This is a genomic window from Haladaptatus ordinarius, from assembly GCF_054177595.1.
In genome coordinates this window covers 55691-103461 of the sequence record NZ_JBPEHH010000004.1, presented here as the reverse complement: position 1 = coordinate 103461, position 47771 = coordinate 55691, and the positions used below count along the sequence as shown (strand labels likewise).

47 protein-coding genes and 2 pseudogenes (1 of these 49 cut by a window edge) are annotated in these 47771 nt (G+C 61.7%); 16 read left to right on the top strand and 33 right to left on the bottom strand.

Features of this window, described 5'->3' with window-relative positions; genetic code table 11:
• The 9 genes from ACR3FF_RS03250 to ahaH form a co-directional block, all read right to left on the bottom strand.
• A partial coding sequence (locus tag ACR3FF_RS03250) for an IS4 family transposase (RefSeq protein WP_458185998.1) occupies positions 1–834 on the bottom strand: 834 nt, incomplete at its 3' end.
• 229 nt (positions 835–1063) lie between these two features.
• The gene (locus tag ACR3FF_RS03245; RefSeq protein WP_458185996.1) at positions 1064–2476 is read right to left on the bottom strand and encodes an ATP synthase subunit B; all 1413 of its coding nucleotides are present in this window, start codon (positions 2474–2476) and stop codon (positions 1064–1066) included.
• Positions 2476–4236 (bottom strand): ATP synthase subunit A, encoded by a 1761-nt coding sequence (locus ACR3FF_RS03240; RefSeq protein WP_458185995.1) that lies wholly within the window; start codon positions 4234–4236, stop codon positions 2476–2478. The genes ACR3FF_RS03245 and ACR3FF_RS03240 overlap by 1 nt, the downstream gene beginning before the upstream one ends.
• Complete coding sequence (locus tag ACR3FF_RS03235; protein WP_458185993.1) at positions 4233–4574, bottom strand: V-type ATP synthase subunit F; 342 nt, start codon at positions 4572–4574, stop codon at positions 4233–4235. Before ACR3FF_RS03235 ends, ACR3FF_RS03240 begins: the two co-directional genes overlap by 4 nt.
• The gene (locus tag ACR3FF_RS03230) at positions 4571–5626 is read right to left on the bottom strand and encodes a V-type ATP synthase subunit C (protein ID WP_458185990.1); all 1056 of its coding nucleotides are present in this window, start codon (positions 5624–5626) and stop codon (positions 4571–4573) included. The genes ACR3FF_RS03235 and ACR3FF_RS03230 overlap by 4 nt, the downstream gene beginning before the upstream one ends.
• The gene (locus ACR3FF_RS03225; RefSeq protein WP_458185988.1) at positions 5623–6204 is read right to left on the bottom strand and encodes a V-type ATP synthase subunit E; all 582 of its coding nucleotides are present in this window, start codon (positions 6202–6204) and stop codon (positions 5623–5625) included. Before ACR3FF_RS03225 ends, ACR3FF_RS03230 begins: the two co-directional genes overlap by 4 nt.
• 20 nt (positions 6205–6224) lie before the next feature.
• Positions 6225–6500: a F0F1 ATP synthase subunit C gene (locus ACR3FF_RS03220; protein ID WP_458185987.1), complete on the bottom strand. Its 276-nt coding sequence runs from the start codon at positions 6498–6500 to the stop codon at positions 6225–6227.
• 198 nt (positions 6501–6698) lie between these two features.
• On the bottom strand, positions 6699–8864 hold the full coding sequence (locus ACR3FF_RS03215) for a V-type ATP synthase subunit I (protein WP_458185985.1): 2166 nt from the start codon (positions 8862–8864) through the stop codon (positions 6699–6701).
• The gene (gene ahaH / locus ACR3FF_RS03210) at positions 8851–9183 is read right to left on the bottom strand and encodes an ATP synthase archaeal subunit H (RefSeq protein ID WP_458185984.1); all 333 of its coding nucleotides are present in this window, start codon (positions 9181–9183) and stop codon (positions 8851–8853) included. Before ahaH ends, ACR3FF_RS03215 begins: the two co-directional genes overlap by 14 nt.
• 284 nt (positions 9184–9467) lie before the next feature.
• Between ahaH and ACR3FF_RS03205 the strand changes: the two genes are divergently transcribed.
• The 4 genes and pseudogenes from ACR3FF_RS03205 (at position 9468) to ACR3FF_RS03190 (ending at position 14098) form a co-directional block, all read left to right on the top strand.
• Positions 9468–9647, top strand: a complete 180-nt coding sequence (locus tag ACR3FF_RS03205; protein ID WP_458185983.1) for a helix-turn-helix domain-containing protein — start codon at positions 9468–9470, stop codon at positions 9645–9647.
• Positions 9648–9662: 15 nt separating this feature from the next.
• Positions 9663–10763 (top strand): annotated as a pseudogene (locus tag ACR3FF_RS03200) (RNA-guided endonuclease InsQ/TnpB family protein); the annotation flags it as partial.
• A gap of 67 nt (positions 10764–10830) precedes the next feature.
• A complete protein-coding gene (locus ACR3FF_RS03195) occupies positions 10831–13161 on the top strand; it encodes an ATP-dependent DNA helicase (RefSeq protein ID WP_458185982.1) in 2331 nt (776 codons plus the stop codon).
• Positions 13162–13393: 232 nt separating this feature from the next.
• A complete protein-coding gene (locus tag ACR3FF_RS03190; RefSeq protein WP_458185980.1) occupies positions 13394–14098 on the top strand; it encodes a hypothetical protein in 705 nt (234 codons plus the stop codon).
• Positions 14099–14148: 50 nt separating this feature from the next.
• On the opposite strand, the gene ACR3FF_RS03185 is transcribed toward ACR3FF_RS03190, so the two are convergent.
• The 5 genes from ACR3FF_RS03185 to ACR3FF_RS03165 form a co-directional block, all read right to left on the bottom strand.
• Positions 14149–15198, bottom strand: coding sequence for an ABC transporter ATP-binding protein (locus ACR3FF_RS03185; protein ID WP_458185978.1), 1050 nt, complete (start codon positions 15196–15198; stop codon positions 14149–14151).
• Positions 15191–16861 carry an ABC transporter permease gene (locus ACR3FF_RS03180; protein WP_458185977.1) on the bottom strand — a complete coding sequence of 557 codons (1671 nt, stop codon included), beginning with the start codon at positions 16859–16861 and terminating at the stop codon, positions 15191–15193. Before ACR3FF_RS03180 ends, ACR3FF_RS03185 begins: the two co-directional genes overlap by 8 nt.
• A gap of 60 nt (positions 16862–16921) precedes the next feature.
• Complete coding sequence (locus tag ACR3FF_RS03175; RefSeq protein WP_458185975.1) at positions 16922–18028, bottom strand: thiamine ABC transporter substrate-binding protein; 1107 nt, start codon at positions 18026–18028, stop codon at positions 16922–16924.
• Between the two features lie 726 nt (positions 18029–18754).
• Entirely contained in the window at positions 18755–19213 is a 459-nt protein-coding gene (locus tag ACR3FF_RS03170; protein WP_458185973.1) for a twin-arginine translocation signal domain-containing protein, read from the bottom strand.
• Between the two features lie 320 nt (positions 19214–19533).
• Positions 19534–20313 carry a sulfurtransferase gene (locus tag ACR3FF_RS03165; RefSeq protein ID WP_458185971.1) on the bottom strand — a complete coding sequence of 260 codons (780 nt, stop codon included), beginning with the start codon at positions 20311–20313 and terminating at the stop codon, positions 19534–19536.
• Between the two features lie 242 nt (positions 20314–20555).
• On the opposite strand from ACR3FF_RS03165, the gene ACR3FF_RS03160 reads away from it, so the two are divergent.
• The 3 genes and pseudogenes from ACR3FF_RS03160 (at position 20556) to ACR3FF_RS03150 (ending at position 22591) form a co-directional block, all read left to right on the top strand.
• The gene (locus ACR3FF_RS03160) at positions 20556–21422 is read left to right on the top strand and encodes a sulfurtransferase (protein ID WP_458185970.1); all 867 of its coding nucleotides are present in this window, start codon (positions 20556–20558) and stop codon (positions 21420–21422) included.
• 104 nt (positions 21423–21526) lie between these two features.
• Positions 21527–21745, top strand: a pseudogene (locus ACR3FF_RS03155) (DUF7511 domain-containing protein); the annotation flags it as partial.
• Between the two features lie 219 nt (positions 21746–21964).
• Positions 21965–22591, top strand: a complete 627-nt coding sequence (locus ACR3FF_RS03150; protein ID WP_458186006.1) for a rubrerythrin family protein — start codon at positions 21965–21967, stop codon at positions 22589–22591.
• A gap of 42 nt (positions 22592–22633) precedes the next feature.
• Here ACR3FF_RS03150 and ACR3FF_RS03145 read toward each other — a convergent pair whose 3' ends face one another.
• The 3 genes from ACR3FF_RS03145 to ACR3FF_RS03135 all read right to left on the bottom strand — a co-directional run bounded on the left by ACR3FF_RS03145 (position 22634) and on the right by ACR3FF_RS03135 (position 24909).
• Entirely contained in the window at positions 22634–22903 is a 270-nt protein-coding gene (locus ACR3FF_RS03145; protein ID WP_458185968.1) for a DUF7553 family protein, read from the bottom strand.
• Between the two features lie 376 nt (positions 22904–23279).
• On the bottom strand, positions 23280–24524 hold the full coding sequence (locus tag ACR3FF_RS03140; RefSeq protein WP_458185966.1) for an ABC transporter permease: 1245 nt from the start codon (positions 24522–24524) through the stop codon (positions 23280–23282).
• A gap of 160 nt (positions 24525–24684) precedes the next feature.
• Complete coding sequence (locus tag ACR3FF_RS03135) at positions 24685–24909, bottom strand: hypothetical protein (RefSeq protein ID WP_458185964.1); 225 nt, start codon at positions 24907–24909, stop codon at positions 24685–24687.
• Between the two features lie 16 nt (positions 24910–24925).
• On the opposite strand from ACR3FF_RS03135, the gene rpiA reads away from it, so the two are divergent.
• A complete protein-coding gene (rpiA, locus tag ACR3FF_RS03130) occupies positions 24926–25612 on the top strand; it encodes a ribose-5-phosphate isomerase RpiA (protein ID WP_458185963.1) in 687 nt (228 codons plus the stop codon).
• 77 nt (positions 25613–25689) lie between these two features.
• Here the strand turns inward: rpiA and ACR3FF_RS03125 are convergent, their stop codons facing one another.
• On the bottom strand, positions 25690–26940 hold the full coding sequence (locus tag ACR3FF_RS03125) for an RNA-guided endonuclease InsQ/TnpB family protein (RefSeq protein ID WP_458185961.1): 1251 nt from the start codon (positions 26938–26940) through the stop codon (positions 25690–25692).
• Positions 26941–27123: 183 nt separating this feature from the next.
• On the bottom strand, positions 27124–27291 hold the full coding sequence (locus tag ACR3FF_RS03120) for a DUF1931 domain-containing protein (RefSeq protein ID WP_458185959.1): 168 nt from the start codon (positions 27289–27291) through the stop codon (positions 27124–27126).
• A 172-nt stretch (positions 27292–27463) separates the two neighbouring features.
• On the opposite strand from ACR3FF_RS03120, the gene larB reads away from it, so the two are divergent.
• Positions 27464–28231, top strand: a complete 768-nt coding sequence (gene larB, locus ACR3FF_RS03115) for a nickel pincer cofactor biosynthesis protein LarB (RefSeq protein WP_458185958.1) — start codon at positions 27464–27466, stop codon at positions 28229–28231.
• 395 nt (positions 28232–28626) lie between these two features.
• Here the strand turns inward: larB and ACR3FF_RS03110 are convergent, their stop codons facing one another.
• From ACR3FF_RS03110 to ACR3FF_RS03095, 4 genes are all read right to left on the bottom strand, one after another.
• Positions 28627–30747, bottom strand: a complete 2121-nt coding sequence (locus ACR3FF_RS03110; RefSeq protein ID WP_458185956.1) for a heterodisulfide reductase-related iron-sulfur binding cluster — start codon at positions 30745–30747, stop codon at positions 28627–28629.
• An 87-nt stretch (positions 30748–30834) separates the two neighbouring features.
• Complete coding sequence (locus ACR3FF_RS03105; protein WP_458185955.1) at positions 30835–31542, bottom strand: energy-coupling factor transporter transmembrane component T family protein; 708 nt, start codon at positions 31540–31542, stop codon at positions 30835–30837.
• On the bottom strand, positions 31539–32237 hold the full coding sequence (locus tag ACR3FF_RS03100; protein WP_458185953.1) for an energy-coupling factor ABC transporter ATP-binding protein: 699 nt from the start codon (positions 32235–32237) through the stop codon (positions 31539–31541). Before ACR3FF_RS03100 ends, ACR3FF_RS03105 begins: the two co-directional genes overlap by 4 nt.
• Positions 32234–32818: a biotin transporter BioY gene (locus tag ACR3FF_RS03095; RefSeq protein ID WP_458185951.1), complete on the bottom strand. Its 585-nt coding sequence runs from the start codon at positions 32816–32818 to the stop codon at positions 32234–32236. The genes ACR3FF_RS03100 and ACR3FF_RS03095 overlap by 4 nt, the downstream gene beginning before the upstream one ends.
• A 127-nt stretch (positions 32819–32945) precedes the next feature.
• Here ACR3FF_RS03095 and ACR3FF_RS03090 point away from each other — a divergent pair, with 127 nt between their 5' ends.
• Positions 32946–33542: a conditioned medium-induced protein 4 gene (locus ACR3FF_RS03090; RefSeq protein ID WP_458185949.1), complete on the top strand. Its 597-nt coding sequence runs from the start codon at positions 32946–32948 to the stop codon at positions 33540–33542.
• A gap of 239 nt (positions 33543–33781) precedes the next feature.
• Here ACR3FF_RS03090 and ACR3FF_RS03085 read toward each other — a convergent pair whose 3' ends face one another.
• On the bottom strand, positions 33782–35173 hold the full coding sequence (locus ACR3FF_RS03085; RefSeq protein ID WP_458185947.1) for a hemolysin family protein: 1392 nt from the start codon (positions 35171–35173) through the stop codon (positions 33782–33784).
• A gap of 117 nt (positions 35174–35290) precedes the next feature.
• Here ACR3FF_RS03085 and ACR3FF_RS03080 point away from each other — a divergent pair, with 117 nt between their 5' ends.
• From ACR3FF_RS03080 to ACR3FF_RS03055, 6 genes are all read left to right on the top strand, one after another.
• The gene (locus ACR3FF_RS03080) at positions 35291–35566 is read left to right on the top strand and encodes a glutathione S-transferase N-terminal domain-containing protein (RefSeq protein WP_458185945.1); all 276 of its coding nucleotides are present in this window, start codon (positions 35291–35293) and stop codon (positions 35564–35566) included.
• Entirely contained in the window at positions 35566–36078 is a 513-nt protein-coding gene (locus ACR3FF_RS03075; RefSeq protein ID WP_458185943.1) for a redoxin domain-containing protein, read from the top strand. Before ACR3FF_RS03080 ends, ACR3FF_RS03075 begins: the two co-directional genes overlap by 1 nt.
• Before the next feature lie 124 nt (positions 36079–36202).
• Complete coding sequence (locus tag ACR3FF_RS03070; protein WP_458185941.1) at positions 36203–36793, top strand: L-threonylcarbamoyladenylate synthase; 591 nt, start codon at positions 36203–36205, stop codon at positions 36791–36793.
• Between the two features lie 315 nt (positions 36794–37108).
• Positions 37109–37243 carry a hypothetical protein gene (locus ACR3FF_RS03065; RefSeq protein ID WP_458185940.1) on the top strand — a complete coding sequence of 45 codons (135 nt, stop codon included), beginning with the start codon at positions 37109–37111 and terminating at the stop codon, positions 37241–37243.
• 261 nt (positions 37244–37504) lie between these two features.
• On the top strand, positions 37505–38152 hold the full coding sequence (locus tag ACR3FF_RS03060; protein ID WP_458185939.1) for an Sjogren's syndrome/scleroderma autoantigen 1 family protein: 648 nt from the start codon (positions 37505–37507) through the stop codon (positions 38150–38152).
• 24 nt (positions 38153–38176) lie between these two features.
• On the top strand, positions 38177–38581 hold the full coding sequence (locus ACR3FF_RS03055; protein ID WP_458185937.1) for a universal stress protein: 405 nt from the start codon (positions 38177–38179) through the stop codon (positions 38579–38581).
• Here ACR3FF_RS03055 and ACR3FF_RS03050 read toward each other — a convergent pair.
• The 9 genes from ACR3FF_RS03050 to ACR3FF_RS03010 all read right to left on the bottom strand — a co-directional run.
• Positions 38578–38820, bottom strand: a complete 243-nt coding sequence (locus tag ACR3FF_RS03050; RefSeq protein WP_458185935.1) for a hypothetical protein — start codon at positions 38818–38820, stop codon at positions 38578–38580. The genes ACR3FF_RS03055 and ACR3FF_RS03050 overlap by 4 nt on opposite strands.
• 208 nt (positions 38821–39028) lie before the next feature.
• Positions 39029–41386 carry a DEAD/DEAH box helicase gene (locus ACR3FF_RS03045; protein WP_458185932.1) on the bottom strand — a complete coding sequence of 786 codons (2358 nt, stop codon included), beginning with the start codon at positions 41384–41386 and terminating at the stop codon, positions 39029–39031.
• 270 nt (positions 41387–41656) lie between these two features.
• On the bottom strand, positions 41657–42232 hold the full coding sequence (locus ACR3FF_RS03040; protein ID WP_458185930.1) for a dolichol kinase: 576 nt from the start codon (positions 42230–42232) through the stop codon (positions 41657–41659).
• 2 nt (positions 42233–42234) lie between these two features.
• Entirely contained in the window at positions 42235–43965 is a 1731-nt protein-coding gene (gene glyS, locus ACR3FF_RS03035; protein WP_458185928.1) for a glycine--tRNA ligase, read from the bottom strand.
• A complete protein-coding gene (locus ACR3FF_RS03030) occupies positions 43962–44810 on the bottom strand; it encodes a CBS domain-containing protein (protein WP_458185927.1) in 849 nt (282 codons plus the stop codon). Before ACR3FF_RS03030 ends, glyS begins: the two co-directional genes overlap by 4 nt.
• 146 nt (positions 44811–44956) lie before the next feature.
• Positions 44957–45523, bottom strand: coding sequence for a DUF7529 family protein (locus ACR3FF_RS03025; RefSeq protein ID WP_458185925.1), 567 nt, complete (start codon positions 45521–45523; stop codon positions 44957–44959).
• Between the two features lie 37 nt (positions 45524–45560).
• On the bottom strand, positions 45561–46010 hold the full coding sequence (locus ACR3FF_RS03020) for a DUF7555 family protein (RefSeq protein ID WP_458185923.1): 450 nt from the start codon (positions 46008–46010) through the stop codon (positions 45561–45563).
• Positions 46010–47341 carry an ABC transporter ATP-binding protein gene (locus ACR3FF_RS03015; protein ID WP_458185921.1) on the bottom strand — a complete coding sequence of 444 codons (1332 nt, stop codon included), beginning with the start codon at positions 47339–47341 and terminating at the stop codon, positions 46010–46012. Before ACR3FF_RS03015 ends, ACR3FF_RS03020 begins: the two co-directional genes overlap by 1 nt.
• Positions 47338–47771, bottom strand: the 3' end of a protein-coding gene (locus ACR3FF_RS03010; RefSeq protein WP_458185919.1) for an ABC transporter ATP-binding protein. 838 nt of this gene lie beyond the right edge of the window; the window shows 434 of its 1272 coding nt (coding positions 839–1272); its start codon lies off the right edge, out of view; its stop codon occupies positions 47338–47340. Before ACR3FF_RS03010 ends, ACR3FF_RS03015 begins: the two co-directional genes overlap by 4 nt.

The following is a 47771-nucleotide window of genomic DNA, read 5'->3' as shown; positions in this document are numbered from 1 at the left end:
GTCGTCGGCGTCCTCGTTGCGGACGCCGACGACGCGGAACCGCTTCGTATCCAGCGACCGCGTCCCATTGTACGGCCCGCGCTTGAACTCGACTTCGACCTCTACGTCGATGTACGTCCGTGAGAGGTCATCGACCACATCGTGGATCTGTTTACCCTCCAAGGGAATGGCGCGGCCGCGCCATTCCCGTAATTCAGCCGTAATCACCGGATTTGCGCTCTCTTTCAGCCGACTCACGAAGTAGCCGTCGTTCTTATCGATCAACGCGAAGCGGTGGTACTTGAAGTACGCGAGGTCGAGCAGAACAAGCCGTCCGCACAGCCACGAACCTGTCTTGAACAGCGTGCTGTCGTGCGTTTTCTCGTCAGTTACATCGATCCGTTCAATCGTCTGGTTAGTGGCGTTGTGGAGCAGGTGGAGCTTCGCTCCAGTCTGCTCCTCGTGGCGGGCGTGGAACTGGTCGGAGAGAAACTCGTGTAACCGTAGCACGGTTCCATCGGCGGTCATCACGTCTCTAAACCGGTCGATGTCAGCGTCAACAGCCTCGGGAACAGCGACCTCGTCGAGTATGGTCTCGACGAGGTCGCGGAGGTACTCTGCGAGTGACGGCGTCAGCCGGTGATAGAAGCCACCGGGAGAGATCGTCTCGTCGGCTGTGGAGTTATAGCTGCGTCTGAACCCAGCAAGTGTTCGGCGTTCGCCTGTGGCGAAGCCGAACACGAGCGCCCACACGAGAACGGGAATCTGAAGCTTGCCGTCTCGCTCGACCACGCCGAGTTCCTCGGCGTGCTCTTCGAGGTACTCGGAGGGAAACAGTGTAGTGAGCCGACGCATAATTCGAGATGAGGAGCCAGAGTTGTGCACAGACTCGGCTTCCTCATTCCTCACGCAAAGAAGCCGTGATAAGCTACTGCTGTCTGGTGGTTCTTCGCTTAGCTAAAGACGGATGGACGGCGCTGTATCCCCTCCCTACTCGCTCCCTTCGATCGCTCCTTGAGGAAGAGGCCTTAGCGCCTGCAATTCAGGTAACACACGGGAAGAATGTCGAGAGAGAAAAACCGACCTAATCAGCTGCGACTTCCGCCGCTTCCTCTTCGGGGTAGTACTCGTCGATGTACTCCTCGTCGATCCGGTTGAGTTCCTCTTTCGGCAGCATACTGAGGAGGTCCCAGCCGATGGTCAGCGTCTCTTCGATGGTGCGGTTCGTCTCGAATCCCTGGTCGACGAACTCCTCTTCGAAGCGGTCTGCGAAGTCGAGGTACTTGTTGTCACGTTCGCTCAGTGCTTCGCGACCGACGATGTTCACGAGGTCGCGCAGGTCTTCACCCTGTGCGTACGCCGCGTACATCTGGTCGGACACGCCGGAGTGGTCCGCGCGGGTGAGTCCCTCGCCGATACCGTCGTCCATCAGGCGCGACAGCGACGGCAGCGGGTTGATCGGCGGCTGGATACCCTGCGAGTTCAGGTCGCGGTCGATGTATATCTGTCCCTCGGTGATGTATCCCGTGAGGTCGGGAATCGGGTGCGTGTCGTCGTCACCCGGCATCGTGAGGATGGGAATCTGCGTGACAGACCCCTCGCGACCCTCGATACGACCCGCACGCTCGTACAGCTGCGCGAGGTCGGTGTACATGTATCCGGGGTAGCCACGGCGGCCCGGCACCTCTTCACGTGCGGCACCGATCTCTCGCAGTGCCTCACAGTAGTTGGTCATGTCCGTCAGGATGACCAGCACGTGGTAGTCCTTGTCGAACGCGAGGTACTCCGCCGTCGTCAGTGCGAGACGCGGGGTGACCGTCCGCTCGACTGCGGGGTCGTCCGCGAGGTTCATGAAGACCACCGAGCGCTCCAGTGCGCCGGTTCGCTCGAAGTCCTCCATGAACTCGTTTGCCTCTTCGGCGGTGATACCCATCGCGCCAAACACCACTGCGAACTCGCTTCCGCCCTCACCTTCTTCGTCGGCTTCTTCCGGCACACTCGCCTGTCGCGCGATCTGCAGCGCGAGTTCGTTGTGCGGCAGCCCCGACGCCGAGAAGATGGGTAGTTTCTGTCCACGAACCAGCGTGTTCATGCCGTCGATAGCGGACACACCGGTCTGGATGAACTCTTCGGGGTACTCGCGGGCGTATGGGTTGATCGCCGCACCCACGATGTCACGACGCTCGTCCGGAACGATTTCGGGACCGCCGTCGATGGGGTTCCCGGATCCGTCGAGCACGCGCCCGAGCAGGTCTTCCGTGACGGGCATCTTCATGGTCTCGCCGAGGAATCGAACCGACGACTTTCGGTCGATTCCTTCGGTTCCCTCGAACACCTGAATCGAGACGAGTCCCTCGCTCGATTCGAGTACCTGTCCGCGTAGCGTGTCGCCTTCTGGCGTCTCGATCTCGACGATCTCGTCGTATCCGATCGGTTCGTCGACTTCGGCGAACACCAGCGGACCGCTGATTTCCGTGATTGTCTGGTATTCTTTCATTAGTATTTCTCCCTGAGCTGTTCGGTGATGTCTTCCTCGACGTCGCTAATGAAGTCCTGCCACTCCTCGGCCGTTCCCATCCGGTTCAGGCGCGGTGCGGCGTCGATGTTCGTGATTTCCTCGACGGGGACGCCGGCTTCGAGCGCCGAGAATGCCTCGTCGTTGAACGTCTTGATGGCCTCGATCATCCGGTAGGTCTTCTCCGGCGAACAGAACATGTCCACGTCGTGGAACGCGTTCTGCTGGAGCCAGCCCTCACGCAGGTAGCGTGCGACTTCGAGCGTGAGCTGCTGGTCTTCCGGCAGCGCGTCCTTCCCGACGAGCTGAACGATCTCCTGGAGTTCGTCCTCCTCGTCCAGCACGTCGACTGCCCACTGGCGCTTCTCGGGGAAGTCCTGCTCGACGTTCTGTTCGTACCACGGGTCGAGCTGGTCCTTGTACAGCGAGTAGGACTCGTTCCAGTTGATAGAGGGGAAGTGCCGACGTTCCGCGAGGTCGGCGTCGAGTGCCCAGAACGTCTTCACGATACGCAGGGTGTTCTGCGTGACCGGCTCGGAGAAGTCGCCGCCGGGTGGCGACACTGCCCCGATGACCGACACCGAACCCTCCGTGCCGTTGATGTTCTCGAACTTGCCTGCGCGCTCGTAGAACTCGGCGAGACGGGCGGCGAGGTACGCCGGGTACCCTTCTTCGCCGGGCATCTCTTCGAGACGCGAGGAGATCTCACGCATCGCCTCTGCCCACCGCGAGGTGGAGTCGGCCATCAGCGCGACGTCGTATCCCATGTCGCGGTAGTACTCCGCGATGGTGATTCCCGTGTAGATGCACGATTCGCGTGCGGCCACGGGCATGTTCGACGTGTTGGCGATGAGGCAGGTGCGCGACATGAGCGGTTTGCCAGTTCGCGGGTCTTCGAGTTCCGGGAAGTCTTCGATCACTTCCGTCATCTCGTTTCCGCGCTCACCACAGCCGACGTAGACGACGATGTCCGCGTCGGCCCACTTCGCGAGCGAGTGCTGGGTCACCGTCTTTCCGGATCCGAACGGTCCCGGAATCGCGGCCGTCCCACCTTTAGCGATGGGGAACAGGCCGTCCAAGATACGCTGACCGGACACGAGCGGCGTCCGTGGCGTTTGTTTGTCGACGGACGGCCGTGCTTCACGAACCGGCCACTCCTGTTGCATCTGGATATCTTCGCCGTTGTCGAGTTCGACGATGGTGTCCGTGACCGAGTAGTTGCCATCCTTCACCGCGACGACTTCGCCACCCTCGTAGTCGGGTGGCACCATCACCTTGTGGTCGATGCTCTCGGTTTCGGGGACGATACCGACGACGTCGCCGGGTTCGACCTCGTCACCTTCCTCGACGGATGGGTTGAACTCCCACGTCTTCTCCTGGTCGATACCGGGTGCGTCGACACCACGGTCAAGGAACGCACCCATCTTGTCTTCGAGGACGTCGAGCGGGCGCTGGACACCATCGTAGATGGAGTACAGCATGCCCGGCCCGAGGTCGACCGACAGCGGTTCGCCCGTGTTCTCGACGGGTTCGCCGGGTGCGACGTTCGAGGTTTCCTCGTACACCTGGATCGTCGTACTGTTCCCTTCGATCTCGATGACCTCACCCATCAGCCCTTCGTCACCGACGTACACCACGTCGTTCATCCGGGCGTCGAGGTCAACGGCGGTCACGACAGGACCGCTCACGCTCTGAATGACGCCGTCCTCGCGGACGACGTCGGAATCTGTTGCCTGGCTCATTCGTTGTCACCTTGTTCGTCTTCGTCCATGAGGTCGATACCGATTGCGCGCTTGATTTTGTCGCGGAGACCGCCGCTTCCCGCGCCACCACCCAGCGTCACGAGGGTGGGTTCCACGCTCGTCTCAACGTCGCTTCGGACGTTACGAGAGAGGTGTGAAAGGTCGTCGTCGTGCATCACGATGATGCCGACGTCGTCGTCGTCCAGCATCTCAGTAACGGCGTCGTCCAACTCCGCTTCTTTCTCGTCGTCCGGAACGTTCGATACCTTCCGGACGCCCGCGAGTCGGAATCCGGTCGTGAACTCCGAACTGCCGATGACGGCGATTTCCTGGCTCATAGCATCACCAGTTCGTCTTCGATTTCGTCTTCGGACAGTCCCGCTTCGCGACCGCGTGCGATGGCACGGATGTTGTCCACCTCGCGCTCTTTGGCGAGCACGTAGGCGAGCACCGGGCACACCGACAGCGGGAACACGTGCGAGAGGTGCTTGGAGTACTCGAGCAGCGCCGCGTCGAGCGCGTGCTCGAAGCCGATGAGACTGTCCGCCCGTTCCAGTTCGTCCAGCGCTTCGTCCAGTTCGCTTCCGTACGGGCTCTCTCGAATCCGGGCGATGAGCTCGTCGGCACTGCCTGCGAGTTGGGTCAGCTCGGTCGGGCTGAACAGTCGCCCGCCCGTGATGAAGTACTCCGAGGGGTCGATGTTCGCGCCACTTCGGCTGGTTCGCAGGGCATTTCGGATGTTCCGGAAGTCGATTTCGGCTTGCAGGAACTCGACGTACAACTGGGTTGCACGGTCTTCGGTGTCCGAGACGCCTTCCATCAGTCCTTCGTAGTACGCGCGGTCGACGGCGTTCTCCAGCGGAATCAGCAGTCCGGTGGATTCGTAATCCTCGTAGGCGGCTTCGATGTGGTCGCCGAAGATGGTCGAATCGAGCATCTCGACGACGTCCTCGATGGTCCCTGCGTCGGTCAGTCGGGTGAGGAACGCATCGTCGAACTCGCCCGCGTGAATCAGGTCGTCACGAACCGACTGGCTGTCTGCCTCCGCGTAGATTCCTCGGAGCACCGTCTTGACGTTCCACGCGTCGAACTTCCGCAGATACCGGGCGATGAGCAGGTACAGTTTCCCGTCGGCCCAGTCCAGCAGGTCGTCGAAGTGTTTGGCAAGGTTGCGGTTCAACGCGTACTCGATGAGGTCGACACCGTCGTAGCGTGCGCCGAGGGCGTTGACCTCAGATTCGTACTCCGTCTCCTCCATGTACCGGGCAATTTCGCCCGGACCCATGCGGAGGAGTTTGCGGTAGTCCTCCTCGTCGAACAGCGCCGCTCGTCGCGCTTTGACGCGCGCGGTGACGTACTCGTAGTTCGAGGTGCCTTCGGTTACGCTCATTGCTCGAACAACCGCGAACTGATTGCTTGGAGGTTGTCCTCCCACACGTCTTCGAGAATCGAATCGAACGTGTTGTTCACGCGAACGCGGGAGGCCTCGCTCTCGGCGACGATGCCGCCGAGGCAGTCGTACTCGCCCGCGTACTCGAAGCTGTCGTAGTCCGTGACGATGTCGGTGAGCAGTTCCTCGTCGTCGGCGCGTCCGTACACTCGCACGGTGTGCCCCGACTCGAACTCCGTGGCTGCCGCGTCGAGCAGCGTCCGCGTCAGTTCTTCGCGGTCGTCACCGCCCATCGTGGTGATCTGCTCTTCCACGTCGGCACGGACTTCCTGCAACACGTCGCGGCGGGCTTCCAGTCGCTTCTGCTTGGCTTCGAGCTTTGCGCTAGAGAGCTTCTGCTCTCGTTCTCGCTCGATCTGGTTCTCGATGTCGCGCTCTTTCGCCGCGAGAATCTCCTCGGCGTCCGATTCCGCCTCGGCGACGATCTCGTCTGCGCGGGCTTCGCCTTCTGCGCGAATCTCCTCCGCGCGCTCGCGGGCTTCGTTTCGAATATCCTCAACTACCGTTTCCAGGCTCATTGATGAAGAGGGGAGTGGGGTTAGTTCGGAACGACGAACACGACGACCAGTGCCAGAATCACGAGCGTCTCCGGCAGCACCGTCATGATCAGCCCGGTACCGAACAGCTCACGGTCCTCAGCGATAGCGCCGACGGCCGCGGCACCGATACCGCGCTCCGCGTAGCCTGCGCCGAACGCCGCGAGACCGACCGCGAGGGCAGCAGCAGCTTTATTTGGGATTGCTGGAGCCGCTCCAGCGCCTTCTTGTGCGAGCAGTGCAGCCGCGTCAACGAACGCGAGTATGAATTCCATCATGGTTTAGTCCTCTGTAGGCTCTCTAGCCGAACAAGTCGTAGTTCGAGTCACTGGATTCTTAAAACTTCCCAAAGCGCTCGGGCGGATTCGATGGTATCGGGGGCTGTACTCCCTAAATCATGGTAGCAAGTGCCAGTGTCGAGAGACGACAGAGGCCACATACGGCCGTAGAAGGCGAAAAAACGGGGGTCGAGCGTTTCAATCCTGCGTCGTGTACGTCCGCTCGTAGCCGAACGGTTCGTACTCTTCGCCGCCGCCCTCGTAGAACTTGTTGAAGAACTCCACGTACTCGAGACGCACAGCCTGCAAGCCTGCGCTCGTGATACCGAGCGCGAGGACGAGTGCGTGACCGAGCACGAGGATGAGCAGTCCGCCGACCAGCCCTGCGATGCCCGAGTGCATCAGGCCGGGGAACATGACGTTCACGACTTCGTGGCCGTGAGCCATATCGCCGACGTGCGGCATGTGGCTGGTACCGAAGTGCCAGACTTCCGCAGCCTCCTCGCCATGACCTTCTTCTGTCACGTACACGCCGAAGAACAGTAGGTTGACCACGAACGCCATTCCGGCCTTCGCCAGCAACACCGCTGCGAGACGAGTGTACGAGAGGACGTTCACCAGCACGTTGAGGAACTCGACTGCCTCGATAGGTTCGCCCATCACGAGGAGCACGAATCCGATGGCGAACAGTCCCAATCCGAGGAGGCCGACCGGTTCGGGGAAGCCGGTGAATCCGAGCGCGAAGGGATGACCAGCGAAGACGCTCCCCTCGCCGACGAGGATGGGTGGTGCGCTACCGAACGCGCCCGCGAAAATCCACGCCCACAGCCCGAACATCATTAGCAGCCACGAACCGCTCTCGGTCATCGCGTCTTTGAACCCGTGATTGAGGTTCTCGATGAAGTCGAACGTCCAGCCGATGGTGAGGTGGGCGATACCGGCAAGCAGGCTCAGCACGAGCCAGCCAAGCGCGTAGTCGCCGTAGACCGGCTGGAGACCCTTGTGAATCGGCGGGCTACCGCCCCAGACGACCTCTCCGAGCACGTGCAAGCCGAATATCTCGCCGTACAGGACGCCGAACAGCGCGGTGAAGCCACCTGCCCAGAGGGCGATGCCACCGAGGCTCTTGATCGCGTCGCTGTCGAAGCTACTGTACAGCCAGTAGCCGATTCCCATGTACAGAATCCCGTAGCCGAGGTCACCGATCATGAACCCGAAGAACAGCGGGAACGTGAGAAACAGGATGACCGTCGGGTCGAACTCGAAGTACTTCGGTCGGTTGATGGTCTCGACCAGCAGTTCGAACGGCTTGACCGCGCCGGGGTTGTCCTGGATGACCGGCGGGTTGTCGGTGTTCGTGGCGTGACCGCCGTCCGTCGCGACGCCGGTCTCTTCGGCCTGTTCGAGCGGTGCGTGGTGGCCGCCGTGTTCCTCGTAGGAGGCGCGTTCGAGTTCCTCCACCTCGACGTGGTCGCCGACCGCCGCGTCGAGACTGCTCGTCAGTTGGTCGTACTGCTCGGTCGGAATCCAGCCCTCGGCGACGAAGGCGTTTTTCGTCGTCGCGAACTGGAGTGGTGCCTCCGCCTTCTGCACCTCGATGGTCAGCTTCTCCTCGGCCGCCAGCAAGAATCCGGCGGCGTCGAGTTTGATGTCGTGCAGTTCGTTCTCGACACCGCTGAGCTTCGATTCGAGCTTCTGGCGCTCGTGTTTGAGCTCTGCGACGTACTCTTCGGGGCTCCCCGAGGCGTCCGGAACCTCGAACGAGGCGAAATCGACGCCGACCAGCGTGTCGTCCAGTACGTCCTCGTCCGCGTCGTCCGTGGGATACGCGAAGACGGCCAGCGTCTTGCCCTCGGAGAACACGCCGAACTCCTGGACGTCGTCGGCGCTCGCGAGCGCGTCTTCGACCTCTTCTTCGTTGCCTTCACCGACGGCGACCTGCAAACTGTCGTATCCGGAAAGCAGGTCGAGGTCGATGCCGAGGTCGGCGAACGGCTCCATCGAGTCGATGCGGTCTTCGACCGCGCGAAGTTCGCCCTCCAGTTCGTTCCGACGGTCGTCGAGTTCGTTTACCTGCGCGCGGATGTCGGCGAGTTCCTCTTCCAGCGCTTCGTCGGTGACGATTCGCTGTGGCCCGCCCTCGTCCTCGACGTCGAGGATGCTCTCGATGGAACGGACGGTGACGAGTTTGTCCGACGCCTCGTCAGCGCCGTCGAGCGGATTTCCGTGGTCGAAGCCCTCCCACGACCCGTCGTAGTCCGAGAGGTGGACACGGTTCAGTTCGTGGACCGTCTCGATGACGTCGGTCATGACCGTTCGTGACCCGGTCACCGAGACTTTGCTCATTCGCTCAGGTCTGAGCATGCACCGCCTCCTTGAACCGTTCGAGGACGAACTCGATAGTGTCCTCTACGTTGTCTTCGGCGCGCGCCTCGAGCTCCTCGCGCTCCCTTTCGCCTTCGGCGAGCACCGTTTCCCGCTCGGCCTCGATGTTCTCGCGCGCTTCAGACAGTCGTTTGTCTTCCAATTCCTTGGCCTCTTCCTCGGCTTCCTCGCGGAGTTCCTCCGCGGTCTCGCGGGCTTCGGAAATCCGCTGCTCGCGGTCTTCCTTCGCGTCCGCGACGATGTCGTCAGCCTCGTTTTCGGCCTCCTGAATTCGTTCGAGAACCTCTGGCCTCGGCATATGCTGTAATCACGCGGAAGGTTGCCCGACTGGCTATAAACTACTTGCGAAACCACTACGACCGTTTGCCGCAGTGTCGCACACCGACGTGGTGTGTTCACCGACCGGTAACGAAAAGACGTCCGAGGAGACGTCCCTCGACTGTTCGCGTACCACTTCCGTCGTGACCTCAATTTTAAACTGTCTCAAGCAGAATTCCCCGGGTCACCGTACCCGGGGATGAATGCGACAACCACCCAACTTAATCCGCATCTACAAGTAACTCGCACCCCAATATATCGTTAGTGGAGCAGACGTTCAAGTACCGTGTGTACTCGACAAACGATGTGGCGAGCGAAGCCCGCCGCCACATAAACATCTGCCGGGAAGTGTACAACCACGCATTCGGACTCTACGATTCTGCTCCAGACGGCAACAAACCCACGTACACCAACCTGCAAAACAAACTTCCTGAGTGGAAGTAGAAGTGGTCAAAGTGGACTGACGTGAACTCGAAATGTTTGCAGATGGCCGTCCGACGCATCTTTTCGAGTCTGAGCGTCCTCAAGTCACTCAAGTCCAAGGGCTACAACGTTGGAAAACTCAAGTGGAAATCACCACGAGAGTACCGCAGTATCGTGTTCAATCAATCTGGCTTTGACGTGGATAGTAACACGGGCCGAAGCGAACACGCTACTCTGGAACTCTCGAAACTCGGAACGATAGACGTAAACTACCACCGCCCACTCCCTGAAGACGGCACTATTAAAGAAGTCCGTCTCAAGGAAGAAAAATCCGGGAAGTGGTATGCGTCGGTCGTCGTTGACCACAACCCAGAATACCCCGAAAAAACAGACACTAAGGACATCCAACTCGAAGACACAGTTGGTATCGACCTCGGGATTCTCAAGTTCGCACACGATTCTGACGGGAACGCGGTGACGCCGTTGGACGGGTCCGAAGAGCGCGAGCGAATCGAGAAACGCCACCGGGCACTATCTCGAAAGCAACACGGCTCTGCGAACTGGGAGAAAGCCCGAATGAAACTCGCGGAAGCGTATGAACGCTTGTCGAACAAGCGTGAGGACTTTATCGAGAAACTCGCATGGTCATACACGACGCAGTACGACGCGGTATTCTTGGAGAAACTCAACGTTCGAGGAATGCTTGAGCAGGACTCGAACAGTCAGAACATCGCGTCGATGTCGTGGAGCGATACTATTGCTACGTTCAAGCGTCACGGCGACAAGAACGGGTGTCACGTTGAAACGGTTCCACCCGAGGGAACGACGAAGCGATGTGCCCGATGCGACGTAGAGACCGATAAAGCACTCTGGGTTCGTGAACACTCGTGTCCGTCGTGTGGGTTTGAGGCTGACCGGGATGAGAACGCTTCGTACAACGTTCTGAAACTCGGTTGGGATGAATTGGGTATTGAGTACGATGTGGATGCGGTAGTAGGTCTGGGAGAGGCCGAATCAACGCCTGCGGAGACTGCGCTCCCTACGGGTGCGAGCGGGAACGACAATTCGTCGTTCCGTGTTGTGCCTGCAAAGCGCGTCGTAGAAACAGGAAGCCACGGGTCGGGTGACCCGTGGTAATTCACATACCGGAACGGAACCAGTGTAGTCCAACAACCCTAAACACGGGGGCGACAGAGGAGATATGATGGCGGACTGGCGGACCATATTCGGTCACGAGGAACCCTACGACGAGCAAGTAGATGGCATCGAGACGGCCATCGAGACCGCCTGCGACGATGGCTTTTCGGTCATCGAAGGCGCCTGTGGGACTGGCAAGACCATGCTGGCGCTGACGGCGGGACTCCACCTCGTACGCGACCCCGACAGTCAGTACGAGCGCGTGGTCGTCCTCACCAGCGTCAAACAGCAACTCCGCCAGTTCGAGACCGACCTGCGAACGATAAACGCCAACCTGCCAGACGACTGGAGACCCGTCTCCGCGCTCACGCTCGTCGGAAAGGCCGACGTCTGCCCCTACAGTCGCGAGAACGCGGGGAACATCGACGACGATTCCGTCTACGACCGCTGTGAAGGGCTGCGCGAGCGCACCCGCGACATCACCGGCGAGGGAGGATCCACGACCGCACAGAATCTCGCGTCCCAGGCCAGAAGCCAGCAGACCGGACTGGCCGATTCGGGGAGACGGGGAAGCGCCGCGTCGTACCTCGAAACGGCGGACGAACCGTCTCCCTACCCGCCCGAGATGCCCGAATACGGCGGCGTGGAGTACTGCCCGTTCTACGCGCAGTTCCTGGACGACTTGCCAGAGGACGGCGACCCGGTCGAGGCGGTGCCGTTCGACTTCGACAGTATGGGCCTCATCGAACCCGACGACCTCGTGGCTCAGTCGGTACAGTGGGGCACCTGCCCGCACTCGATGATGGGCGCACTGCTCGGCCACGTCGAAGTGGTCGTCGGTAACTATTATCATGCCTTCGACCCGGTGACGACGGCAGGGTTCACTGGACCGCTGATAGACGAGTCCACCTTCCTCGTCTGTGATGAGGCCCACATGCTAGAACCGCGCGTCCGCGACCTCGTGAGCGAGTCCGTCGGCGACGCGACGCTCCGGGACGCCGAATCCGAACTCACCCGCGTCATTCAACCGGTGAAGTTCGACGGCCGGGATTCCAAACACACCACCGCCGACGCCGACCTCGTCCGCGCCGAACTCGAAGAGACGAACGTCACCCTCCGCGAACTGGAGGAGACTCGTGACTTCGTCCGCGACCTCCGCGAGGAACTCGACCGCCGAGTCACCGCACACCTCGAACGCGAACACCGAGGGTGGAAGGCGAATCTCACCGACCTTCCGGACGCCGAAATTCCGCTCCGAGACCCCACCGTCCCGCAACCCGACGAGATATCGAACTGGGCGAAAGAGGCGGGCTACGACGGGGGGACGTGGGCACGCGCGGAAGCGGTGGGCGCGGTCGTTGCCAGAATCCTCAACGAAGCCGACGAAGAGGACAGAGAGCGCGCGTCGCTCCCCGCAGGCCGCGTCCTCGGCGAGTGGTATCGCAACGACCACGAGGAGTACTTCCGCGAAATCGTCCTCGAACGGACGTGGAACGACCGCGAACCCGACGATTCGTGGCGGCGGGTGTACAACGCGAAACTCGCCATGCAAAACTGCGTCCCGAGCGACGCCATCGGCGAGCAACTTGGGGAGTTCGGTGGCGGTATCCTGATGAGCGCGACGCTCGAACCGCTCGAAATCTTCGAGGAGGTGTCCGGCCTGGTGCACATCGAAAACGACGGCCGGCCCGTCGTCGAACGAACCTACGGCCTGAACTTCCCCGAATCGAACCGCGAGAGCTTCGCGGTTGACGCGCCGAAGTTCACCTACGACAACAGGGGTGCACCGGGCGAAGAGACGCCCGAACGACAGGTGTACGCCGACGCCATCCGCGACGTGGCGCGGTCGCCCGGCAACGTCCTCGTCGGGATGCCGAACTACGCGGAGGCGACGTGGGCCGCAGACCACCTGAAAACGGTGGTGGACAAACCGGTGCTGTTGGACGAGAGCAGTGCGGACGAGGCGACGGAAGACCTGAAAGACGAGTTCTTCGACGGCGAGGCGAAGGTGCTCGTCACGAGTCTTCGCGGAACGCTCACCGAGGGCGTCGATTATCGCGGCGACCGACTCCGCGCGGCCGTCGTCTGCGGCGTCCCCATCATCAACACTGCCAGTCCCCGAACCCGGGCAGTGCGGACCGCCTACGAACGAAAGTTCGGCGACGGGTTCACGTACGCTCTCACCGTTCCGGCCGTCAGAAAGGCACGACAGGCGCTCGGGCGCGTCATCCGCGGGTCCGACGAGCGCGGCGTTCGCGTGCTGGTCGATAGCCGCTACGCTCGCGATTCGTGGGACAGCGTCAGGGAGTTTTTCCCCGAAACCGAGCGTGAGGAATTCCAGGCAGTCAGCCCCGATATGCTCTCGCTCGGACTGGAGCGATTTTGGCGGAGGTCCTGAAACGACACCGAGGAGACAATAACTGGGAGCCTAACGGACGAGCGAGAGACTATCGACGGGGAGAGTCGGGGACGTCAGCCATCCTGACCTACATGGAATGATAGTGAATCGAACGTTTCCGGCGGCCGAGGCCGGGATAGCGTTCGTATCCCGGCTGCAAGTCAGGGTTACGAAATCGAACAGTGTGAGTGGTTTTTGACCCGAGGAAACGTCCCACGGCCCGAGGAAAACAATGACCAAATCACCGAAAGCGCAGCGTCGAGCGATATTGAAGGCCACGGGGGCAGCGGCAGGCGTCGGACTGCTCGGACGACTCGCGCTGGCACAAGATACCGAGACGACGACCGAGACGACAGAGACAACCGAAACCACTGAAACGACCGAGACAACCGAAACGACGGAGACGACGGACGGAGACATCCGACGAACCATTGTCCTCGGTGGGCGAACCGAGGCGTGGCTCGGTCTCGCACCGAGCGTCACCGAGCGGGCGGACAACCCGACGCTGGGATTGCTTCCCGGCGAGCGTCACAGGGTCGTCTGGGTGAACCTCGACGGGAGACGACACCAGTTCCAGATACTCGGAGAAGAAGACGGTGAAGAGGGAGTGGTTCTCCAGGAGACGGAATCGGCGTCCAGAACCGGAGCTACGCGGTCGATGACGTTCCGCGCGACCGACCGCATGCGGGGATATCGCTGTCGGTTCCACCCCGATAGTATGCGCGGAAACATCGTCCGGTCGGGCGAGTTCGGTACCGGGACGACGGAAGGGACGTTCACGACTGGGCGGCGCGACACCACCGACACCACCGACACCACTCGAACCACCGACGGTACGTTCACAACCGACACCACCGACACCACCGACGGTACGTTCACAACCGACACCACCGACACCACCGACACCACCGACACCACCGACACCACTCGATACTAACTCAACCTCCGCGTTCTGATCTCACCGAGATTTCGACATTCTGACCGTCGTTACGGTTCCACCAGTTCGGGTTCTCCGTCGACGACGTGAGCATCTTCGGGGTCGAATCCGACGCGAACCTGCTCACGGTCGGGTGCCTCGCGTGTTCGGAGCGTCACCGGCCGACCATCCCAGTCGAGGTAGACGCGGAATGCCTCACCGAGGAATTCGGCTGTCTCGACGGTCGCCGAGAACGAGTTCTCGCCGCCATCGAGTTGGAGCACCTCGGGTCGAACGCAGAAAGTGACGTGTCCCGTCGTCGTGGCGGAGAGCAGAAACTCGTGATCGCCCACGGTGACGCGAGCCCCCTTCGTTTCGGATGCGACCGTCGTCCCCGAGAAGACGTTGTTCTCGCCGACGAACTCGGCGACGAACCGTGACCGTGGACGGCGGTAGACATCCTCCGGGCGGCCGATCTGCTCGATTCGACCGTCGTGCATGACGGCGACGCGGTCGCTTATCGCCAGCGCTTCCTCCTGGTCGTGGGTGACGTAGATGGTCGTGATTCCGAGGTCCGACTGGATGCGAGCGACCTGCGTCCGGAGGTCGTCGCGGAGGCGTGCGTCCAGGGCACTCATCGGTTCGTCCAGCAGGAGCACGTCCGGGCCGGGTGCGAGGGCGCGGGCGAGGGCGACGCGCTGTTGTTGCCCGCCCGACAGTTCGTCGGGGTCTCGGTCGTCGAAATCCGCCAGGTCGACCAGTTCGAGGAGTTCGGCGACGCGTTCGTCGCGAGTTCTCGTTCCGGGTGGGTCGCGGAATCGGAGGCCGTAGCCGACGTTCTCACCGACGCTCATGTGCGGGAAGAGCGCGTAGTTCTGGAAGACGATTCCCACGTCGCGGTCTTCCGGCGGGACGCCCGCCATCTCGCGGTCACCGAATCGAACCGTTCCCGCGGTCGGTTCGTCGAAGCCGGCGATGGCCCGGAGCGTCGTCGTCTTCCCGCATCCAGAGGGGCCGACGAGGGTGAAGAACTCGCCGTCCTCGACGCGAAACGACACGTCTTCGAGCGCGGTCACGCCGTCGTACGCTTTGCGGACGCCCGAAAGCGAGACCTCAACCACGCTCCCACCTCCCGCCGAGGCGGTCGATGACGAGGAAACTGACTCCGGTGACGACGAGCAAGACGGTCCCCATCGCAGTCGCTGGCCCGAGCGTCTGCCTGCTGAGATAGCGTTCGACCGCGACTGGCATCGTGTAACTGCTACTCCCCGTGGCAAGAATAACTGTCGAGTCGAACTCGCCGATACTGATGGCGAACGCGAACGCGGCCCCGGCGACGATGCCCGCCGTGACGAGCGGGAGTTCGACGTCCACGAGCGCGCGAGCGCGCGTCGCGCCGAGCGCTCGAGCCGATTCTACCATCCGGCGGTCGATTCCCGAGAGCATCGGCGCGACGTTGCGCGTGACGAAGGGGTAGGCCGCGACGGCGTGGGCGGCGACGATGGCGACCGCACCGCCGACCTGCACTCGGATGCCGCCGATTGGGACGCCGAAGACGAGTCCCCGGAGCATCCCGAGGCCGACCATCACCCCGCTGACCGCGAGGGGGGCCATCGCCACTGCTTCCACGAGACGACCACCTCGGGCGCGAGAGAGCATCGCAACGACGATACCCATCGGGAGCGCGACGAGCAGGGTTCCGAGGCCGAAGACGAGCGAGTTGCGAACGGCGACGCCGGGTTTCGTCTGGAAGGACGCGCCGGTCACCTGCCGCGTGACGAGAAACTCGTAGTAGCGCAGTGTGAACCCGTTGGGCCCGGTGACGCTCTCGAGGACGGTACTGAGGAGGGGACCGACGAAGACGACGCCGACGACGAGGATGTAGACCAGCAGACCCACGCGTTCGAACGACTCCGCCGGGCTACCACCAGAAAGGAATCGTTTTCTAGAGAGTGGCCGACCTGCCCGCGACGCGGCGGCCTGGCGTGCCTCGTAGCGAAGGTAGCCGTAAGTCAGCAACAGCGAGAGCAGCGTTTCGAGTACGGCGAGGACGGCGGCCTCGGAGTAGTCGAGGTCCCGGACCAGGGCGTAAATCCACACCTCGACGGTCTGAAAACGAAAACCGCCCAGCGCGAGCACGATAGGAAACGACATGAAGGTGAAGATGAACGTGAGGAGCGCACCCGTGAGAAGGGCGGGGAGCAGTTGTGGAACCAGCACGTCCCGGAACGCCCGAACTCGCCCCGCACCGAGACTGCGGGCGGTTTCCACCTCGCGGGCGTCCACGCTCTCCCACGCGGCGTTCGTGATTCGCGCGACGAGTGGCGCGTTGTAGAAGGCGTGAGCGACGACGATAGCGGGGAGGTTGTAGAGAAATGAGTACGGACCGAATCCGACGGTGCCCAGCAGGTCGTTGAGTAGCCCCTGTTTGCCGAACATCGCAACGAAACCAATCGCGACGAGAATCGAGGGCATGACGAACGGGAGGATGGTGAGCGAGCGAATCGTACGTCGGCCGGGAAACTCGTAGCGCGAGAGGACGTACGCGCCGGGAAGGCCGAGAGCGACGCTCGCTACCGTCGAGAGAAACGCCTGCCACGCCGTGAAGCCGAATATTTCGCGGGCGTAGAAGGGGTCGGTAAGGACGTCGACGAAAGCGGATGGATTTCCGGCCTCGGCGAAGACGATGGCGACGGGGTAGTAAAAGAGAACGACGAGGACGGCGCTGGTCGCGACGCCGAGGATGGCGAGGGCGTGTCGTTCGAACCAGCGAAGGAGGCCCATCACTCGTTCGGAGTCATCGTTCGTCGGAGTCCATTATTCGTTCGCACTCTCCGTTCGAGGTCACTTACTAGCTATCGTTCGCGCCCACTGTTCGACCCACTCTTCGACGTTGCCTTTCAACTCGTCGTAGGAGTAGGTGATCGGTTGTTCGGGCGCTTTCGCGTACTCGTCGAACTCCTCGCCGGGGTCGGCCCAGTCTGTCGCTGGAAACTGGACGTTGAGCGTCGGAATCTTCGACTGCGCTCGCTTCGAGAGCATGAAATCGAGGAAGGCGTCGGCCAGCCGTGAGTTATTCGCGTCGGCGAACTTCGCCATACCCTCGGGATTCGCGTAGCCCTGTCCGTTCAGGAAACCGATCTGGTGTTTTTTCATGTCCGCGCCGGAGCGGTTGGCGTACACCTGGTCGGTGGAGTAGGAGACGACGATGGGTCGCTCACCGTTCGAGTAGGCGGTGTAGGCCGCATCCCACGACCCGAGGATTTGGACGTCGTTTCGCTTCAGCTGTTTCCAGTAGTCGAGGTACGCGTCCGGTCCTTTCTGGTGAATCGTCCAGAGCAAGAACGCCCGACCGGTTATGGCCTGCTGTGCGTTTTCGGTGATGAGCGTCCCCTCGAACTTCGGCTTGGTCAGCGCGTCGAACGTTTGTGGCTCGTCCACTTCGTGTGCGTTGTAGACGAGGCTAATGTAGCCGGTGTCGTAGGGAACTGCTCGCTGTTTCGGGTCGAACTTCAGCTCGTCTTTGACGTGACCGTAGTTCGAAAGCGAGTCGGCGGTGGGGGTAAACAGTTTCTTCCCGCCGAGTTTCTCGTCGATGGTGATGAGGTGGTCGACGTTCAACCCGACGTACACGTCCGCGCCGACGTTCACGCCCTGTGCTTTCCGCTGGATGTAGTAGTTCACCTCGTTTTCGGGGGTGTTCCACTCCAGCGTCGCGTTCGGGTACTCCTTTTCGAACTGTTGTTTTATCCAGGAACCGGGCGAGGAACTCGGAGAGTCGACGAAGGCGCTGTAGGTTGCGACGTTCAGCGTGCCACTCAGTTCGGTCTGTGCGGTCGTCTTGGCGGTCGTTCCGGTCGTCTCGGAATCGGAGCCAGAGATACTATCGAGACAGCCAGCGAGACCGACGAGCGCGGTACTCCCCGCCGTGAGGAACGTTCGCCGTTTCATTACTCGGTGGTTATAGTCGGTGATACTTAACAAGTGTGATGTTCGAATCCAGTGACGAAAGCGGACGAACGGGAGAGTGCGTGCATCGAAACACCACTGTTTATGCACAAATCCCACCAGGAGCGGTGTGGGGTGAACTACTCCCACCTACCGCGCTCGGGGTTACCCACCCCTCGCTTCTTGAGGTGGGAGCTTCCTTGTTCACCGACGCGACTTGCAGATTCACCGCGAATCCACAGCGGTCGCAGTCTTCGAAGGCGTGGATTCGGCCTGTCCCGTGCCTCTGATTCCGCACTGCGCAGTGCGTGGGAGGCCTTGAGGGCTTCAATTCCTCCTACTATCACGCACACGTACCGCTTTCGTGGGATAGTACAGCAAGCTATCGTGCGTGCGAGAACACCAAAGACGGCGCTGTATCCCTACCCTCCTCGCTCCCTTCGGTCGCTCCTTGAGGATGGGGGCTTGGCGCCTGCAATTCAGCTAAAGCACACCGTTCCAGCCAGTCGACCGTCGTTCGACGTTCGAACGAGTACCGTGAAGACTGATGACGCCGGTTCCGAGGAGTATCATCGTTCGAATTCCTCGTTACTCGCCACCTCAAGTGGCTAGACGACAGTGTACTCTTCGTGTCCGCGAGCGAGTCAGCCGTTCCAACTCTTGCATCTATCTCGATAAAAAAGGAGTGCTGTTCGTGTTATCGACTCTATCGATACAACGTTGGGTCGGTTAGTTGCTGCTTCCGAGACTGGTGCTGAGCAGGTTGAGGGTGCTACTGAATATCGACGCATCGCCACTGAACCGGCGGGTATCACCTTGACTCAGCGAGAGATCTCGTCCGAAGACGATGGTGGTGATCTGTCCCTGTCCTCCGCCGCCGCCCAACTGGTAGCGGATGAGGTACGCGTTGTAGTCGTCGGGCTGGGAGATCTCGGGAACGTTCCCCCCACCAGGGCGCTGGAGCAGTCGAACTGTCGTGGACTGCTCCAGGGCGTTGACGACACGGAACTGAACGCCCGGGTGGTAGTCGTACGTGTACACCAACACGTTCTGTCCCTGTGCCGACGCGCTGCCAGCACTGCCCAGACCCAGCGCGAGCGCACCCGTTGCGAGTGCGCCCTTTTTCATAAACGACCGTCGTTCTTTCGATTCGACATTTTCTGTGTCTTGTGGTTCTTTCTCGGTCATTCTCCCCCCTCCCGGGGTGACAGGCTATAGGCCGGAGCTTAAGATAAAGGCCGTCCACCGTTTCGATGGCCAACGGAAAACTATCCCGGTTAGGTTCACACCAAGAAACGACCACGATAGCGGGGATGTTTGTGAGAGAAAGCAGTATTCAACGTTATCTCCTGCCTCTCAGCCGGTATTCCACGTTACAACGGCCTCTGTGAAAGTTACCGAACGGAAACGACGTCTGTCCTGCATTTCGTCAGTGACACCAGTTCGCGAGACGACCGCGGTGCGACGAACCGAGGATTGCCGCGTTAGCGCTCCGGGAGCAGGTATCTCTACGCCGTTTCGAGTTCGCCGTCCGTTTCGGTCCACTCGGTGAGACTTCCCTCGTAAAATCCCAGGTTCTCGTAGCCGAGGTATGAGAGCACGACGTACGTGTGGCTGATGCGTCGGGCCGTATTACAGTAGAGAATGACCCGGTCGTCGGGCGTGACACCACTCGATTCGAGTACGGAACGAAGTTCGTCCGAGGACTTCAGACCGCGAGTCTCGTCGTCCACGAGGTCGAGCCAATCGACGTTGACCGCACCGGGCAGGTGGCCCTTGGCGAACTCCTCGGGGGCGCGGGTGTCCACAAGCACCGAATCCGGGTCGTCTATGGCGGCCTGGACCGCCTCGCGTCCGACGAGTGGTGAATCGTCGGGCTCTCGAACGTGGTACGCGGTCGGTTCGGGGTCGGGTGCGTTCGTCGTCGTCTCGTGTTCGCGCTGCCACGAGCTGAAATCACCGTCCAGCAGGAAGAGGTCTTCGTGGCCGTACACCTCCGCAGTGACGAGAAATCGGGCCGCGAACACGCCGTGCATGTCGTCGTAGGCGACGACTGTATCCGATTCGTCGATACCGACGCCACCGAGCAGGTCTGCCCACGTCTCACCACCGGGGAGCATCCCGGCATCGGCCGCGTCGGCGGAGCGAAACCGTTCGAACGGGACGTTCGTCGCGCTGGGGACGTGGCCGATACCCTCGTACTCCCACGCGTCGCGAACGTCCACGACCTGCACCTCCTCCAGTCGGTCGGCGAGCCACTCCGCTGTGACGACGACGTTCTCGTGCATCGGATTTCGGTAGTGACGCCAGCGCCTTAGCACTCCGGGTTCCGTCGAATGACGCGTGTTACCGGAGTTAGCGGAGATTATTTCCGCATCTGGCGGGGCGTGGGGATTCAGAGCGGCCGGTCCGTGTGGGATTTCCCGACCGGTTCGAGATTCGACGGCCAGGATTGCCGGTACGCTCGACAATGGGCGGAACCTACCGGCAGTAAAGGGGATATAATCCGGGCGTCAGTATGTAAGCCTGCATGAGCGACAGTGACTACGCAAAGGACGTCCTCGTTTCCGCCGACTGGGTAGAAGACCACCTGGACGAGTTCCAGAGCGACGACCCGGAGTATCGTCTCGTCGAAGTCGACGTGGACACCGAAGCCTACGACGACGCCCACGCGCTCGGTGCAATCGGCTTCAACTGGGAGACCCAACTCCAGGACCAGACGAAACGAGACATCCTCGAGAGAGACGACTTCGAGGAACTGCTCGGTAGCCACGGCATCGGCGAAGATTCGACCGTCGTCCTCTACGGCGACAACTCCAACTGGTTCGCGGCGTACACCTACTGGCAGTTCAAATACTACGGCCACCGCGACGTGCGCCTGCTCGACGGCGGACGCGACTACTGGCTCGAAAACGACTATCCGACGACGGACGAAACACCGGCGTTCCCGGAAGTCGAGTACGACGCTCGCGGCCCGTTCGAGGGCATCCGTGCCTACCGCGACGACGTGGAGAAGGCGATCGACCGTGGCGTCCCCCTCGTGGACGTGCGAAGCCCCGAAGAGTTCAGCGGCGAAGTGCTTGCCCCACCCGGACTGCAGGAGACGGCACAGCGCGGCGGCCACATCCCCGGCGCGTCGAACGTCTCGTGGGCCGCGACGGTCAACCCCGATGGAACGTTCAAGAGCGCCGACGAACTCCGCGACCTCTATGAGAGCGAGGGCGTCACCAACGACCAGGAGGTCGTCGCCTACTGCCGCATCGGGGAGCGGTCCTCCATCGCGTGGTTCGCGCTCTCTGAACTGCTCGGGTACGACAACGTCGTGAACTACGACGGGTCGTGGACCGAGTGGGGGAACCTGGTCGACGCCCCCATCGAAACCGGGAGCGAAAAGTAATCGCTGAACGTCCCACGCGAGCGAAAACGACATTTGTCGGGACTGGAAGGCGGAGACACACGTGACTGGAGAGTGTCACATATCGCTATGGAGAAAAACTAGCAGTGGTTATTGAGACGAGGTCGAATCTCTATATCGTGGCATCCAGTGAACCTAACGAGGACAAAGCGACCGGACGTTTCGACGTCACCGACGAACCGGCCGAACCAAAACCGAGTGCCACCAACTACCAGTTCGAACTGTCGTCGGTCGTCGTCGAGTACGACGGCCGACCGGACAGGTGTACGATTTATCCGGCCAATGCGAGTCATATGCAACGAATGTCTCGATGGGTAATCAGCAGACCCGGCCGAGAACGTTCATTCTCCCGCGATACCGCGGCTCTGCATCCTGGGTCTGCATCGTGCCTGACGCTGGACGGCCGGAGGACGGCGACGTGCCCGTCCGGCACGCAGATTCGATATCGGCACGACCACCGAAATGGCCCACACTGTACCGGAGCAGTCGGAGAGTTCAAGCGAGATGCGCCAGTATGCTGTGCCATGAATTCCGAGGAGTTCGTCGACGCCGTCCGAAAAGAGAACGAAACTGCCCTCTCGCGCCTTGGTTCTTCGAAATCGCTGTACGCCGCCACGGGAGGCGAGATGGAATCCGACGAAGTGTTTCGTGCCGCAGCAGACGCCGAGTACGCTGCCCGCCGGACGTTCGAGCAGTGGGCCGACGAAGAAAGCGACGCCCAGGCGAGCGACCTATTCGCCGACATCGCAGCGACCGAACAGGCCCACTACGAGACGGTCGCCGAGAAGGGAGACGACCACGAACCGGGAGAGACGCCCGCCCTACACGAGTTCTTGCGCGGACTGGACGGCACGTGCGCACGCCTCGGCGGGTTCGTCGGGCGCACGCTGGCGAGCGAGAAGTCGAAGTCGCAACTGACGGGCTTTTTCACGGGACAGGCCGACCCGCAGACGGCACAGTTGTTCCGCGACCTGAAAGGCGACCTCGGCGACCAGTTAGACCGAACGCTCAGCGTGCTCGCAGACACCTGCGACTCCGACGACGATTGGGACGAAGCGAGAGAGGCCGCCGATGGTGCGATTCGGGCGGCCTACGAGGAGTACACCGAGTCGCTGGAGTCGATGGGCGTCAATCCGAAACCGGTGTGCTAGACGTTTCGAGTGCGGGACGGCGTCGCATTCAGGGTAGCGTCGTCACACCCCGCTCACGGTCTCACGATGCGCCTCGACGTGGTCGTAGGCGCTGTCGATTCGCTCCGCAGTCTCGTCGTCTACCTCGGCTTTCAGTTCCGAAAGCGCGTGCATGATTCGGTCGAGTCGACCGTGGTCCGGACCGCGGTCGGCCTGCGCGAGGGTTCGGAGCGAGTCGGCCTGCGACACCAGACGGTCTTCCGTCTCGCCCGAAACTGTCGCACTGGCCTGTTTCAGTTCCTCTGCCGCTTGTACCAGTTGCTCACGTGGCATAGGCAGGGATACGAGACAAACGAAGATAGTGCTGTGGGCGGTGGGTCGACCGTTCGGCCGATGAGCGGTACTGGTCACCGAGTCCTGGTCGAACGACTCGAAAACGTCGTCGCCGTACTCTGTGGCCCTGATTTCGAACACTGGCACCGGCCGTGGGACCACAGAGCGGCGATATCCCCTCCCACCCCACTGGTTGGTCGTCGTCGAGGAACCTGATGTTCTCCGGGCCGAAGACTGATTCGGGCGCGTTGCGTCGGGGGGATGCAGGGAAATGAGAACCCCCCACCGTCCATTCGTGAATGCGGGGGCGACCGCATCCAATTAACGATGCGAGAGATAGCCACCTGTAGTTGTGGCTTCGATGTGCCAGCCTTTTTTACTCGTAACGGAGGGCGTCGATGGGGTCGGTGCGGGCCGCGCTCCACGCCGGATACAGTCCGGCGACCACGCCAACGAGGACACCGACGCTCACCGCGATACCGAACCACTCTAGCGGAAAGACGAGCGACACGTCGATGTAGCCCGCAACGAGGTACGCGCCGACGACACCGAGCGGCGTGCCCAGGAGCGCGCCGAGCAAGCCCAGCATGACGGCTTCTACGAGGAACAACTGGACGATATCGCGTTTCTGTGCGCCCACCGCTTTCATGATGCCGATCTCCTTTGTACGCTCGGTGACGCTCACCAGCATGATGTTGGCGATGCCGATAGAGCCAACGACGAGCGAGATGACGGCGATTCCCGTGACGAAGCCAGTCAGCGTGTTGAGCAGGTCCTGTACCTGCTGGAGCAGTTCCTCGTTCGTCTGGGCACTGAAGACGTAATCCGAGGGGACGAGCGACGCGGCGTCCGACTCATTTTCGAGGTACGTGAGCACCCGGTCCCGAGTGGGTTCGACCGCGTCGGGACTGGTCGTGACGACCGTCATCAGCGGGTAGACGCGCCGATTCTCACCGTTGACCTGCACGCTCGTCTCGTAGAAGGGGTCGGTCGGTGCGTAGACCCGCGGCTGGGAGGCGAAACCCTCGAACGGCCCCCGACTCGCCGACCCGTTGAGGATGCCAACGACGGTGGCGTTGGCGACCGAACCGTTCGCTCGGAGGATGGCGAGCGTCTCGCCGACCGTCACGTTCTGCTCGAACTGCGTGGCGGCAGCCGTGTTCAGGACGACTTCGCGCGCCCCGGAGTCGAAGGCGCGACCCGATTCGAACTCCGCCCCGTCGAAGTACGCGGGGGTGATGGCGACGACCTGATTTCGGGCGACGGTGTCGTCCCGGTAGCGCAAGCCGGACGTGGGGACGGTGCCGCGGGGGATGACGGTTTCGACGCCCTCGATTTCGGAGATGCGGTCGACATCGCGCTGGGTGAACACGGGTTGTGCGCCCGCGCCGGGCGCACCGCCACCACCGTTCTGCGTGTCCGGGCCGGCCCAGATGTAGACGTTCTGGGCCTCCTCGCCGCCCACGTCACCGATGATGCTCGCCTGTACGCTCGCACCGAGCGTCGCGAGCGCGATAACGGCCGCCACGCCGATGATGACGCCGAGGGTCGTCAGCGACGAACGGAGTTTGTGGCTCCGGATGGAGCGCCAGCTCATGCTGAAAATCTGGCGGACGTCCATCAGTCTGACTCCCGACTCTCGCAATCGCTCTCGGTCGTGTCGCGGCCAGCGGTCATACACGTCAGAAGGGAACAACACCACAAAACCCTGCCGCCGAACGAAAGGGGGAGACGGACGCAACGACGGACGAACCGACGGATGGAGTTCGACGACTGGTGGCTCACCTCCCACGGTGGCGCGGGCGTCGGCAGGTCGGCAGACAGTCCGTTCCGGAGATACCGACGAACATGTGCGGTTTTCGGGAGCGGCCACCGAGCGGCCCGCTCCGCACCGCCAGCGCGCCACCGACGAGTGTGCTATCGACGACTCTACCGCCAGCACGTAACCACGTCCCCCCGGCGACCGACCTCCCCACGTCCCTGCTCGCAAGCTTTTTTCGACACACACGAGAAGCGACTCACATGAAAACGACGGGTGGAAGCGACGAGGCGAAACGAAACGCGGGCGAGAGTGCTGCGGAGGCGGTCGAAGACGGCATGGTGGTCGGTCTCGGCACGGGGAGCACCGCGGCCTACGCGATTCGAGCCATCGGGCGGAAGGTGGACGCCGGACTCGACGTACACGGCGTCCCGACTTCGTATCAGTCGCGGCAGTTGGCCCGCGACGTGGGAGTGCCGCTGGTCGACCTCGACTCGGTGTCGGCTATCGACCTCGCTATCGACGGCGCAGACCAGTTCGCCGGGCCGCACCTCGTCAAGGGTGGGGGTGCGGCACACGCCCGAGAGAAGGTGGTCGACGGTGCGGCGAACCGATTGCTCGTCGTCGCCGACCCGAGCAAGGCCGCCGAGCGTCTCACCCATCCCGTCCCGGTGGAGGTGCTCCCCGCCGCGCGAACGACGGCGGCCGACGACGTGCGCGTGCTGGGTGGGACCCCCGACTTGCGCGAGGCAGAACACAAGGACGGTCCGGTCGTAACCGACAACGGGAACCTCGTCCTCGACTGTTCGTTCGGCGAAATCAACTCGCCGGGCGAACTCGCCAGCGACCTCTCGGCAGTTCCAGGCGTCGTAGAACACGGCCTGTTCGTCGGGATGGCGGACGAGATTCACGTCGGAACCGACGCCGGCGTCGATGTGATGCGCCTGTAACGGTCAGAGAAACCGGTGACATCCTCCTCGCCGTAAACGGTGAGGCTTCCCGTCCCGCAGGTGGGATATTTGCCGGTCTACGACACGACTTGTTCTCTCGTGTTGAACGTCCCGCTCTCGCGGTCGAACAAGTATGTCGATGGCTGTGCCACACAGCCGTTACTCCTATCCTCGCCGTGAGGACTCGAAGTTATCTTCTGCCGCATATTCTCCGCTCCGTTGCAATCCGCGTTCCCGACCAACCCACATGACGAGCAGACGTACAAGCCACGGTGCTTCCGGTTCGCTTTCGTGTCGTCACCACACTTTGAACACGTCTTCGACGTCTCCCACTCGTTCTCCTTGAGAACCTCGACACCGCGTTCTTCGCCCTTGTAGTCGAGGTACTGGTAGATGCGGTCGAACGCCCACGTATGCAACTTCTTGTTCCCAGTTTTACCCCAGTCAAACTCTCGAACGTCCTCAGGCCAACTCACCGCGAGAGTTCCAACACCGCGTTCGACACACTCCGTGATGATGGCGTCTGCAAGAGTATGGTAGAAGTGCGTCTCGCGGTCAGCGAGTTTTCGACGTGCCCACTTCGCCTTCTCCGATGGGCCGTTCTCGCCTTCCGTGTCGTACTCGGCACGTTTGAAGTAGTGCTTGTCCTGTTTGAGCGAGTTGCCGGGGTACAGGACGTATTCGTTGGGGAATGCGACCGTGGCGATGTTTGTGATGCCGAGGTCGATGCCTGCAACACCGTTGCCTGCTGAGTCGTTCGTTTTGAGGCTGACTTTGCAGACGAAGTGGAGTTCACATCCGTCGCCGTTCCAGACCGCACGGACGTTCTGTACCTTGTTGACTTCTGAGAGGTCAACGTCGGGTCGGGTTTGGTACTCGCAGAGGAGGAAGTCCGAGAAGTGTTCTTTGAGATTCGAGCCTTTACTGAGTCGGACGCGGTTGTTCTCGGGGTCGTGTTTGAAGCCGTCTGCTTTGAATGTGACCGTGGAACGTGGTCGGGTATCGCCGTGTTTGCGGTAGCCGGGCGGGTTCGCCGTGTCGTCTTTCTGTCGCAGGTCGAACCATGACTGGAAAGCGTCAGAAAGTTCTTCAATGACTTTCTGACTGGATTGTGCGTTCAGGTCTTTCCAGCACGACTGGTTCTTCATGTACGATTTCAGCACGCCTTCGTCGGGGATTTCACCGGTTTCGTCCCAGATTCGGTCGGCTGTCCATCGTGCGACGTTCCAGATTTTGGAGGCGGAATCTCCGAGCGAATCGAGGCCATCGCAGACCTGTCGGTGGTTCTGGATGGAACCAACGTAGGTGCGAGTGACCTGAATCGCCATATATAGCCTATGTAGACAAACTTACTTAATGGTGTGGATTAGCGTGGAATATCCTGACTGCCATTGACGGTGGTTTGTATCGGGGCTGTCGGATTCACTCCCGCCGTAAACGGCGGGATTCTCTCCTTGGAGAAAGATAGCCGTCGCTGGTCGGTCGGGGATAAATGAAAGAACGTGTCGTTTTTACAGGTCGCGCGGCTGGACCGTCTTTCGGTCGTTTTCCTCGGCGCGTCGGGCGGCGTCGTCGAGGAGACCTGCGACTTCTTCGTCGAGTGCGTCGTAGAAGTCCGACGCAACGTTTTTGTCGTCGAGCGCTTCTTTCACAGCGGCTTTGACAATAAGGTCTGCCATACAAGTTCGACGTTCCGTAGCCCAGCTAATAAAGTTTCCCAAATTCTTCGGCGAACGGCCACGTTTCGAAGATTCCACCCCACTCTGCCGGGAGCGCCAAAAGATTTAAGTACAGAACATACGATTGAGTCGAGCCGACAGACGGGAGTAGGAGGGGCACAGAAGGTCGAATATGCGCGAATTACTCGAGGCCGTCGCTGACGGGAGGCTGAGCGTCGCTGAAGCGGAAGCGAAGATTTCGGGCTACGCAACCAGTGAGGCCGGTCGATTCGACGCCGCGCGCGAGACGCGGCGAGGTGTTCCAGAGGCCGTACTCTGTGACGGAAAGACACCGGACGAGGTGGCCGCGCTCGCGACGACCGCAGTCGAGACGGCGGGCCGCGCACTGGTCACCCGTGCGGACGACGAGCAGGTCGAAGCCGTCCGCGCGCGCCTCGCGGAGGAGCATCCGAGTGCGGACGTTCGAACCCACGAGCGCGCCGGCGTGGTCGTCGCGCACGCGGCGGCGTTCGAACCACCCGAACTCGACGCCACCGTCGGCATCGTCAGTGCGGGCACAAGCGACGCGATTCCCGCCGGCGAGGCCGCCATCGTCGCCGAGGAGATGGGCGCGACCGTCAAGGAGTACCACGACGTCGGCGTCGCGTCGCTGGTGCGCGTGATAGACGAGGTGGACGCCCTCCGCGCTGCGGACGTGCTCGTCGTCGCCGCCGGACGCGAGGGCGCGCTCCCGACCGTCGTGGCGGGACTGGTGAACACCCCAGTCATCGGACTCCCGGTGTCGAACGGCTACGGCCACGCGAGCGGGGGTGAGGCCGCGCTTTCGGGAATGTTGCAGTCCTGTACCGTCCTCTCGACCGTGAACATCGACGCCGGCTTCGTCGCGGGCGCACAGGCCGGGTTGATAGCGCGCGCAGTCGACGCGGCGACGACGGAGTAACGAATTTGTACTGAAAGCTACTGTTTTCGGCGGGAATTTATTGTTTTCCACTGGAATGGACTGACGGGTGTTTCGGAGGTCGAGAGCCGACCCGCCGCTCTCCGGTCGCGGTACGTTGCCCTAGCGTCTCCTGCTGTGCGGTGGTGACTCTAGCGCGTTCTGCGGATGCGGTCTCGTGTTCTGCGGTCGCGGTCTCGTACCCTACAGAATCCTGTGGTTGTGGTATTCTGTCCTCGCAACACCCGCTAACCGGGAGTAACTCTGCCGGGTCGGTGTGTTGCCCCCCAGTTTCGACCACGGAGAAGCCAGCAGAGCTAGCACACAGTCGCAGTTATCGACGAAGATGACACCAGTAGCCGAGTCAGACGACGGGAAAATAGAAATCGGGGTCGGGGTTACGCGGAGACTTTGATTCGCTCTTCGGCACCCAGCGCCTCGACGACGAGTTCGGCCACGTCCACGATCTCGATGTCGTCCTCGAAATCACCGGTCTTGCGGCCGTCTTCGTACATCGTCATGCACATCGGGCAGGCGACGACGAACTTCTCGACTGCGTTCGCGGCGTCGGTGTCCTCCAGTGCTTCGCGGATGCGCTCCTCGCTCGGCTTGGGATCTTCCTCGAAGTCCATCCAGAGACCGCCACCGCCGCCGCCACAGCAAAACGAGTTGGCGCGGTTGCGCGGCATCTCGTCCAGCGTACACCCGGTCGCGCGGACGATTTCTCGGGGGGCCTCGTACTCGTCGTTGTACCGCCCGAGGTGACACGGGTCGTGGTAGGTGACGGTGTAATCGAGTTCGGTGCCCGACAGACCCATCCGGCCCGACTGGAACAGCTCTTCGACGACCTGCGTGTAGTGGTAGACCGGGGCGTCGAACTCCTCTGCCATCTCCGGATACTCGTTTTCGAACGTGTTGTAGCTGTGCGGGTCGGTACAGACGATTTTGTCGAACTCGCACTCCTCGAAGGCGGCGACGTTGTCCTCGACCAGCATCTCGTAGAGCCCTTCCTCGCCGACGCGGCGAACGTCGTTGCCGTCGTTTCGCTCGTCTTCGTAGAGGATACCGTAGGAGATGCCCGTCTCGTGGAAGATGGTCGCCAGCGAGCGCGCGACCCGGCGGTTGCGCTCGTCATAGGACGGGTAGTCGCCGACGTACCAGAGGAATTCCACGTCCTCTTCGCGGGCGTCCGGAATCTCGAAGTCGAGTTCGTCCGTCCAGTCTGGGCGCGTGCGCTCGGGGTCGCCGAAGGCATTCCCGTTCTGGAAGACGTTCATCATCGCGTCCTGGACGTTGGCGTCCATCTGGCCGGACTCGGTGAGTCGGCGGTTCATGTCGGTGAAGGAGGTGAGATGTTCGATGTCGACCGGGCAGGCGTCCATGCAGGCCATGCAAGCCATGCAGGATTCCATCGTCTCGCTGTCGATGACGCTCGCTCCGCCGTCCGCGACGATGGGCTTTTCGTCCGTCTGGCCCGAATCAAGATTCTCGCGGTACTGTTTCAGGTCGAGAATCACGTCACGAGGGTCGAGTGGCCGACCGGACGCCTTCGCGGGGCAGACCGACGAACAGCGACCGCACTTCGTGCAGGCGTCCTGGTCGAGCAGCTGTCGCCACGAGAAGTCGTCGATAGAGGTCGCGCCGATCTCCTCGGGGCTAGCGTCCGAGGGGACGCCCGGGAGCCGTTTGCCCGCCTTCTCGTCGCGGGTGACGACGTTAGCGAACGACGAGAGCATATGGAAGGGCTTGGCGTAGGGAATCGACGCGACGAAGACGAGCGCGATGAGCGCGTGTGACCACCACGTCACGGGATACCACGCGGTCGCCATCGCGGGCGTGACGCCGGCGACGACCAACAGATCCTTGACGAACCAGCCGACGAAGCTCACCGTCTCAAAATCCGAAGCGCCAGTTCCGAGGATGCGCACGCCTTCCGTAACGTAGCCGCCGACGCCGAGCAAGAACAGCGTCCAGATGAACAGGTCGTCTTCCCGACCGGTGTGTTTACCCCAGAGACGGTGATTGCGCACCCAGTAGCGCCGGTAGATGGCCATCCCCACGCCGACGACGAACAGCAAGCCCATCGCGTCCATCACGAGCGAGTAGGCGAGGTAGAAGTCGCCGACGAAAAACGACTGTTCGTTCCCGAGGACGTAGTGGGTGAACTTCCGGTAGACGTCCATGTCGATGGCGAGAATCGTCGTCCCGATGAGCAGGGTCAGAAAGCCCCACAGGATGAACGCGTGCATCAACCCGCCGTAAAGGTCGCGGTTGAACTGCTTCTCGTTCGAAACGACGATTTTCGCCGCGCGCACGATGCGTCCCGGTAGGTCGTCCAGTCGGTCGAACCAGTCTTGCTCCCCGTCGGTGTACCGTGTGAACCGCTGGTACACACCGAAGAGGAAAACGAGCACGGTCACTGCGGCGAGGTAGTAGAACAACGCCTCACCCAGCAGCCCGATTTTCCAGAACGTCGGGCGCGTGGTACCCGTCGTCTGTGCGAGCACGAGGTTTGCCATGTTTTATCAGGTGGAGACGACTTGCTTAAGTCTTACTTCCCATCTATCTCTGCGCCGTCGTGCGAGAATAAGAAACTCGTTTGGAGTTTATGCGAGTGCCCAGCCCAGTATTACGAGCGTGAGAGAAACGACCGGCACGTCCCACCGCGAAATCGACAGCGGGGGAAGGGTCGGGTTCCACGCGAAACAGCGAGCGCGGAGCGCGAGCGAGAACCGGTCGGCGCGGTCGAACGCACGCGCCAGTCCCGCCGTCCCGACGAGTTGCATCCGCTCGGCGAGCGGCCGTCGGGTGCCGAGACGAGAGGCCATCGATTCCCGAATCGCCCGTAAATCGGCCTGAAAGACCGGCAGAAACCGGAAGACGAACGCGACACCCATCCCAAGGAACTGCCCCGGTCGTCCCGGCAGCAGCCACTGGACCGCCGCGCGCGACTCCCGAACCGGTGTCGTGCGGACGTAGGCCGCGCTGACACAGAGCACGAGGAAGACGCGATAGCTCGCCAGCGCAGGTGCGACTGCCTCCGCCGGGACCACCCACGGGGGACCGAGCGACAACGCCGCGAACGCCGGACCACCGAGCAGGAACGGGAGGACGTACCGAAACTCGCGGAGCACCCAGAGCGGGGACGTGGCGGCCCCCGCGAGCACCAGTGCGACCACCGCGGTCAGCGCACCGAGGCCCCGGGGTGTGGTGTGTGCGAACGCAGCGACAGCGAACGTGGCCTGAAAGAGTAGTTTCACCCGGGGGTCGGTGCGCTCCGCGAACGAACCGGACGGTCGATACGCGAGCGTCATGGCACGCGCACACCGAGTTCGGCGAGGTCGTCTGCCACCTCCCCGGGCGAGTCATCGACGGCCACTCGGCCGGCAGCGAGAGCGACCACGCGGTCTGCGAGCGGCCACACGTCGCGCAGGTCGTGGGTGACGACGACGACGCCGGTTCCCTCAGCAGCGAGGTCGGCGAGGTGGCAGACGACCGACTCGCGGGCGGGGGCGTCCAGTCCAGTGAACGGTTCGTCCAATACGAGGTGGGCCGGTTCCATCGCCAGCGCGCCCGCGATGGCGACCCGCTGGCACTCACCACCGGAGAGGGTATCGATTCGTGCATCACGGCGGTCGGTCATCCCGACCGCGGACAGCGCCGACTCGACCCTGCGGTCGATGTCGTCGTGGGAGAGACCAAGATTCTCGGGACCGAAGGCGACGTCCCCGCCGACGGTCGCGGAAACGAAGGTGTCGCGTGGGTGCTGGAACACCATGCCGACGCGCGTTCGTGCAGCCACGAGGTCGGCTTCGACCGGCGTCCCGTCGACCGATACCCCTCCCTCGTCTGGCGTGAGTAGCCCGTTGAAGTGCCGGACGAGCGTCGTCTTTCCGCTCCCGTTCGAGCCGGTGATGACGACGAACTGACCGTCGGGAACGGTGAGTGAGATGCCGTCGAGCGCGACCGCGTCGCCGAATCGGTGGACGAGATTCCGTGTCGTTATCATTCGGCAGTGATACGGTCGCTCCGGACGATACCGACCGCGGCGGCGATTTTGAACGCCTCGAAGGGGACGAACGCCAGCGCCGACACCATGAAGGCGTCGGCGAGCGCGTAGTTCCCGACGATGGAGAAGCCGACGGTCCCGAAGGCGTAGATGACGACCGTACCGGCGAGCATGCCCGCGACGAGACGAGGGATACCGGCTCGATTCGGATTGTGGAGCGTCAGCCCACCGTGGACGATGGCGCCGACGACGAACGCGGCGATGGGGTACGAGAGCAGGTAGCCACCCGTCAGACCGACCAGTTCGACGAATCCGGCAGACCCACCCGCGAAGACCGGTGCGCCGACAGCGCCCGCGACGAGATAGAGGACGAGCGACGCGCTTCCCCACAACGGACCCAGGAAGAGTCCGGCGAGGAAGACGCCGAGCACCTGCAGTGTGACGGGAATCGCCGGTGCGAGGGGGTTGGGAAACGACACCTGCGCGAACGCGCCGACGACGGCGGCGAACAGCGCGGTGCGAGCGACGTTCCCGACGGTCTGTTCGCCGACCAGGTCGACCGACTCGGTTTCGGTTGACATAGCGAATCGTGGCCCGTCAACCAGCATGATTGCTTCGGTTGACGACTTGGTTCGTCGGTTCACGACATGGAAAATTTTAGCCCCCACCCAACAGGTTTTTATACGATTCACCCGTCACCAACGCGCCATGGATAAGAAGACGGAGGAACTCCGTGACATCTTCATAGACGTGACCGACGAAGCGACGGTCACGGAGGAACAAGAGGAAACTCACGGGTCGCTCGGGTCGGAGCAAAAAGTCAACGAGCGACTGCGTGACATCGTCGAGGACATGCGCGAGCGATTCACGTTCGACACGTCACTCGGTGATGCGGAACTGGTGAGCGTCGTCCGCCGGTTCTCCGCCGGAGACGACGACGAAGAGATTGCCGCCGAACTCGGGACGAGCGAGGACGCCGTCACCGAAGCACGACTCGACCTCCACCTCTTCAGGGACGCCGATACCGACGCTCCCTTCGACATCGAGACCCTCCGTGTCCTCCTCGCGGACGGGACGTCCATCGCCGACTGTGCCGAGCGACTCGATGCGAACGAAACGACCGTGAGCCAGTACCAGCACGTCGTCGAGGCCAGAAACGAAGCGCGGGCGGTCAGCCAGCAGTACATCAACGAGTTCGAGAACGTCCTCCAGGACCGCGAACTCTCCGACCGGATGGCCCAGGACATCCAGCAGGACGGTCTGGACGACGCGACCGAAGGGATGGAGACGAACGTTTCCTTCTGAAACGAGCTTTTTCTGCAGTCGTCGTCCATCCTGGCCGTTACCGTCGTTCATACTGACGGTTTCTTCACAGACCATGGCCTTGGAGGAATCTTCCCAGCATCACTTCCGAAAATTCCCCTAGCGGCTTTCGCGGTCGCATTAGTAGCGTCGCAACTCCTGAAGTTACAGGAGTCACCGAATTAGCATCGGAAAACGGACGAAACCGAGACGCAGAACGCGCAAACCGAGACGCGAAACCGCTATTCGACACCCGACTCGACGCCCTCTTCCATCGTGCTCGCTTCGATTTCGTCATCGCTCAAGCGCGTGATGCGAGCCTTCATGATGCGCGTGTTCTCGACTTGCTCGACGTGGAGACGCACCCCGTCGTACTCGATGTCCTCGCCCTCCTCGACGAGTCTCCCCGCACGGTTGAAGATGAACCCTGCGATGGTCTCGAACTCCTCGCCCTCGGGGAGGTCTATGTCCATCGCTTCGTTCACCTCGTCGATGTTGAGTTCGCCACGGACGATGACCGTGTCGTCGTCGATGCGCTCTATGGGCTCTTCTTCCTCGCCTTCGAGGATGTCGCCGACGATCTCTTCGACCATGTCCTCCATGGTGATGAGCCCCTCCGTCGTCCCGAACTCGTCGATGACGATGACCATCTGCATGCGATTTTCGCGCATCTCGGTCAGCAGTTCGTCCACGTTTTTGCTCTCGGGGACGTGGAGCGTCGGCTGAATCACGTCGGCGAGCTTGAGTCTATCGCCCGCTTCACCGTAGTTTTTCTCACGAATCAAATCTCGGACGTTGACGATGCCGATGACGTTGTCCAGACTGCCCTCGTACACCGGCACGCGCTCGTGGTTCGCCTGAACGAGCGTCTCGATGGCCTCGTTGATGGGCGCGTCCTGGGGGACGGCGATCATATCCAGCCGTGGGGTCATCACTTCTTTCGCGATAGTGTTGTTGAACCGGAAGATGCGCTGGAGCATCTCGCGTTCGTCTTCTTCGATGACGCCCTCGCGCTCGCCGGTCTCGATCATGTCCTGTATCTCGTCTCGCGTGACGTACGAGGTTTCGATGGCCGACCGTCCACCCGTGACACGGTTGACCAGACGCGTGAGGTAATCGAAGAGAACGACCAGCGGGAGCAGGAGATACTCGGAGTATTTGAGCGGTTTCCCGATTCTGAGTGCCCACGATTCGGTGTTCTCGACCGCGTACGATTTCGGTGCGCTCTCGCCGAACAGCAAGACGAGTGCCGTGATGCCGAACGTAGCGATGGCGACCGCCTGCCCCTGGTTGCCGAGGAAGTACGCGAGAAGGCCCGTGGCGATAGAGGACATCGCGATGTTGACGATGTTGTTCCCGACGAGAATCGTCACGAGCAGTCGGTGCGGATCGCTTTTCAGCGCATCGACCGTTTCGGCACCATCGACGCCGTCTTCGACGAGCGATTCGACCCGGTGTTTGGCGAGAGAGAACATCGCAATCTCCGAAGAGGAGAAAAACGCCGACAGACCGAGGAGGATGAGGATAGCAGTGACCCCCCCAACCTGGATGAGCGAGTCGGTTATCGGGATATCGAGCACGCTATCAAGCGGCGCGGTTTGCGCGAGGACGACGAGTATCGGAGAGAGTGCCATTCAATAACCCACCTTGAGCGTCAGCGGGATTAACTCTTTATTCTTTTGCCGTACCCAAAAAAGGGTCGATCTGCCGCGAACGAAGCCCTTACACGCGGTTCTCCCATATTTCGGACCATGAGCACCGAGACGGCAGATGCTGCCATCACGCTGTACCGGCTACAGGCGTGTCCGTTCTGTGAGCGCGTCGTTCGAAAACTACAGGAGTACGACCTGCCGTACCACTCGCGGTTCGTCGAACCCATGCACTCGGACCGAAACGTCGTCAAACGCATCAGCGGTAAACGAACCGTCCCCGCCATCGTCGACGAGACGACGGGCGTGACGATGAGCGAGAGTGCGAACATCGTGACCTACCTCGAAAACACCTACGGGCCAGGAGGTGACGAGTGATGGTCGATTTCGACGTCGTCGAACTAGGGAACGCCGACCACCCCGAACGTGGAGAGCAGGTACCCGATTTCACGCGGCCACTCGTCACCGCGGAGTACTGGGAAGACGCATCGCTGTCCGACGTGACCGCGGATGGGCCGACGCTACTCGTCTTCCACGGGATGGACGGCGGGTTCCCGGCGACCTACGTCTGGAACGAACTTCGAGAGCGGGCGTGGGACGACGACCACGACCTGCAAATCGTTGGTCTCTCCATCTCGACGCCGTACGAGCACAAGACGCTCATCGAGGAGCGCGGGATAGACTACCGACTGTTCAGCGACCCGGCGAACGAGGTCGCCGAGGAGTACGGCATCACCAACGAGCTAGATGGAATGGCGGGCATCAGTGAACCGCGACCGGCCGTTTTCCTGCTCGACGAAGAGAGAGTCGTCGAGTACGCGTGGGTGGCGACAGAGTGGCCCGAGTTCCCGGAGTACGACGAAATCGAGCGCGCCATTGAAGCACGATAACCCCCGGTCGAGCACGGCGAGACCGGTCCACGGTCACATTTTCGAAGGCGGTTCGCCGATGGACGAGAAACGAGTCTCGACCGAGGACGCTACGCTTTTTTCACACACCGGTCGAAGGTGGTGTATGGACGACCTCGAACGAGCAGTGGCGGCGATTCGAAGCGGCGAACTCGTCGTCTATCCGACGGAGACCGTGTACGGTCTCGGCGCAGACGCGCTCGACCCCGACGCCGTCGTACGGGTGTTCGACGCGAAACGACGGGCGCGAGAGAAACCCGTCTCACTCGCGGTCCCCGACGTGGAGATCGCACGCTCGTACGTCCGCCCGACCGAACGCGAACGGGAGTTCATGCAGGAGTTTCTACCCGGCCCCGTGACCGTTCTCTGTGAGAAGCGGGATGCGGTGCCGGACGTACTCACTGCTGGCCGAACGCGGGTCGGGATTCGGATTCCCGACCATCCACTCGCGCTCGAACTCCTCCGGCGCGTCGCGCCGACGCCGGTCACCAGTACGAGCGCGAACGTGAGCGGAAAGCCGAGTGTGAGACGCGCAGACGACGTCGATAGCGCGATTCGAGACGCCGCGGCAGTCGTCCTCGACGGCGGCGAGACCGGGGGGACGGCGAGTTCCGTCGTGAACGTCGAACGCGGCGAGATACTCCGGCGAGGGGCGAACGCCGACGAGATAGAGACGTGGCTAGCCGCCGAGGAGTGACCGAAGCGTGCGGGTTTTCACTCCGCATTCCGCACGGTACTCGCACGCGTCGCACTTACTCGCTTTTCAAGCGCGGTGGCGGCCCGTCGATAGCGCGGCGGTACGCGGCTTTCTGACGCGTCGTCAGTCGAATCTCGCGGACGATGCCGTGGGCAGGGTACTCCACGAACGCGCATTCGACGGGACACTCGTGTTCCCACGAGAGCGCCTTCGCAGCCGCGACCGTTCGAACGGTCTGTGGCTCCAGACGCCCGTTTTCGGTGGCGTTCCGGTGAACACCATCGACGGGACGGGCGTCTCGAGGTCGAGCACCTTGTGGACGATTCCGCGGCAGTCTCTCCCGTTGACCAGTCGTTCACGGTCGGTAGGAGAGACGAGTTCCAACCAGGCGTCGAGTTCTTTCGCGTGTTCGATATTCGAACGAAATCGACCGGGAGAGACGGCGAGTGAGCGACCCGTAAGGTCGACATCGGCGAGCGAATCGTACTCGAACGCGAGCTGTCGTCGTCGCGGAGATAGTGAACCGCCTCGGGGTCAAGCCCCGAGGCACTCGGCCTGCTCCGCCTGTAGAGTTTTCGCGGGCAGTACGCCGCGGTTTCGAGCTCGCTGAAGGGAATCTTCGACACGGCGAGTTTGGTCGCGGATTCGTATATAAACCTCCGGGCGAGAGCGAGGGAAAGGGGCAAGAGTCTGGACAGTCTGTTGTCGAATATGAGCGACTTCGATAAGGAAGCTGAGCGGGAGAAACTCCGCCAGCAGTACGAAAAAGACAAAGAGGCACGAAAATCCACACAGCGAATGAGCGAACTGTTGTTGCAGGGCGCGACGATGACTGGAAAACACTGTGACACCTGCGGGGACCCCATCTTCCGACACGACGGAACCGAGTTCTGTCCGACGTGCCAACACGGTGGAAACGCCGAGACGACAGCCGAGAGTGTCTCCCCGGAGGATTCGGCCGAAGGCACACAGCCTGCGACCGAAATCGAAGTCGAACAGACCGAGGCCGAAACGGAAGCGGGCGGGGAAGCCGACGAACACAGTCAATCCGACCAGCCCACCCGGACCAGCCAGCCACCGACACCGCCACGACAGCCTCGACGGACGCCCCCGAGCCAGGCGGGAGAGTCGCGAGGGCGGGGGCAGGAAACGAGCCACACCGAGTCGCGGCCGGCAGAGCGGACACGTAGCGACGACGCGGGAGACCTCAGTGAGGCTCGGAACGCGCTCCGTCGGAAACTAACCCGACTCGCACGGGAAGCAGAGGAGACAGAGGACGTAGGATACGCCCGCGAACTACTGGGTGCAACCCGCGAAGCGGCAGAGGCGCTGGCGGCACTCGAGCGGGCGAAGCGTTAAGCCAGAACCGACCGACGTTCCGATATGGACGTTCTCGTGCCTATCGACGGGTCGGAATGCAGTTTTCGCGCGCTCGAATTCGCCACGACGTTCGCCCGGGAGTTCGACGCGACGCTCCACGTCATTCACTTCTCCGACGAATCGACCGACGCCACCGACGAAATCCTCTCACGAGCGCGAAGCCTGCTCGACTCGGAAGGTATCGAAGCGAATATCGAAGCGAAGGTGGAACTCGCGACGGATCTGCAACTCGAGTTCCGGCCAGCAGACCGCGTCGGCGAGAACGTGTTGAAGCTTGTGAAAACGAGCGGGTACGACCACGTCATCATGGGCCATCACGGCTCGGGAGCCATCGAACGAGCGATTCTCGGGAGTGCCGCCGAAACCATCGTTCGCGCCGAGTCGGTTCCGGTAACCATCGTCCCCTAGAGCACCTGCAGACCGTAGGAACTGGTGCTCGTATATACTGGGTGGTCGAGCCAATTCAGCGCGTATCCCAAATCGGGGTCGAACTCCGGAGGCGAGCGGTAATCGTGTACGTCGTGCTGTGGTTCGCCGTACAGTGCTTGGTCGCTCGTCTGTCCACCGGTTTCGTGCTGTGGCTTGCCGTATAACTCCTCAATGTCCCGCCAGTCGTCGTCACCCTCTATCCGAAGTCGGGTTAGCATGGGTTTACTCTCATCAGGGTAAATGACTCTGGAGCATTTAATGTACCACGACCGTTCACGCCGTTTACACCGTGGTATTCGAACCGTTATCACCCGATTCGAAGTGGTTTAGGCCGAGTCAACCGGGAAAACGAACGTTGGTAAATATCGCCGCAAATGCCGCCGATACTATCGAGACACGTCGGGGCAGTCGTGCGGAAACTGCTGGTTACGGGTCGTACTCACTGGCGACGACTTCGCGGATACGGTCGGCGGTCACCTCGCCGACCCCCTGGGTCTCCATAAGGTCGTCTTTCGGCGCCGTCATGACCGCTTGAACCGATTCGAACCGCTCCAGAAGCGAGCGAGCGGTGACGGGGCCGATGTCGGCGATGGAGGCGACGACGTACTCCTGTTGTTCCGAAAGCGTCTTCGAGTGCTTGTCTCCGTGGACCGAAACCTTGCGTTTGCTCACTTCCTGTTCGCGCGTGGCGAGAACTTCGAGCAGGTCGGCAGTGTCCTTTTCGTCCTCGGTTCTGAGAACGCTCGCACCGAAGTCGACTGCAAGCGACGCGACGGCGCCGCGAATCGCGTTCGGGTGGACGTTTCGCTGTTCGTACAACCCCTCCCCCTCGATGACGACGACCGGGCGGGCGTAGTGGCGGTTCATGTCTCCCACCTGTTCGAACACCGAGCGGTCACCACCGACGAGCGTATCGAGGAAGTCGCTCACCGACTTTCGCTCCACGACGACCCGGTCGCTCAGCACGTAGTCACCCACTGCGAGCGTTTCCAGGCGCACGTCCACGTCGTCCCGGGCAGAGAGGTCGCGGGCGATGTTCGCGTCCAGTTCGCGCTGGTCGGCGACGATTTCGACGCTCTCGGCGTTTTCACGCTTCCGGGCAGTGGCGACGACGCCGTCCAGTTCATCCGCGCCACGACCCTCCGTCTCGAACGCCTGGAGGCCGTGGTTCACTTCGGACGTTTCGCCGTCGCCACCGAAATCACCGAGCGTCTGCTGTGAGTCATCGAGTTCCTCCTCGACTTCCGCGGCGACGCCTTTCAGTTTCCGCAGTTCTTCTTCCATCTCGTCTTCCCGGCGCTTCGAAATCCAGAAGTACGCCTCGTCGCGGGTATCTTCGGCGAGCAAGACGACGACCTGTCCCTGTGCCTGTCGGCCGGTTCGTCCCTTCCGCTGAATCGACCGTACCGCGGTCGGAACGGGTTCGTAAAACAACACCAGGTCGACTTCGGGCACGTCGAGACCCTCTTCCGCGACGGAGGTCGACACCAGTACCTCGAACTCGCCAGCACGGAATGCATCGAGCACCTCCTGCTGTTGTTTCTGGGTCATGCCGTCGCTTCCTTCCTTGTCGCCCTGCCCGACGAACCGCCGGGCGTCGAAGTGCTGGCCGAAGAACTCGGTCAGCGTCTCCGCCGTGTCCCGCGATTCTGTGAAGACGATGATTCGTTGTCCGCCGTCCACGAGCGTCTGGGCGACGTAGGTGTGTGCCTTCCGGAACTTGGGGTGGCGGTCCTCGAACTGCACCGCTTTCCGCATCGTTTCCTGTACTTTCGGCTCGGAGACCATCCGTTGGCTTGCCTTCGATGCGCCTGACGACCGGGCGGCGTTGCGCTGGCGTTCGAAGTACCGACGGAGGGACTCAACGCTCTGTGTCTCGGCGAGTTCGACCGCCCGGCGGAGTTTCATCACCTCCGCGTGGGCGGACATCCCCTTGTACCCTTCCGACTGGTCGTTGTCGATGAGTTTCTGCAACTCGCCGCGAACCTTGTTCAGGTCCTTCTGTGAGATGTCCGGGCGCGTCGTGTTGACGACGCCGAGTTGCTTGAGCCGCTCCAACCGGTCGGAGATGACCTCGTTCAACGCGTCTCGAATCTCCAGAATCTCGTCCGGGAGTTGGACGCGAACCCACTCGACCTCGGTGTCGTGCGTGTAGGTCGAAACGTCGCTGTCTTCTTCGGTCATCACCTCCACTTCGTGGAGGCCGAGGTTTTCACACACCTCCAGAATCGACTCCTTGTCGCCTCCAGGCGACGCACTCATACTGGTGACCAGCGGGTCGTGGGCGTCTGCGTGGTAGCGTTCTGCGATGTAGTTGTACGCGTAGTCGCCGGTCGCACGATGGCACTCGTCGAAGGTGATGTGCGTGACTGGGCCGAGGTCGATTCGACCGCCGACCAAATCGTTCTCCACGACCTGCGGTGTGGCGATAACGACCGTCGCCGACTCCCAGAGCTTAGAGCGTTCGTCGGGACGCACCTCCCCGGTGAACACGACGATATCCTCGTCCGACACCGAGAGCGCCTCCCGATAGAAGTCGGCGTGCTGGTTGACCAGCGGTTTCGTCGGCGCGAGCAGGAGCGATTTCCCACCGACCTCGTTCAATCGTTCCGCGGTGACCAGCAAACTGACCGTCGTCTTCCCCAACCCCGTCGGGAGACAGACGAGCGTGTGGTCGTTGCGTGCAGTGCCAGCGAGTTGAATCTGGTAGAGTCGCCGCTCGATGAACTGCGGCGCGAGATACGGGTGTTCCACGTAGTTCTGTTCCGTGTCCGTGGTCGCCATTCGTCACGTGGTTTCGTCGTCAGCCGGTTAAAGAGTTCGTGTGGCGAGGTGAAAGTGAACGCCGAAGGTTTTTGTCGGAAGACGAAACCAACCCCGGTGACTCGGATGCAGAGTTTCGGACACTGGTTCGTCTGGTGGCTACTCGTGTGGTCGGTGGCTCGCTGGCGAGAACGGTCGTCACATCGACAGGTGATGCGTGTCGGTCGAAAGAGAGACCGAACGACCACCGGCGAAATCGGTCACGGCACGCCGAAATACGGATACGGATAGTTAGACGACGGAGGGTGCGTACTGAAGTCCGACGAAGATAGCCACCGCTGCACCGATGGGAATCGTGAGGTTGTCGTCGATGACGTAGCCCGCGATGACGGGTTTCACACCGTCAGCGAGCGTCGCGGCCAGCGCACCGAGCACGGCGGCCGGAAGCGGCAGGTCGAGGAGCGAGGCGATGACGAGACAGACGGCGAACGTCACGAGGAGCGTGTGGATGGCTTTGACGCGAAGTTCGTCCGAGCCGAGCAGACCACTGATGGGGTCGGCGATGGTCAACATGAGCATCGCCGGAATCGCAACGCGTGGCTCGAACGCCCACGCGGTCACAGTCATCCCGAAGAAGTAGAGGGCGTACCCCGCGAGGTTGTCCTGTTCGTACTCCCGCGTGAGTTCGTCGTATATTTGCCAGTCGAGTCCAACGAGCAGGCGGATGATTTCGAGTGCGAGTGCGACAGCCGAACCGAGCACGAGAAGCAAGCGCAACTGGTCCCACGTCAGCAAGTCCAGTAGGTACAGCGCCGGTAGGCCGGTTCCGCTGACGTGCACCAGCCGGCGCTTGACTTCGCTCGACACGGTTATAAGTCGGCGAACGAGCGGTCGCCACGCCGGAGGTCGGCGAGGATGTCGGGCAGGTCGGCGATAGCGACTCGTCTCTGCTCGGTCGTGTCGCGTTCCCGGAGCGTCACGGCATCGTCGTCGAGACTCTCGTAGTCCACCGTCACGCAAAATGGCGTGCCGACTTCGTCCTGTCGTCGGTAGCGCCGACCGATGTTCCCCGAGTCGTCGTACGTCACGTCGAAACCGCGGGTCCGGAGGTCGCTTGCGATATCGCGCGCCGTATCGCCCATGCCGTCTTTGTCCATCAGCGGAAAGACGCCGACCGTGGTCGGTGCGAGTTCGGGTTCGATCGCCAACCGGGTGCGCGTCTCGCCGTCCACTTCGTCCCGTTCGTAGGCGTGGGCGAAGACGGTGTACAGCACGCGGTCGATACCGATGGACGGTTCCACGACGTGCGGAATGACGTGTTCACCGGACTCTTTTTCCTCCTCGACGCTGAAACCGGTCTTTTCGACCGGAATCGTGTAGGAGTCACCATCGACTTCGACGGTCACCTCGTCGCCCTCGAAGGCAGTTCGGTCGCGCTCCGCGAGCGTCTGGAGTGCGTCGGCGATGTCGGCGGCAGCACCACCGAACTCCGGGCCGAGATAGCTCATGTCCGGTTCGACGGTGGCACGTTCGACCACCTTCGGTTCGTCGTACTGGCGGAAGACGGTGAAATCCTCGTCGGAGTACGCGTCGTGTTTCGAGAGGTCGTAATCGCTCCGGTAGGCGTAACCGGTGATCTCTATCCAGTCGTCGTCGATTTCCGCCTCGGCGTCCCAGCAGTCGCTGGCATAGTGAGCACGCTCACCCGCGAGGTGCTGGCGGAAACGGAATCTGTCCATGTCCACGCCGATTCGCTCGTACCACTCCTGTCCGACGCCGAGGTAGTACGCCACCCAGTCGCTCGCGATGACGCCCTCTTCGACTGCTTCACCGATAGTCATCCGAACGTAGTCGCCGTCTTCGGCGTTCTGTTGTTCGGCGGAGTAGAGGGTTACCTCCACGTCTTCGACCCGGTGGAGCGGCGGTTCGTCCGATTCGGGGTCGATGAAGTGTTCGAGTTCGGCCTGCGTAAACTCACGAACGCGGACGATAGACTTCCGGGGGCTGATCTCGTTTCGGTAGGCCGTGCCGATCTGCGTGATGCCGAAGGGGAGCTGGTTGCGTGCGTACTCCGACAGGCGCGGAAACTCCACGAAGATACCCTGTGCCGTCTCGGGCCGCAGGTAGCCGGGGTGGCCAGAGCCGGGGCCGATAGCCGTCTCGAACATCAGGTTGAACTCCTCGACCGGTTCGCCCGCGAGTTCGGCCTCGCAGTTCGGACAGCGAAGGTCGTGGTCCGCGATGAGTTCGCCGACCTCGTCCAGCGGAAGACTCTCTGCGTCTTCGAGGCCCGTGTTGTCTTCGATGAGATGGTCGGCACGGTGGCTCTCGCCGCACTCCGGGCATTCGACCAGCATGTCGTCGAACGTGTCGAGGTGGCCCGACGCTTCGAAGACCGGTTCGGGCATCACCGTCGGTGCTTCGATTTCACGGTGGCCTTCCTGCACCTGAAAGCGGTCGCGCCACGAATCCTCGAGGTTGCGTTTCAGTGCGGCACCCACCGGACCGTAGACGTAGAAGCCGGAGACTCCGCCGTAGGCTTCCGCTGCCTGAAAGAAGAACCCCCGTCGTTTTGCGAGTTCGACCAGTTCCTCGCTCATGTAAGCGCCTCCAGCAAGTTCACGTCGCGCACGATGCCCACGAGCAGGTCGCCGCTCACGAGCGGCACCTGTTCGATGTCGTTGGTGAGCATCGTCTGGGCCACCTCGCGGGCGGTCTTTCGCTTCGAGACCGTCTGGACGTCGTCGGTCATAAACTCTCTGACGGGGTCGGACGGAATATTGACGTTACGGGTCGGTATGTAGCTGTTGCCGACCGATTTGATTCCTTCCCACATCCAGTCGTCGTCCTCGTCGGCGATACTGCCGCCCGTGTCGTCCTCGCCTTCGACCACCTGCGCGACTTCGATGATGTCGACTTCCGTGAGGATGCCGTCCATCTCACCCTCTCCGTCCAGGACGATGGCGTAGGGGACGTTCGCGTAGAAAATCTCTCGCTCGGCGACCGTCAGCGGCGTTTCGACGTAACAGGTGTTCACGTCCTTGTTCGCGAGTTCGCCGACTTCAGTGTCGCCGTCGGCTTCGTTCTCGGCGATGGCCCGAACCACGTCGGTCACGGTGACGATTCCTTCGAGTTCGCCGTTCACGACCGGGACGCGGCGAGTTCCCTCTTCCAGCATCAGGGCGGCGACTTCTTCGATAGACGCGTCTTGTGTCGTCGTCGCCACGTCACGCATCAACAGGGCGAGTTGGTCCTCGTCGGGGTTCTCGATGAGGTCGTCACGTGAGATGAGACCACGGTACTTCTCGCCGTCGTCGGTTTGCTTGACGACCGGCACGGAGGAGAACGACCGCTCCTGGAGATATTCGAGTACGTCGTCGCGCGTACCCGGCAACTCGACAGTGACCACGTCGGAGCGGGGCGTCATCGCTTCGGAAACGTTCATACGCGCCGGATACGGTTTCACCCTTCTTGTACCCTACGAAGCGTGCAGTCAGAACCGCATCGACGCGACGATACCGAAAAACAGAGCGGACGGCCGAATGGATAGTCGAATCCGTTCGTGAGTGGCCGGCGGGACGAAACGGGTCGTTACTCGTCGTCGGTTCCGACCGACGAGTCGACGACGTAGTTTTCGTACTTCTCCGGGTTCGGGAAGAACTTCGTGTAGTCGTCGTGGCGGAACGACCCGAGCACGGTGCCGTCGATAGTCTGGACGTGACTGTACATCTCGTCCTCGCGCATCGCCGTCTTCACGAGCGGCGGCGCGTGCATCATCTCGTACGTTCCGGCGATGAGTATCGCAGTCTCCGTATCGGGGTCCAGGTACTGCGTCAGCATGAACACTCGCGAGGAGACTTCTTTGCGAAAGACCTGATACTTCGGGAAGGTTCCCGCCTCGAAAGCGTCGCTGAACTCCTCGGCGTAGTTGTCCGGAATGACGTAGACGAATCCGAATCGGTCGGTGTCCCCCGCCTCGGGATTCTCGGGGGCGGTGTGGCTCGCTGCAATCTCGATGACGTTCCACCCCTCCGATTCGAGGTCGGCAGCCATCGCTTCCATATCGTCGAGCGTGCGGCCCCACGCATCCTTCTCTACGTCAGCGTTGGCCGCGATACGCTCGGCGTACTCGGTTTCCTCGTCGCCGGTCTCTGGCATACTACTATGTCAGGTTTCGAAGCGGTAAAAACTGTTGTTACACACCAACGCCGAACACCGTTTCCATGATGAACGACGTGGCGAGCACCGTGATGCTCGCGAGAAACAGTTTCGCAGCGGTCGGAAGTCGTTCCTCGGGAGGTATCGAGTAGCGCGTCAACGGCGGAATCTGCTGAACGGTGGCCTGAAATCGAGTCTCTTCGCGCGCACCGATCACTTCGCCTTTGTCGTTTCGCACGACTTCGACGCTCCCCTCGTCGGTCTTCTCTACGTCCCACGGCGGGTCGGGGCGCAACTGGAGCGTCGCGAACCCGAACAACAGGATACCGACGAAAAACAGCACGTACTTCACGCCGACGAGTCCGCTTCCGAACACCAGACTCACCAGGCCGCCGAAGAGAAAGACCACACCGGTCACTGCGATAGCGTACACGAGTGCGTCGAGCACCTGTCGTACGCGTCTCGAAGGCCGGTCTGGGTCAACCATCACCGCATCGTGTAGGGAGTGAACTCTTCGGGTTCCGCATACTCGTCCAGATGCCGGTGACAGTGACTGAACCGGCCAGTGTCGCTCACCACGTTGTCGTCCGGGTCGTCGGTGTCACAGACGCTTCCGAACACGTCACGGAGGTACTCGCGGGCTTGCTGGTCGTCGTTGCTCTCGATGTAGCTCGCTGCCTCGTCGACGTGTTTTTCGACCTCTCTCGGCAGGTCGAACTCGCCGAACAGCTCCTGTCGAATCTCACCGATGTCAGAGAATCGCGTCTCCATCCCGAACATCTCTTTCAACTGGTCTCGCACGGACCGTTCGGCGCGTGACCGTTCGCGGACGACCTCGCGGAAGATTTCGACACGAGTCCAGAGGTCGTCGTCGACGTGCTGGTACTCTTCGGGACGAATCTTCATCGGGCAACGCGTGCTGAACGGGCACCCTTTCGGCGGGTCGCGCGGACTCGGCGGTGTCCCTCGAAGCGTGATTCGGTCCCCACCCGCCGTCGGGTCCGGTTCTGGAATCGCCGACAGCAGCGAGATGGTGTAGGGGTTCTTGGGGTTCTCGAACAGTTCTTGGGTAGCACCCAGTTCCATGATGTGACCGAGGTACATCACCGCGACGCGGTCACAGATGTGGCGTACGACCGAGAGGTCGTGGGCGATGAACAGGTAGGTGAGGCCGAATTCGTCCTGCAAATCTTCGAGTAGGTTGAGAATCTGGGCCTGTACGGAGACGTCCAGCGCCGACACGGGTTCGTCCAGTACGACGAACTCGGGTTCGAGCGCGAGCGCACGGGCGATGCCGACGCGCTGACGCTGACCACCCGAGAACTGGTGTGGGTAGCGATAGTAGTGTTCGGGTTGCAGTCCCACCACGTCCAGCAGTTCGCGGACGTGCTGTCTGCGTTCGCGCGGAGTCTTCCAGTCGTGGACGTCCAGCGGTTCGCGGATGATTTCACCGACCGTCATCCGGTCGTTGAGGCTGGATTCGGGGTCCTGGAACACCATCTGGCTGTTCCGTCGCCAGTTTTTTAGTTCCGTGCCGGAGAGTTCGGTCACGTCAGTTCCATCGAACAGCACCTCGCCCGACGTGGCGTTCTCCAACTGGATGAGCGTCCGACCAAGCGTCGATTTCCCACAACCCGATTCGCCGACCAGTCCGAGTGTCTCGCCGCGCTTGATGTCGAGCGAGACACCGTCTACGGCCTTGACGGGGTTCGAACCGACGAGGCCACCTTCTCCGTAGTAGGTTTTGAGCTCGTTGACTTCGACGAGCGTCTCACCCTCTGCGACGCTGACCGATTCAGTTTGCTGTACTTTGCTCATAGTTTCTCCTCGGATTCAGTTTCCGCCACTCGATGCAGTTCTATCGCCCGCTCTTGCGATTCGTCTTCGGGATACAGCAAGCAGGCGGCAGTGTGGTCGTCCGTCTCTCCGTTGACTTCGATGGAAACCGGGTGTACCTTGTCACACTCGTCGAACGCCTCCGGACAGCGGGGTGCGAACCGACAGTACGATGCCGGTTCGTTGGGCGTCGGCACGTCACCCTCGATGGTCTCCAACCGGTCGGAGTCCGGGTTGTTTCCGGGTATACTCCGGAGGAGGCCGCGGGTGTAGGGATGTCGTGGGTTCTCGAACAGTTCCACGACGGGTGCAGTTTCGACGATTTCACCTGCGTACATCACGTTCACGCGGTCCGCGATTTCGGCGATGACGCCCATGTCGTGCGTGATGAACATGATGGCGAGGTCGCGCT

Bases quoted from the DNA above. Each gene is read 5' to 3' on its own strand.
- ACR3FF_RS03245 (WP_458185996.1), bottom strand. From the start codon at position 2,476: ATGAAAGAATACCAGACAATCACGGAAATCAGCGGTCCGCTGGTGTTC.
- ACR3FF_RS03240 (WP_458185995.1), bottom strand. From the start codon at position 4,236: ATGAGCCAGGCAACAGATTCCGACGTCGTCCGCGAGGACGGCGTCATT.
- ACR3FF_RS03235 (WP_458185993.1), bottom strand. From the start codon at position 4,574: ATGAGCCAGGAAATCGCCGTCATCGGCAGTTCGGAGTTCACGACCGGA.
- ACR3FF_RS03230 (WP_458185990.1), bottom strand. From the start codon at position 5,626: ATGAGCGTAACCGAAGGCACCTCGAACTACGAGTACGTCACCGCGCGC.
- ACR3FF_RS03225 (WP_458185988.1), bottom strand. From the start codon at position 6,204: ATGAGCCTGGAAACGGTAGTTGAGGATATTCGAAACGAAGCCCGCGAG.
- ACR3FF_RS03220 (WP_458185987.1), bottom strand. From the start codon at position 6,500: ATGATGGAATTCATACTCGCGTTCGTTGACGCGGCTGCACTGCTCGCA.
- ACR3FF_RS03215 (WP_458185985.1), bottom strand. From the start codon at position 8,864: ATGCTCAGACCTGAGCGAATGAGCAAAGTCTCGGTGACCGGGTCACGA.
- ahaH (WP_458185984.1), bottom strand. From the start codon at position 9,183: ATGCCGAGGCCAGAGGTTCTCGAACGAATTCAGGAGGCCGAAAACGAG.
- ACR3FF_RS03195 (WP_458185982.1), top strand. From the start codon at position 10,831: ATGGCGGACTGGCGGACCATATTCGGTCACGAGGAACCCTACGACGAG.
- ACR3FF_RS03190 (WP_458185980.1), top strand. From the start codon at position 13,394: ATGACCAAATCACCGAAAGCGCAGCGTCGAGCGATATTGAAGGCCACG.
- ACR3FF_RS03180 (WP_458185977.1), bottom strand. From the start codon at position 16,861: ATGGGCCTCCTTCGCTGGTTCGAACGACACGCCCTCGCCATCCTCGGC.
- ACR3FF_RS03175 (WP_458185975.1), bottom strand. From the start codon at position 18,028: ATGAAACGGCGAACGTTCCTCACGGCGGGGAGTACCGCGCTCGTCGGT.
- ACR3FF_RS03170 (WP_458185973.1), bottom strand. From the start codon at position 19,213: ATGACCGAGAAAGAACCACAAGACACAGAAAATGTCGAATCGAAAGAA.
- ACR3FF_RS03165 (WP_458185971.1), bottom strand. From the start codon at position 20,313: ATGCACGAGAACGTCGTCGTCACAGCGGAGTGGCTCGCCGACCGACTG.
- ACR3FF_RS03160 (WP_458185970.1), top strand. From the start codon at position 20,556: ATGAGCGACAGTGACTACGCAAAGGACGTCCTCGTTTCCGCCGACTGG.
- ACR3FF_RS03150 (WP_458186006.1), top strand. From the start codon at position 21,965: ATGAATTCCGAGGAGTTCGTCGACGCCGTCCGAAAAGAGAACGAAACT.
- ACR3FF_RS03145 (WP_458185968.1), bottom strand. From the start codon at position 22,903: ATGCCACGTGAGCAACTGGTACAAGCGGCAGAGGAACTGAAACAGGCC.
- ACR3FF_RS03140 (WP_458185966.1), bottom strand. From the start codon at position 24,524: ATGGACGTCCGCCAGATTTTCAGCATGAGCTGGCGCTCCATCCGGAGC.
- rpiA (WP_458185963.1), top strand. From the start codon at position 24,926: ATGAAAACGACGGGTGGAAGCGACGAGGCGAAACGAAACGCGGGCGAG.
- ACR3FF_RS03125 (WP_458185961.1), bottom strand. From the start codon at position 26,940: ATGGCGATTCAGGTCACTCGCACCTACGTTGGTTCCATCCAGAACCAC.
- ACR3FF_RS03120 (WP_458185959.1), bottom strand. From the start codon at position 27,291: ATGGCAGACCTTATTGTCAAAGCCGCTGTGAAAGAAGCGCTCGACGAC.
- larB (WP_458185958.1), top strand. From the start codon at position 27,464: ATGCGCGAATTACTCGAGGCCGTCGCTGACGGGAGGCTGAGCGTCGCT.
- ACR3FF_RS03110 (WP_458185956.1), bottom strand. From the start codon at position 30,747: ATGGCAAACCTCGTGCTCGCACAGACGACGGGTACCACGCGCCCGACG.
- ACR3FF_RS03105 (WP_458185955.1), bottom strand. From the start codon at position 31,542: ATGACGCTCGCGTATCGACCGTCCGGTTCGTTCGCGGAGCGCACCGAC.
- ACR3FF_RS03100 (WP_458185953.1), bottom strand. From the start codon at position 32,237: ATGATAACGACACGGAATCTCGTCCACCGATTCGGCGACGCGGTCGCG.
- ACR3FF_RS03095 (WP_458185951.1), bottom strand. From the start codon at position 32,818: ATGTCAACCGAAACCGAGTCGGTCGACCTGGTCGGCGAACAGACCGTC.
- ACR3FF_RS03090 (WP_458185949.1), top strand. From the start codon at position 32,946: ATGGATAAGAAGACGGAGGAACTCCGTGACATCTTCATAGACGTGACC.
- ACR3FF_RS03085 (WP_458185947.1), bottom strand. From the start codon at position 35,173: ATGGCACTCTCTCCGATACTCGTCGTCCTCGCGCAAACCGCGCCGCTT.
- ACR3FF_RS03080 (WP_458185945.1), top strand. From the start codon at position 35,291: ATGAGCACCGAGACGGCAGATGCTGCCATCACGCTGTACCGGCTACAG.
- ACR3FF_RS03075 (WP_458185943.1), top strand. From the start codon at position 35,566: ATGGTCGATTTCGACGTCGTCGAACTAGGGAACGCCGACCACCCCGAA.
- ACR3FF_RS03070 (WP_458185941.1), top strand. From the start codon at position 36,203: ATGGACGACCTCGAACGAGCAGTGGCGGCGATTCGAAGCGGCGAACTC.
- ACR3FF_RS03060 (WP_458185939.1), top strand. From the start codon at position 37,505: ATGAGCGACTTCGATAAGGAAGCTGAGCGGGAGAAACTCCGCCAGCAG.
- ACR3FF_RS03055 (WP_458185937.1), top strand. From the start codon at position 38,177: ATGGACGTTCTCGTGCCTATCGACGGGTCGGAATGCAGTTTTCGCGCG.
- ACR3FF_RS03050 (WP_458185935.1), bottom strand. From the start codon at position 38,820: ATGCTAACCCGACTTCGGATAGAGGGTGACGACGACTGGCGGGACATT.
- ACR3FF_RS03045 (WP_458185932.1), bottom strand. From the start codon at position 41,386: ATGGCGACCACGGACACGGAACAGAACTACGTGGAACACCCGTATCTC.
- glyS (WP_458185928.1), bottom strand. From the start codon at position 43,965: ATGAGCGAGGAACTGGTCGAACTCGCAAAACGACGGGGGTTCTTCTTT.
- ACR3FF_RS03030 (WP_458185927.1), bottom strand. From the start codon at position 44,810: ATGAACGTTTCCGAAGCGATGACGCCCCGCTCCGACGTGGTCACTGTC.
- ACR3FF_RS03025 (WP_458185925.1), bottom strand. From the start codon at position 45,523: ATGCCAGAGACCGGCGACGAGGAAACCGAGTACGCCGAGCGTATCGCG.
- ACR3FF_RS03020 (WP_458185923.1), bottom strand. From the start codon at position 46,010: ATGGTTGACCCAGACCGGCCTTCGAGACGCGTACGACAGGTGCTCGAC.
- ACR3FF_RS03015 (WP_458185921.1), bottom strand. From the start codon at position 47,341: ATGAGCAAAGTACAGCAAACTGAATCGGTCAGCGTCGCAGAGGGTGAG.